This is a genomic window from Gammaproteobacteria bacterium, from assembly GCA_016705365.1.
Lineage (GTDB): Bacteria > Pseudomonadota > Gammaproteobacteria > Pseudomonadales > UBA5518 > UBA5518.
In genome coordinates this window covers 1,142,380-1,199,266 of record JADIYI010000008.1, presented here as the reverse complement: position 1 = coordinate 1,199,266, position 56,887 = coordinate 1,142,380, and the positions used below count along the sequence as shown (strand labels likewise).

Sequence of the window (56,887 nt, the reverse complement as noted above, 5' to 3'; positions counted from 1 at the left end):
GCCGCATTCTGGGCTCGTCGGCTCGGTGCGAGTCGTGTCGTGGTAATGGCAAATTCCGCGCGGCGCAAGCAATTTGCCCTGGGGATGGGCGCCACGCATTTCATCGCGCAACAGGAAGTAGCCGATGCCACGGAGGCCGTGCGCGATGTGCTGGGCGGGGCACCCGATGTCGTGATCGAGGCCGCGGGCGTGCCCGGTGCCATCGCCGAGGCCATCGCCCACGTGAAGCCCGCCAGCACGGTGATCTCGCTCGGTCTGTGCTGGGGAGGCGATCACTTTTGCCCCTCTGCCGCACTGATGAAGGAAGTGCGGCTGCAGTTTTCACTCTGCTACGCCCGTTCCGACTTCGAGTACTGTGCCACCGTGATGGCGGAGGGCGACCATCGTCCGCGGATCATGATCACCGCGACCGTGGATTTCGACGCCTTGCCCGCAAAGTTCGAGAGCCTGCGCGGGCCATCGGCCGACTGCAAGGTCATGATCGCTCCGGGGGGAATCTAGCGCCGCACCGGGAAGCCCGGTTTTTCCGCAACCACCGCGTCTATCCGGCGCAGCACCTGCATCACGCTGTCGCAGCTCGTCGCTACGGCCGCAAAATGGACCTCCGCCATCTCGGCGATCGCACATTTGTCGGGCAGGGGCAGTCCGGCGTCGAGTATTTCATGCATCCGTGGCAGGAACACGAATTGCAGCCACTGGCAGAAATCCAGCGTATCGATGCAGAACGGTTCGGTACTCGCGAGCGCCTGCGGATCGGGTGGCTGCGACTCCCACAGTGCGGCTTTGCGCAAGGCCGCCTCGAGGTCCAGCAGCAGCTCCCCCAGGCGAACGCCGCGCCGCATACGCTTGCTCATGCGACTTCGCGTCGGAACGGCGGCAGCGAGTCCAGTATTTTCCGGCCGTAGGCGCGCGTGATCACGCGCCGGTCGAGCAACGTGATCCGCCCGGTGTCTTCCTCCGTGCGCAGCAGGCGTCCGCTCGCCTGCACCAGACGCAGTGCGGCATCCGGCACCGAAATTTCCATGAACGGGTTACCGCCACGCGATTCGACCCATTCCGCCAGCGCCGCCTCGACCGGCTCATCGGGCACCGCGAACGGCAGCTTGGCGATCACCACATGCATGCAGTAGCCACCGGGCAGGTCGATTCCCTCGGCAAAGCTCGCGAGCCCGAAAATCACCGATCCCGCGCCCGCTTCGACCCGCTCGCGGTGCAGACGCAACAACTCCTGCTTGGTGAAGTGATCCTGCAGCAGGATACGGTCACGCAGCGCGAGGCACACCCGGTCGTAGACATCGCGCATCTGTTTGCGCGAGGCAAACAGCACCAGACTCGCTTCGGCCAGATCGAGATTGGCATCGAGCCAGGAACCAACCTCGCGGGTGTGGGCGAGCGGGTCACCGGGGTCGGCGGCAAGCCGCGGGACGGCAAGACAGGCGCGGCCCTGATAATCGAACGGGCTCGGCACGGTGGCAAACACGCTGTCATCGGGCAGCCCGGCGCGCAGAATGATGCGATCGAAACTACCGAGTGCAGTCAGCGTCGCGGAGGTCAGGACCGCACCGCACGCGCGCTCCCAGATACTCTCGCGCAACAGGTTCGCGGCCAGTACCGGGGCCGCCGCGACCTCGATATCCTCGAGCGCGCGCTGTTCACTTGTCCGGATCCAGCGTGCCTGAGGCGGCTCACCCGCCCGATCCGGTTCGGCCCACGCGCGCCACAGGCTGAGGAGTCGCTCGATGCGCCCGATCATCAGGCCGAGCAGCGCATAGCGGCTTTGCGCCGCGGCACCACCGAGCTCCAGCTGGCGCGCAAGCTCCTCCTCGGCACCGCCCAGCGCCCCGCCCAGCTTCGCCAGCGCGTTGTGCAACACCGCCGCGACGCCGGCAATCTCGGCCGGTACGCGTCCGTGCGGCAAGCGGTACTCCGTGACTCCGGAACGCGCGACTGGTGCCGCCACCAGCAGCGGCTGCAACAGCGCCCCTGCACTGCCCAGTGCCAGATCGATCTCCTCACCCAAGCCCGGCACTTCGCTCAGGCGCCGGCGCAGCGTATCGCTCGAACGTGGCTCGGCGATCAATTCGCCCGCCAAGCGCCGGCATTCCGCGATATGTTCCCGCGCCAGGCCAATCCGGGCATGGAACGAGAGCTGGTTGCGGGCCTTGTCGGGCAGGTGATGCGCCTCGTCGAACACGTAGATCGTGTCTTCCGGGGCCGGCAACACCGCGCCGCCACCGAGCGCGATGTCGGCCAGCACGAGGTCGTGATTGGCGACGATGCAATCAACCGAATCGAGTCCTTCGCGGGCGCTGAAGAACGGGCATTGCGCGACGTAGGAACAGCGCCTGCCGCTGCACTGATGATGGTCCGTGGTCACCATCGCCCAGCGCCCGTCAGGCAGCGCATCCGGCCAGCTGTCACGGTCTCCCGCCCACGAACCATCGCTCACCGCGCCGTAGAGCGCCTGGAACAATGAGCGCGCTTCGGCGTTCACCGCCGGCACCAGCTCGTCCATCAGGGCCAGCTGCGATTCGTCGGCATCGTGCGCGCCGCGCAGCAACGAATCGAGTCGCGCGGTGCAGGCATATCGGCCACGCCCCTTGGCCAGTGCAAAGCTGAAATCGAGCGCGCCGGCAGCCTGCAGATCCGGAAAATCGCGGTAGGCAAGCTGCTCCTGCAACGCGACGGTCGCGGTCGACACCACCAGCTTCTTGCCCAGCGCGCGTGCAATCGGGATCGCCGCGACCGCGTATGCTATGGTCTTTCCGGTACCGGTACCGGCCTCGACCACGCAGATCGGGGGGGCTCCGCTTTCCGGGTCGCCGGAGCGGGCCAGGGCGTTGGCCACATGCGCGATCATGGAGCGCTGCCCGGCACGCGGCTTCAGCCCGCGCGCCGCCAGCCAGTTGCTGTAGGCACCCTGGATGGTTTGTTTGACCACATCATTCAGCATGGCGGTTACCGCAAAAAGTGGCGGCGACTATAGCAGGCACGCCGCCACCGCCGTAAACACAGGGAGAAGCTGGTATGCACGAACAACTCGATCACGGCATTTTTTGCCTGGAAACCGGCTACCAGAGACCGGGGACCGCCTGCTGCTATCTGCTGGTCGATCACGGCGAGGCCGCCTTCATCGAGACCGGCACCGCGCACAGCGTCCCGTTGCTGCTCGAGGCGCTGGCGCAGGCGGGGGTGGCGCGAGAACAGGTGCGCTACGTGATTCCGACCCATGTCCACCTCGATCACGCAGGCGGGGCCGGCGCGCTTCTGCAACACCTGCCCGCCGCAACGCTGCTGGTGCATCCGCGCGGCGCGCGCCATCTGATCGACCCTGAGCGACTGATCGAGGGCGCGCAACAGGTCTATGGTCCCGAGCGCTTTGCCGAGCTGTATGGCCGGGTCGTGGCGGCCCCCGCGGAACGCGTGTGCGAAGCGCTCGACCACAGCAGCTGGCCCCTTGGCAACCGGCACCTGCTGGTCCGTGATACGCCCGGACACGCGCGCCACCATTTTTGCGTTTGGGACGAACCGAGCCGCGGCTGGTTCTCGGGTGATACTTTCGGCGTCGCCTACCGCGAACTGGCGCGCGCGGACGAGGCATTCATGATGCCGACCACCACGCCAGTCCAGTTCGATCCCGAAGCGCTGATCGCTTCCATCGAGCTGCTGATGAGCTACGACCCGGCGAACGTCTATCTCACCCACTTCGGGCGCATACGCGCCAGCAGGACGCAGGCGGATTCGCTGCGCGAACAGCTGGGCGATTACCAGCGCATCTGCGCACCGCTCGCGGGTGATGTCGACGAGGAGCGGTGGCTGCAGGACGCGCTGGGAGACTATACGGTGGCGCGGCTCAGGAGTTTCGGCTGCACCTGGGAGGATGCGCGGATACGCAGCTTTCTCGACCTGGACCTGCGTCTCAATGCACAGGGCCTGAGCGACTGGCGACAACGCTCGCTGCGTGCCTGAACCCCGGCGGTCCGCGAATCGCTCAGCCGCTTGCGAGGCCGAGTGCCGCGCGGTTGAGCAACGGATTCGCATACATCGACAACAGCAGCGCGTGGTGCTCCGGGGGCAGACCGGCGAGGCGTTCGCGCAGCGCCTGCTCGGCACCCGCGAGCCCTGCATCCTCGGTGAAACCGGGCGGCAGTTGCGCCTGCTGCATCCGGTACGCGGCCACGTTGGTCGGGTGCATGCGGTACATCGACATCACCTGGCTGTCGATCGCCGCGGCGACTTCATCGGCATTGGTGAACGGGCCCTCGAGCGGGCGGCCAAAGGCAACATGCACCGCACCCTTGGGCGTGGTGATGCTGCGCGCAATGCTGCTTACGTCTTCCTGCTCGCCCTTCTGATAGTTTCCCTGCGCGGCGCGCTGGCAGAGTTCGCGCGCCTTGGCCGCATCACAGGGATCCCATTCATAGGAGATCGCCACCGGCACGATATTGAGGGCACGTATATATTCGGCGAGCGGGATGTCCTTTGCCTTGCTGATACACAACATCTTGATGATCGCCGGCTCGGTGCGATCCCAGCCATCCTTGGCCCGGCCCTCGCGCTGCGCGATCCAGATCGAACTGTGTTCCTCGAGCAGCGAGTGACAGATATATCCCGAGAGCTCCTGGTAGGCCGCGAGCATCTGGCGCGGCCCCTTGGCCGAGCGCCGCACGATGAAGCTCTTGTTGAGCCGCATCAGGTCGGAGACATCGTCCCTGGTGAGCAGGTTGTCACCGATCGCGATGCGCACGGTGTCACGCCCGTTGGCATACAACGCGTAGTTCACGAATGCCGGGTCGAGCGCGATGTCGCGATGGTTGCCGATGAACAGGCAGGCCCGCGCCGGATCGAGCCTCTCGAGCCCGCTCACGCTGAACGCGCTGGTGCTGGACTCGACCATCGAACTCATGTACTTTTCGACCACCTGCTGAAACCCGCGCACGCTGTCGATGCCCGCCACCTGGCGCCACAGGAACAGGCGCACCAGCGGCCTGAGCAGCGCAATCAGCGGCTCGGCAAGTTTTGGAAAACGCAGCCGCGTGATGGCATCCAGCAACTCGGGGTTGCGCAACAGCCGGTCGATCACCGCGCGGACTTCGTTATCGTTATACGGCCTGATGTCCGCGAACCGGTCCTGGCTCATCTATCCCCTGCTGGCGCGCGACGGCGCAAAAAATGCGAGCCGGTCATTATACGCTACCATCCGCGCTGATCAGGATCCGAATCCACCATGAACGATGCATCGATACGGTTTTCCAGCGAAGGCCATATTGCCCGCATCGTGCTGAACCGACCCGGGCAGCACAACGCCCTCGGGGCCGCTGAAATCAGCCAGCTGCATGACCGGCTCGCCGCCATCGACGCGGATCCCGCCATCCGCGTGCTGTTGCTGACCGGTAGCGGTCAGCGCACGTTCTGCGCGGGCGCCTCGCTGTCGGAGTTTCGCAGCGGCGACATGAACGCCGGCTTGTTCACCACCCTCACCGATCGCCTCGCACGCCTGCGCGTGCCTTCGGTATGCGCGCTGAACGGCAGCGTGTTCGGTGGCGGCGCGGAGATCGCGCTGTGCTGTGATTACCGCATAGGCGTAACTGGATCGCGCCTGCTGGTACCGGCCGCACGCATCGGCCTGTGCTACCCGCTGAACGGCTTGCAGCGCTACGTCGACAAGCTTGGCCTGAGCGTCGCGAAACGCATCCTGGTCGCAAGCGAGGAGCTCGACGCCGATACCCTGCTCGCCATCGGGTTTCTGCACCGCGTGGTTCAACCCGATTCACTGCAGGCGCAGAGCGAGGCATTCGCGGCGCATCTTGCCGGCCTGGCACCGCTGGCGGTACAGGCCATGAAGCGCATCCTCGGCGGGATCGCCGACGGTTCCATGGACCCGGCCGAGGCTAACCGGCTCGCCGACGCCTGCGCGGCCTCGGCTGATTTGCGGGAAGGGCTCGCCGCACAGCGGGAACGCCGCACAGCGCGATTCTCCGGTTCCTGAACACGGGCGGCTCACTCCGCCGCGGAGCCGTCATGGCGTGTTCCACCGCGCATCCCGCGCCGGTAACCGGCCGGGGAGCGACCGGTCCAGCTGATGAATGCACGCCGGAAATTCGAGATGTCGTGGTAACCGAGCATGTCCGCGATCTCGCCGATCGAGAGCATGCTCTCGCGCAGGTAGGTTTCCGCCAGCTGGCGACACAGCTCGTGAACGATGCGCTGGTAAGTGCTGCCCTCCTCCTCGAGCCGGCGGCGCAGCGTGCGCGGACTCACATGCAGGTGATCGGCAGCCTCCTCGATTGACGGGAAACGCCCGGGAACAGACAACAGGAAGCGCCGCACATCGCTGGTGAATTCGGCGCTGCGCTGCATGTTTGCCAGCATTTCCTCGCACTGCTGGCGGTAGAGCTTGAGCAGCGTGGGATTTGCGAACTGCAAGGGTACGTCGAGATAGCGCCGGTCGATCGACAGGCAATTCCGCGGCGCACCGAAAACCATATCGCGACACACCAGCGAGCGGTACAGCGCCCCGTGACCGGGATCGGGATAGACCACGCTCGCGTGCAGCGCATCGTCGGACAGCTGGCAGAGCTGGCGCAGCGAGGCAGCGGCCGCGGAGAAGAAGATTTCGCAATCCGCCGGTTGCACGGCGGATTCGAGCATGCCGCCCAGCAGCCGGATCGCCAGCACCTCGCTTCCGGTTTCGATCTCGATATGAAAGCTGCCGCTGATCAGCTGATGGTAACGTCCCAGTACCTCCACCAGCTCCCGCACATTGCGACAGCACATCAGCGCGTAACTGAGCACGCCGAGGGCCGCCACCGAAATGCGACTGCCGTAATACAGCGCGAAGCCCGGCTCCCCGGAAAGCGCGAAACAGTTTTGCAGCATGCGGGTGTGATCACGCATGCCGATGCGCTTATCGGGCGCACTCAGCACGGCTTCGTCGATGGTCGTGCCGGCGAGCACCCGGTTCGCGTCGATCGCAAAATCGGCTGCCACCTCGAGCAGGATCGCCCCCATCGGTCCGGGCACATCACGACGCGGCAAGCGCAGCCTGTGCGGCATACTCTGGCCCCAAATGACCAATTTATGGCACAAGATAACCTTGTTACCGAAATCCCCGCAACTATCATTGCATCCATGGTGCATTGCATCCATGGTGTGCGTGTCAGCACACTATTTTCTGTCATCACGTTTGCGGAGGTTGCCCATGGGTGTCCAGTTCGTCATCGATACACCGAGTGCCATTCGTTCCTTTACGCAGGAAGCCGCGGCGCTGGACGCCGCCGGCGCGCAGCAGATCGCCGAGATCTTCCAGACCCCGCTCACCGGCAGCTACAACTGGGATTACCGGATCCAGGATGACCGTATCCGCAAGCTCTACGAGCTCGGCAAACAGCTCAACTGGAACGTGGAAACCGATATCGACTGGAGCAAGCCGCCTACAGCGCTCACACCCGAGCAGCGTGACGCAGTGGTGCCTTTCACCGGCTACGCGCCCTACGAGGCCCTGAGCGAGGAGCAGAAACAGGAGTTCGGGGCGCACATGAACGCCTGGACCATTTCGCAATTCCTGCATGGCGAGCAGGGCGCGCTGCTGGTGGCTTCGCAGCTGGTCAGTTGCGCCCCTACCCTGAACGCAAAACTCTACGCCGGCTCGCAGACCTTCGACGAGGCGCGCCACGTCGAGGTCTTCAACAAGTACCTGCAGACCAAGGTCGGTTATATGTATCCGGTCGATCCGGCGCTGAAAAGCCTGCTCGACAAGATCCTCACCGACCCGCGCTGGGATCTCAAGTTCATCGGCATGCAGCTGATCATCGAGGGGCTCGCGCTTTCCGCGTTTGCCACCATGAAAGCCACCACGCCACCCGGCGAGTTGCTCAATGACGTGATCGAGCTGGTGTTGCGCGACGAAGCGCGCCACGTGACCTTCGGGATCAACTATCTCGAGGAACACCTGAAAGGTCTGAGCGAAGCGGAGCGCGAGGAACGCGCCCGCTTTGCCTACGAGGCCTGCGTGGTGGCGCGCGAACGGATGATCCCCAAAGACGTATTCCATCACTGGGGATGGAATGTCGAGGAAGCGCGCGGCATCTACCTCGAGGGCGAGTTCCGCCAGATGTTCCGCAACCTGATGTTCATGCGCGTGATGCCGAACCTGCGGCGCATCGGGCTGCTGACCGATACCACCCGTCCGCAGTTCGAGAAACTCGGCATGCTCGAATATGAAAATCTCAAGGACGACGGCGATATCGACTGGGCGGAAATGTCGCGCCCGCTGTTCGCCAGCTGAGGCCCCTGCGGCGGCGCGTCGTCAACCGTCCATGACGAACGCGTCGGCGTCCAGGTGGGCCGGGAATTTTTCCCGGCAGTTGGTGAGCGTTGCCGCACTCAGGCTCAGCGCGTGCACGCCGGCCTCGGCGCCCGCATCGAGCAACACCTTGCCCCAGGGGTCGATGACCAGGCTGTCGCCGGCGTAGTCGACGCCCTTGCCGTCCACCCCGACCCGGTTCACGCCCACCACGAAGGCCTGGTTCTCGATCGCGCGCGCCAGCAGAAGCGCGCGCCAGTGCTCACGACGCCGTGCCGGCCAGTTCGCAACATAGACCAGCACATCGTAATCGCCCCGGTTGCGGCTCCAGACGGGAAATCGCAGGTCGTAACAAACCATCGGGCACAATCGCCAGCCACGCCATTCGATCAGCACCCGGCGCTCACCGGCGAGATAGCTGTGGTGCTCGCCCGCCATGCGGAACAGGTGGCGCTTGTCATAGCACTCGAGCTCACCGTCGGGGCGTGCCAGTACAAAGCGATTGCGGAATCCGGCGGCTTCACGCACGGCGAGGCTCCCGCCCAGCGCGGCATCCAGCCGGGCCGCGTGCTCGCGCAGCCAACCGATGCTGGCGCCGCTCATGTCCTCGGCGCAGACCGCGGGCTCCATGGTGAAGCCGGTACTGAACATTTCCGGCAGCAGCACCAGGTCGGCCCCGGTCACGGAATCGAGCAATGCACCAAAGCGCGCGCGGTTGGCGGGAGGATCCTGCCACATCAGGGCTTGCTGCAGCAGCACCAGGTTCAGATCGCGCATAACAGCTCCGTCGCCCGGATCAGGGTGTCGTCTTTCTTCGCGAAGCAGAAACGCAACAGGCGCATCGGCGGTGGATGCTGGCAGAACACCGACACCGGAATCGCCGCGACGCCATGCTGGCTGACGAGGAACTCGGCCATCTCGACATCGCCCAGATCGCTGATCGCGCTGTAATCGAGCAACTGGAAGTAGGTTCCGGCCGAGCGCCTCACGCCCCAGCGCGAACCGGCGAGGCGCTCGACGAACAGCTCGCGCTTGGCCTGGTAGAACGAGCCAAGCGTATCGACATGCTGCGGCTCATCGCGCATGAAATCGGCCAGCGCATGCTGGATCGGAGTGACGGCCACAAACGTCACGAACTGGTGGATCCGGCGAAACTCCGCGGTGAGTGCCTTCGGCGCCACGCAGTAACCTGTTTTCCAGCCGGTCGCATGAAAGGTCTTGCCAAAGGAAAACACCGCGAAGGCGCGCTCCGCGAGCGCCGGACGCCGCAGCACACTTTGGTGCAGGGCACCATCGAAAACCAGGTGTTCGTAGACCTCGTCGGCCAGCAGCAGCGCATCACTCGACTGCAGGATGTCTTCCAGCGCATCGAGATCCGCGGCATCGAGCACGCTGCCGGTCGGATTGTGCGGCGTGTTGATCACGATCAGGCGGGTGCGCGGCGAAAGCGCCTCGCGTACCCGTTGCCAGTCGATGCGAAAATCCGCCGCCTGCAACGGAATTCGCACTGCCCGGCCACCGGCCAGGCGCACGGATGGCTCGTAGCTGTCATAGCTCGGATCGAACAGGATCGCCTCATCGCCCGGACCGACACTGGCCATGATCGCGCAGAAAATGGCCTCGGTCGCGCCCGGCACCACGGTAACATCCAACTCCGCATCGACGCGACAACCGTAGCTGCGCTCCACTTTCAGCGCGATCTGCTCGCGCAACTCCACCAGCCCTGCCATCGGGGCGTATTGATTGTGACCGAGTTCGAGATGCCGGGTGAGGGCCGCGCACAACGGCTGGGGGACCGCGAAATCCGGAAACCCCTGCGCCAGGTTGAGGGCGCCGTACAGCGCGGCTTTTTGCGACATCACGCTGAAGATCGTGGTGCCGACATCGGGCAGCCGGGACGGGCGCAACACCTACGATGCCTCAGTTCGCGGACGGGGCGGTGAGCAACAGGACGAGCCGCAGCAGATACATGAGCGGGGTGTTCATGCCGGTCTCCGCAAAAGGGTCAGGCGGCAGTGTATGTCCACCACGAGCGGATTTGAATCGTCAGGACGACGCGCAATTTCACCAAAACCGGGCAATGAGATCCCCGGGCGCTGGTTCTAGAATGCCGATCCGAAACCCCAAGACGCCGCGGAGCAATGCCATGCTGCACATCGAACAGGCCGACCACCCCTCCCTGGCCCACCTCGAGAACCGCTACGCGGCGCTGTGCGGGCACGGCCTGAAGCTCGATCTGACGCGCGGCAAGCCGAGTCCGGAGCAACTCGATCTCTCCGCGGGGCTGGACACCGCGCTGGCCGGCGGCTTCCGCGCCGACGACGGTACCGACCTGCGTAATTACGGTGGCCTGGATGGCCTCGCGGAGGCCAAGCAACTGTTCGCGCCGGTGCTGCAGGTTGCGGCAGGCGATATGCTGATCGGCGGCAACAGCAGCCTGACGCTGATGTATCAATGCCTGTTCTATGGCCTGCATTTGGGTTTCGAAGGCGCGGAATCGGCCTGGCATCACGGTGGCAAGGTACGCTTCATCTGTCCGGTGCCCGGTTACGACCGGCATTTCAATGCCTGCATACATCTCGGCATCGAACTGGTCACGGTACCGATGACCGCGACCGGACCGGACATGGATGCGGTCGAGGCGCTGATCGACAGCGACCCCTCGATCCGCGGCATGTGGTGCGTGCCACGCTTTTCCAACCCCACCGGCGCAGTCTACGACGCCACGACTGTCGAGCGTTGCGCGGCGCTCGGCAAGCGTGCCGCACCCGGCTTTCGCCTGTTCTGGGACGATGCCTACGCGGTGCATGCGCTGCATGCCGATGCCCCGGCGCTGGCCCCGGTATACGCCGCCTGCCAGCGCCTTGGCACCGAGAACAGCGTATTGTTGTTCGGCTCCACGTCGAAGATCACCTACGCCGGCAGCGGCGTCGCTTTCATGGCGGCTTCGGAGCCCAATCTGCGCGCGATACGCCATCACCTGGGCTTTGCCAGCATCGGTCCCGACAAGCTCAACCAGAAGCGGCACGTGGCCTTCCTGCGCGATCACGCCAACCTGCTAGCCCATATGGAACGGCATGCGACGCTGTTGCGCCCGCGCTTCAAGGCGGTGCTCGACGCATTGGAGCGGGAACTGGGCGGCACCGGGATGGGCTCCTGGGAAAATCCGCAAGGCGGTTATTTCATTGGCTTCGACACCCGCCCGGGCCTCGCGCGCGAGGTGGTGAGATTGGCGGACGCGGCGGGCGTGAAACTGACCCCCGCCGGCGCCACCTTTCCCCATGGAAAGGATCCCGAGGATCGCAATATCCGCATCGCACCGAGTTTTCCGTCGTTGGAGGAAATCGAGCGCGCGATGGAGGTGTTCGTGGTGTGCGTGCAGCTTGCCAGCGTACGCCAGCGTCTCGCGGCCTGAAACCGGCTCAGCCGTCTCCGGGCGGCTCGCTCGAGCCCGCGCCGAACTGCGGGCGCAAGCCCGGCAGCGGCAGGGTCATGACCTTGCCATCACTGCTCTTGGCATCGCGAATGCGCACCGAGCCCTCTTTCTCGACCTCGTCGATACGCACGATCGCGTGCATCGGGATATAGCTGCGCTTTACCCCCGCGAACTCGCTTTTCAGCCGCTCCTCCGCCGGATCAACGACGATCTGGCTGCGCTCGCCGAAAATATAGTCCTCGACCTCGATGAAGCCGTACAGATCGCTCTGGTAGATCTGCCTGGCAAAGAGTTCGAAAACCTGATTCTGATTGATGAAGATGACTTTGTAGATCGGTTCAGCCGCCATGGGGCAATTCGCTCGCAGCCGGTGCATGAAAAATCGAGGGCGGGCAGGATACCACATCGATTCGCCATCGTGCCTGTGCATGCCCTGCCGTGCCCGCTATAATTCCCGCCCTGTTGAGCACCTGACACCACAACCGATGAGCGATCGCCCCGCCGGCAAGGTATTCGTGCAGACGCACGGCTGCCAGATGAACGAGTACGATTCCTCGCGCATGCTGGACCTCCTGCGCGAAACGCACGGCCTGCTGCCCACCGACGACCCGGAGGCAGCCGATGTGCTGCTTCTCAACACCTGCTCGATCCGCGAAAAAGCCCAAGACAAGGTATTTCACCAACTCGGGCGCTGGCGCAAGCTGAAATTGCGCAAACCCGGGCTGGTGATCGGGGTTGGCGGTTGCGTTGCCAGCCAGGAAGGTGGCGATATAGGCCGGCGTGCCCCGTACGTGGACCTGGTATTCGGCCCGCAAACCCTGCACCGCCTGCCCGAGATGATCGACCGGACCCGCAACGGCGAGCACAGTGGACCGCTGGTCGATATCAGCTTTCCCGAGATCGAGAAATTCGACCACCTGCCCGCTCCCTCGGTGGACGGGCCGAGCGCCTTCGTCTCGGTGATGGAGGGTTGCAGCAAGTACTGCAGCTTCTGCGTGGTCCCTTACACCCGGGGCGAGGAAGTGAGCCGGCCGCTCGACGACGTGCTGGTCGAAATCGTCCAGCTGGCCGCTCAGGGCGTGCGTGAAGTCAACCTGCTGGGCCAGAACGTCAACGCCTACCGCGGCCGCAACCATCTCGGGGAGATCGTCGATTTCGCCGAGTTGCTGGCGCTGGTGGCTGGCGTGGAGGGCATCGATCGCCTGCGCTACACCACCTCGCATCCGATCGAATTCAACGATGCTCTGGTGCAGGCGTACGCCGCGATCCCCGAACTCGTCAGCTATCTGCACCTGCCGGTGCAGAGCGGATCGGACCGGATACTGGCGCTGATGAAGCGCGGCCATACCGCAATCGAATACAAATCGACCATCCGCAAGCTACGCCGCATCCGGCCCGGCATGAGCATCTCCTCGGACTTCATCGTCGGATTCCCGGGGGAAACGGCAGAGGATTTCGAGGCCACGATGCGCCTGATCGAGGACGTGGGCTTCGACCAGTCGTTCAGCTTCGTCTACAGCCCGCGCCCTGGCACGCCGGCGGCCCAATTGCCCGACGCAACCCCCGAAGCGGAGAAAAAACAGCGGCTGGCCCGCTTGCAGACCCGCATCAACCAGCAAGCGCAAGCCATCAGCCGGCGCATGCTGGGGACCAGCGAGCGGATCCTGGTCACGGGCATTTCCCGACGTGACCCGGGAGATCTGCAGGGTCGCACCGAGAACAACCGCATCGTGAACTTCCCAAGCCACGACTTCTCCCTGATCGGAGAATTTGCCAGCGTGGAAATCGTCGGAGTACAGCCAAATTCCCTGCGCGGACGGTTATGCGCTGCCGCCGGGCACCCCCTGGCGGGGGCGGCGGACGCGCTTTCACTGGCCGCCGATTAACGTTATTCTAAGTCCTTCCCTGTTGCCGCAAGAGGCGGCCGAAAGCCCTTTGAATCAAGCCCCGAAACTCCAGTTCGTCCTTGAACCCAGCGATTCCCGCCGACTTGCGCGCTTGTGCGGGCAGTTTGACGAACACCTGCATCTCATCGAGCAACGCCTCGGGGTCGTGATCAGCAACCGTGGCAACCATTTCGTCGTGGAGGGTCCGGCCCAGGCCCAGGCCAGCGCCCATGCGCTGATTTCGAGGCTCTACGACGATACCGCGCGACACCTCGAACTCAGCGCGGAGCAGGTCCATCTCGGCTTGCAGCAGTCCGGCATCGAGCAACTGACCACCCCCGATGCCGGAGACGACCCGGCGGCCGTGCCCGGCGTGGTGCGCACCCGCCGCTCGCTGATCAAGGCGCGCGGCAGGAGTCAGCAACTCTACGTGCGCTCGATCGCACAGCACGACATCAGTTTCGGAGTCGGCCCGGCCGGCACCGGCAAGACCTACCTCGCGGTCGCCTGCGCGGTCGCGGCGCTGGAGAGCGATCAGGTCAGCCGCATCCTGCTGGTACGACCGGCGGTGGAAGCCGGCGAAAAACTCGGGTTCCTGCCCGGCGACCTGGCGCAGAAGATCGATCCGTACCTGCGCCCGCTCTACGACGCACTCTACGAGATGCTTGGCTTCGAGAACGTCGGCAAGCTGATCGAACGCCATATCATCGAGGTCTGTCCCCTGGCCTATATGCGCGGACGCACCCTGAACAACGCCTTCGTGATCCTCGACGAGGCACAGAACACCACCCCGGAGCAGATGAAAATGTTCCTGACCCGGATCGGTTTCGGCTCAAAAGCCGTGATCACCGGTGATATCACCCAGGTCGATCTGCCCCGCGGCACCGCTTCCGGTCTGACGCAGGTACTGTCGTTTCTCGAGGGAGTCGACGGCATCGGCTTTACCCGCTTCAGCCCCAAGGACGTGGTGCGACACCCCCTGGTACAGCGCATCGTGGAAGCCTACGAGGCATTCGAGAACCGCAGCAGCGGCGGCTCGCCCACGCCGCGCGCGGGCCAGAAACCTGCCTGAATGCCCACCCGGATCAGCGTGGACTGCGCCTCGACAGCAGGCGAGCTGCCGTCGACCCGGAGCATCCGGCGCTGGGTGCGTGCGGCGCTCGCTGCCGACGCCGACGCCGAATTGTGCGTGCGCATCGTTGACGAGGACGAAATGAAAGCGCTGAATTCGCGCTACCGCGGCCAGGATTATGCCGCCAATGTGCTGTCGTTTCCGGCCGCAGTGCCGCCTGAGCTCGGCATTGCGCTGCTTGGCGACATCGCGATTTGCGCGCCCGTGGTGCGCCGCGAGGCACGCTTGCAGGGCAAGAAGGAGCGCGCGCACTGGGCGCATCTGCTGATTCACGGCACCCTGCACCTGCTCGGCCATGATCACCGGAAAGCGCGCGCGGCAGTGGCGATGGAATCGCTGGAGATCCGCATCCTTGCGACGCTGGGGATTTCCGACCCTTATGAAGAGCAACGAGAAAATAAGCGGACATGAACGACGACCACAGGGATAACGAACCGGACGAGCGATCCTGGCTGGAAAAGATTGCGCAGGTGTTCTCCTCCGACCCGCGAACCCGCAAGGACCTGCTGGACATACTCGCCATCGCCGAGCAGAACGAGGTAATCGATTCCGAAACCCACAGCATCATGCAGGGCGCACTCGAGGTCGCGCATCTGCAGGTGCGCGACGTGATGATCCCGCGCCCGCAGATGATGTGTCTGCGCGGCGACGATGTCCCGCAGGAAGTGCTGCGGCGGGTGATCGATTCAGGACACTCGCGCTACCCGGTGATCGGCGAAACCAGCGATGACGTGCTGGGTATCCTGCTCGCCAAGGACATGCTCCCCCAGCTGTTTGCCGGCAGCGCCGAGGGCTTCGATATCCTGCAGTTGCTGCGCCCCGCCACGTTCATTCCGGAGAGCAAGCGCCTCAACGTGCTGCTTCGGGAATTCCGCGAGAACCGCAATCACATCGCCATCGTCATCGACGAATACGGCGGTGTGGCCGGGCTGGTGACCATCGAGGATGTGCTCGAGGAGATCGTCGGCGAAATCGAGGACGAACATGACAAGCAGCAGGACACCTTCATCAAGAAGCTCTCCGAGAACGACTTCCTGATCAAGGCGCTGACCCCGATCGAGGACTTCAACGAGTATTTCAACGCCACGCTGGATGACGAGGATTTCGACACCATCGGTGGCATCGTGATGCAGAAGTTCGGCCACCTGCCACGACGCAACGAGGCTGCCGAAATCGACGGTTTCCACTTCAAGGTACTGAACGCCGACAGTCGCCAGATCCATTTGCTGCGACTCAACCTGGATCCGGGCGCCTCCGGCGGATGAAAATACCGCGCACTCTGGCCACCAACGGGCCGGGCGGGCATATCGCCGCGCTGCTGGCCGGGGCCGCGCTGCCGCTGGCGTTTGCGCCATTCGATTTCTGGCCGCTCGCGGTCCTGTGCCCGGCGGTATTGCTGGCGCTGCTCGGACAGTTGGCGCCGCGCGCCGCGATGCTGCGCGGCTGGTGTTTCGGTGCCGGCATGTTCGGCGTCGGCACTTCCTGGGTGTATGTCAGCATCCACGACTACGGCGCAGCATCGGTACCGCTGGCGGCGTTGCTGACGCTGACGTTCTGCCTCGGCCTGGCACTGCTCCCCGCACTGGGCTGCTGGGCGTGGTCGCGTTGGCTACGCGCCCGGCCAGGGGGCACGCTGCTCGGCTTTCCGGCTGTCTGGGTGCTCGGCGAATGGTGCCGGGTGTGGTTGCTGAGCGGCTTTCCCTGGCTGTACATCGGCTACAGCCAGATCGCGACGCCGCTCGCTGGCTGGGCGCCCGTGACCGGCGTGTTCGGGGTCGGCCTGATCCTGTGTTTCAGCTCGGCCGTCCTGGTGCTGGTGCTGCGCCGGGCGCCAGGAGCGCCCATCGCCGCGCTGGCCTGTGCGGTGTTATGGATCGCCGGCCTTGGGCTCGCGAAAATCGCCTGGGTAAAACCCCTGGGATCGGAAATTGCAGTGGCGATGGTGCAGGGCAATATTCCGCAACTGCTCAAGTGGGAAGCGGGCCATCTCCAGCGCACCCTCGATACCTACTCCGGCATGAGCGAGGAATTGTGGGGGACCGCGCTGGTCGTGTGGCCGGAATCCGCGGTGCCTGCCTACCTCGATCTGGTGACCGATTTTCTCGGCGAGCAGGCCACCCGTGCTGCCGCGAACAACAGCACGCTGATCCTCGGCATCCCCACCCGCAACGCGAGCGACGCCGATGGCCGCGGCTACGATGCGTTCAACAGCCTCGTCGCACTTGGCGCCGATCACGGCATCTATCACAAGCGCCACCTGGTTCCGTTCGGCGAATATGTGCCTCTGGAATCCTGGCTGCGCGGCCTGATCGCTTTTTTCGATCTACCGATGTCGAGCTTCAGCAGCGGTCCGGAAATGCAGGAACCGCTGGCGGTGCAGGGTCTGCGCGCTGCCCCGTTCATCTGCTACGAGATCGTCTACCCGGACCTGGTCCGCGCCGCATTGCCGCAGGCCGATCTGCTGCTGACAGTGAGCAACGACACCTGGTTCGGCGCCTCCAGCGGGCCGCTGCAGCACCTGCAGATGGCGCGCATGCGCGCCCTCGAGAATGGCCGTGCGCTGATCCGGGCCACCAACAATGGCGTCTCGGCACTGATCGATCATCATGGCCATATCAGCGTGCGCGGCGAGCAGTTCACCCGCGAGGTGATCCGCGGCAGCGTGCAGCCAATGAGCGGCCTCACTCCGTTCGCGCGCCGGGGTTCCTGGCCCGTGCTGACGTTCGCGGCATTGCTGATCGTGCTGGTGGGCTGGCAGCGCCCGCAGCGGGCGGGCGCTGCCGCCATCCCCTGACTATATGACCTGAACCCTGCCGTGGGGTATTCTTTGCCACTTTTCGCGGGCTCCGCATGACCATGGACGAACAGTACGACCCAGAGCGCACCGAAGCCGAGGCACAGGCATTCTGGAGCGCACACCGGAGCTTTGCCGCGACCGAGGACCCGGCGCGCGAGAAGTTCTACTGCCTGTCGATGTTTCCCTACCCGAGCGGACGACTGCACATGGGGCATGTGCGCAACTACACGCTTGGCGATGTGATTGCGCGCTATCAGCGGATGCAGGGGCGCAACGTGCTGCAACCGATGGGCTGGGACGCCTTTGGCCTGCCGGCGGAAAACGCCGCGATCCAGAACCACACCGCTCCCGCGCGCTGGACCTGGTCCAACATCGACTACATGCGCACGCAGTTGCAGCGCCTTGGTTTCGCCTACGACTGGCAACGCGAGATTGCCACCTGCGCCCCGTCCTATTACCGCTGGGAGCAATGGTTTTTTACCCGGCTCTACGAGAAAGGGCTCGCCTACAAGCGGATTGCGGCGGTCAACTGGTGCCCGAACGACGCAACCGTGCTGGCCAACGAGCAGGTGATCGATGGCTGTTGCTGGCGCTGTGACACGCCCGTCGAGCGGCGCGAGATTCCGCAGTGGTTCATCCGCATCACCGCCTACGCGGAGGAGCTGCTGAACGACCTGGACAAACTCGAGCACTGGCCCGAGCAGGTCAAGACCATGCAGCGCAACTGGATCGGCAGGAGCCGCGGCATCGAAATGCGCTTCGACCTGGCAACCGCGATCGACGCCATCGCCCACATCGATATCTACACCACCCGCCCCGATACCCTGCTCGGAGTGACCTATCTCGCGCTCGCCGCCGAGCATCCGCTGGCGCGCGCACTCGCCGCGAAGGATCCGGCCCTGGCGGCGTTCGCCGCCGATTGCCGGCGCAGCTCGGTTGCCGAGGCCGATTTGGCCACCATGAGCAAGAAGGGCATCGATACCGGACTCGAGGCCGTGCATCCGTTGAGCGGACGCGAAATACCGGTGTGGATCGCCAACTTCGTGCTGATGGAATACGGCACCGGCGCGGTGATGAGCGTTCCGGGACACGATCAGCGCGACTGGGAATTCGCCCGCAGCTACGGACTTCCGATCGAGCAGGTCATCGCACCGCAGGACCCAACCGCACCGTGCGACCTCGCCAGCGGCGCGTTTACCGACAAGGGCGTGCTGGTCAATTCCGGCGCCTTCGACGGGCTCGCATTCGAGGCCGCATTCGATGCCATCGCGGCCGAACTGGAACGCAAGGGCATGGGGCGGGTGACCGTGAACTACCGCCTGCGCGACTGGGGCGTTTCGCGTCAGCGATATTGGGGCGCTCCGATCCCGATGCTCTACCTGGCCGATGGCACCGAGATCGCGGTGCCTGCCGAACGCCTGCCGGTCCTGTTGCCGGAAGATGTCGCGATGGACGGGGTGCACTCGCCGATCAAGGCCGACCCGCAGTGGCGCCGCACCACGCTGGCCGGGCAACCCGCGGAGCACGAGACCGATACTTTCGACACGTTCATGGAATCGTCGTGGTACTACGCGCGCTTTACCTGCCCCGATATGGACAGCGCGATGCTCGACAGCACCCGCGCCAATTACTGGCTGCCCGTCGATCAATACATCGGCGGCATCGAGCACGCGATTTTGCACCTGCTGTATTCGCGCTTCTTTCACAAGCTGATGCGCGATGAAGGCCTGATCGGGAGCGATGAACCCTTCACGCGTCTGCTGTGCCAGGGCATGGTGCTCAAGGACGGCAGCAAGATGTCCAAATCCAAGGGAAATACCGTCGACCCGGAAGCGCTCATCGCCCGCTACGGCGCCGATACGGTGCGTTTGTTCGTGATGTTCGCGGCACCGCCCGAACACAGCCTGGAGTGGTCGGACGAAGGCGTGGCCGGTGCCAGCCGCTTTCTCAAGCGGTTGTGGAAAGCGGTGCATGCGCATGTATCGACCGCATCAGAAATCGGGGGAGAAATTGGGGTCAGAGGCGACTTTCCGCAGGAAATTGACTCTGACCCCAATTTCTCTCTGCGTCGCAAGACCCATGAGACCATCACCAAGGTCAGCGATGATTTCGCGCGCCGGCAGACTTTCAACACCGCAATCGCGGCGGTCATGGAACTGCTGAACGAAGTGTCGCGCCACAGCGATCGCACATCGGCCGCGGGCCTTGCCGCGGAGCGCGAAGCATTGGAGGCGGCGGTACTGCTGCTCGCACCGATCGTACCGCACGCCTGTCACGCCCTGTGGCAGCACCTCGGCCACGGCGCCCCGGTGATCGATGCGCCGTGGCCGCAGGCCGATGCCAACGCCATGAAGCGCAACGAATTCGAGCTCGTGGTGCAGGTCAACGGCAAGTTGCGCGCCCGCCTGAACGTCGCGAGCGATGCATCGCGCGAGGAACTCGAGCGCCTCGCATTGAACGACGAACAGGTACTGCGCTTCATCGACGGCAAGCAGGTGCGGAAAGTCATCGTGGTACCGAACAAACTGCTCAATATCGTAGTGGGATAGCACCATCATGCATTGCACCATCACTCGTCTCTGGACCTCCCTGGCCCTGGCCCTGGTGCTTGGCGCCTGCGGCTGGCACCCGCGTGGCGTGCAGGAAGTGCCGCCCCATTTGCAACAGTTGCGCCTGGTCAGCGAGACGAAGGGCGGCGTGTTCGAGCAGAAGCTCGCCCGCGCGCTGGTTGCCGCGGGGGTGGAGCTGGTCGACGGCGCCGGCGTCTTTTCCCTGCATACCAGCCCGGAAAGGATCAATTCGCGCAACGTGGCACTTGATCGGGAAGCGCGCAGCGCGGAACAGGAAATGCGCGTGACCGTCGAATTCGAGCTGCGCAATGGCGCCGGGGACATCGTGCTCGGCCCGCGCGAAATCAGCGCCAGCCGCGTTTACAGCTACGACCCCAACAGCGTGATCGCGAAGCAGGACGAAGAGAATCTGATCCTGTCCGAATTGCAGAGCAACCTGGTCGGACAGATTTTCCGGCAAATGCGCCATGCCGATGCCGCAAACCTGAAATAGCGCCTGGGAGTCCACATGCGAATCGGCGTCGCGGATCTGGCCAAACAGCTCGAGCGACAGCTCGCACCGATGTACCTGCTCTACGGCGAGGAACCGCTGTTGCTGCAGGAAAGCGCGGACGAACTGCGCGCGGCATGCCGCACCCGCGGCTACGCCGAGCGCAGGATATTTGATGCGGACGCCGGTTTCGACTGGAATCTCGTGCTCGCCGAATGCAGCAGCCTGTCCTTGTTTGCCGAGCACAAGCTGATCGAGATCCGGCTTGCCGGCGGCAAGCCAGGTAGCGAGGGCGCGACTGTTCTGCGCGCCATCGCAGCCCGTCCCCCACCGGATACCGTGCTGTTGCTGCTCGCCGGCAAGATCGACTGGAGCGCCGAAAAATCGGCCTGGTTCAAGGCCATCGACGAGACGGGCGTCGCCGTCAAGGCCTGGCCGGTCAGGCGCAACGAACTGCCTGGCTGGATCGGCAAGCGTTTGCGGGAGGCGGGTTTCAGACCCGATGCGGGCGCAGTGGCCCTGCTCGCCGAGCGCGTGGAAGGTAACCTGCTTGCCGCGCAACAGGAGATCGAGAAACTCCGGCTGCTGGCCGAACCGGGCGCACTGGATGCCCGCACCCTGGCGGCACTGGTCACCGACAGCGCGCGCTATTCCTCATTCGATCTGTGCGATCGTGCGCTCGAGGGTGACCGTGCCGCGACCATCCGCACCCTGCAGGGACTGCGCGCCGAGGGCGAGGAAATCCAGATGGTGCTCGGCGCCTTCGCGGCCGAGATTCGGCGGCTGATGCGTGTCGCGCAACGCCACGCCAGCGGCGAATCCATGGACCAGGCTGTGCGCGCCGAGCGCGGCCGACCGCACTACGCGGTCGCGGTCCGCCGTCTCGGCTCGCGCGGCATGCACGAATTGCTGCGCCGCGCGGCGCTCGTGGACCGTTGCATCAAGGGGCTGGAGCCGCAGGATGCGTGGACGGAAATGCTTGGACTGGTGATCCAGGCGAGCGGCGGTATCGAGCGCAATCCGGCACCACGCGCTCACTGAAGCCCTGCCGCGGCCGTTCACCCACCAACGCGCAGATCCGCGACCAGCCTTCCCGCCGCAAGCACCTCCTTCTCGTGCTCGGTCTCGCGCCACGGCTCGCGGAGTGCCGCATCGTACCACTCGCGCATCGCCGCCAGGTGCAGCAGCCGGTCTGCGTAAGCCAGCGCGGTATCACTCAAATGCAGATCGAAACCCCGGATGCGCACTGCAACCGGCGCAAAAAACGCATCGACCGCGCAAAATGCGCTCCCCGCCAGGAACGGACCGCCAAAACGCTGCAGACCCTCGCACCACAATTCGTCGATGCGCGCGATATCCGCCACCAGGTCCGCCGGCAATTCGCTCAGCGCCATGCGCAGGCCGCAATTCATGCTGCAGTGCGTGCGCAGCGCCGCGAACCCGGAATGCATCTCGGCGCTGGCGCAGCGCGCCCATGCCCGCGCTGGCGCGACTGCGGGCCACACGCCCGGGTGGCGCTCCGCGAGGTACTCGACAATCGCCAGCGAATCCCAGACTACCTGCCCGCCGTCGTGCAGGCAGGGCACCCTGCCGGAAGGCGAGAACACGCGGAACGCTTCGTGATTGGAGCCGCCGGAAAACACCGCCAGGTGCTCATTGAACGGGATCGCCAGCTGGCGCATCAACAACCATGGCCGCAGTGACCACGACGAATAATTCTTGTTGGCAATATGGAGTTCGTACATGGCTGTTGCTCCTGTTCGATCCGACGCGTCCTGGGCAGCGGACTGGTCGGGAATCACGCCTGCCCGGGCATTGCGGTCTCGGCAAGCAAGCCCGTGCCCGGGACGAAGTTCGCCTCCAGGCGCAGGCCATCGGGGTCCTCGAACAGCACCGAGTAATAGCCCGGCGCCCACGGCCCTTCCTCGGGCGCATGCACCACGCGCGCGCCGATCTCCACCAGAAACGCATGCAGTTCGTCGACATCCTCGCGGCTGCGCGCACGGAAACAGAAATGGTGCAAACCGATCCGCCACTGCTCGAAACGCTGGTGACGGAATTCCGCGGCACTCGCCCTGACCAGGATGCCGGTGCGGCTGCCGATGCCGTAGATCACTTCATCGGTATCGTGTACCGCCTTCATCCCGAGCTTGCCGAACAGCTGCCGGTAGAAGGCCCGGCAGGCGGGGTAATCGTTTACCGTCAGCTGGATGTGGGCAATGCCGTTCATTTCCATTGCGTGTCCTCCATCGCGTGGCGCGCGTCTTCGAGGCGCCGTCAGATTTGATCGATCCATTCGCGGTGTGCCGGTTTCATCAGGCAGGCGCGCAGACAGCTCACGCGCTCGACATCAAAGCTTACACCCGGCCACCAGTGACGCAACAATGCCGCCGGGAGCTCGGTCAGCGACAGATGCCGATCATTGCCGCAAGTTGCCGCACCGCTTCCTTTTCCAGCGCCGAACTCGCCGGCCCGCCATCGAGCGCGTGCGAGATCCGCACCCAGTCCTGCGGTTCGCGATGATCCGGCAATCCGGCGAAACCATTCATCAGTGCTCTGGCGGCAGCCTCGAAAGCCTGCGCCTCGAGTCGCAGCTCTTCGTCGTTCATGCCCCGCTCCCACGAAATCCACCGCGCCACAGCGGCAACAGAGAGCCCTGACGGGCACAGAAGCGCGCGTCATGCAACCGCGATCCTCTGTGGCTGAAGTTCCCGCATCGCCACTTTGTCACAAGCCCGCGAACCGGTTGGCACAACCCGTGCTCCAACAGCACAGGGAGCGGTGAATCCGCCCCGCGGGCACAAACACTGCGCCACGGCGGTGCAAACAGCAACCAGGCTGCCCCGGCGTTGTGCGCGCCCGACGACTACCAGGAGTACCTTCATGAAACACCGGCTGCCCACAATCGCCTCGCCGGAAACGCAGATCGCACGGTTCGCGATCGCACAATTCCTGCTGTTCGAGGCCACCGTCGAAAGTCTCGCGGCGCTCGCCGAATCCGTGGCACAACTGCGCGGACGCCGACCCGGCAAAGCCATCGACACCGACCCGCTGACCGAACCCTTCCGCGTGCGTTATATCCTGTTTCGTCGCATGCTGGAGCGCGACCGCCTGCACTGAGGCGGCGAGGCGCCATCGTTCACTTGCCGAGCCGGCTCAGATCCACCTGTTGATCGGCGTGATAGGAGGAGCGCACCAGCGGACCGCTGGCCACGCTGCGAAAACCGAGCGACTCGGCGACCCGGCCCAGTTCCACGAACTGCTCCGGAGGAACGAAGCGCTTGACCGGCAAGTGATTGCGGCTCGGCTGCAGATACTGTCCCAGCGTCAGCATGTCGACATCGTGGGCACGCAGGTCGCGCATCACCTCCACGATCTCCGCGTCCGTCTCGCCGAGTCCGAGCATCAGTCCCGACTTGCTGAGTACGGCGGGACAGCACTGCTTGTATTTGCGCAACAGATCCAGCGACCACTGGTAATCCGAACCCGGTCTTGCCTCGCGATACAGGCGCGGCACGGTCTCGAGGTTGTGATTGAACACATCCGGCACCTGTTGCCCGAGAATTTCCAGCGCGACTTCCATGCGCCCGCGAAAATCGGGCACCAGCACCTCCACGCGGATCCCCGGGCTCAGCGCGCGGGTCTCGCCGATGCAGGCGGCGAAATGCGCGGCACCACCGTCGCGCAGATCATCGCGGTCGACCGAGGTGATCACGACGTAACGCAATCCCATCTCGGCGATTGCCAGCGCGAGTTCGCGCGGCTCGTCGGCATCGAGTGCATTGGGGCGCCCATGCGCCACATCGCAGAACGGGCAGCGGCGGGTGCAGATATCGCCCATGATCATGAAGGTCGCGGTACCGCCGCTGAAACACTCACCGAGGTTGGGACAGTTCGCCTCCTCGCACACCGAGGCGAGCTTGTGCCGACGCAGTATCTCCTTGATGCGTCCGACCTCGGGCGAGCTGGGCATGCGTACCCGGATCCAGTCCGGCTTGCGCGGCAACTCGGCGCTCGGAATGATCTTTACCGGAATGCGTGCGAGCTTTGCCGCCCCACGCAGCTTCTCGCCCTGCACCACCCTGGGCGCCTTGCCGCGCCCGCCCGGATCCGGTTGCTCTGACATCAGGTGCTTCCCCGCTGTGTCCGTACTTCAGTGTAACGGATCGTGTTGCCCTGCCGCCTCACCATATCCTGACCCGCTGCTCCGGCGGCAGATACATGCGATCGCCCTCCATCACGCCAAACGCCTCGTAGAACGGGGTGAAATTGCGCAGCACCCCAAGCACCCGGAACTCGGAAGGCGAGTGCGGATCGCTGACCAGCATGCTGCGCAGAAAAGCCTCGCGCATCACGGCGCGATTGGCCTGGGCGAAGCCGAAAAAGAAGCGCTGGTCACCGCTCATACCATCGATCAGCGGCGCTTCCTTGCCGCCGAGGGAGGCATGGTAGGCACGATACGCGATGGTGATTCCGGTCAGATCGGCGATATTCTCGCCCAGTGTCAGCCTGCCGTTGATGCTCATGCCCTCGAGCGGACTGAATGCATTGTATTGATCGACCAGCCTGGCTGCCGCCTGCTCGTAATGCGCGGCATCCTCGGTGGTCCACCAGTCGTTCAGCTTGCCGTAGGCGTCGAAAGCCCGCCCCTTGTCGTCGAAGGCATGACCGATCTCGTGACCGATCACATAGCCGATCGCACCGTAATTGACCGCCGGATCAGCGGCCATATTGAAGTTCGGCGGCTGCAGGAAAGCAGCCGGAAACACGATCTCGTTCTTGAACGGTTCGTTGTAGGCATTGACGGTCTGCGGCGTCATCTCCCACTCCTCGCGATCGATCGGCAGATCGAGCTTGGCGAGCTGGAAGCGGTATTCGAAATCACGCGCGCGCTGCAGGTTGCCGAGCGGATCGTCGGCGCGGACCTCCAGGCCGGAGTAGTCACGCCATTTGTTCGGATAACCGATCTTGGTGTCGAGTCGCGCCAGTTTCTCTTCGGCACGCTGTTTGGTCTGCTCGCCCATCCAGGTGAGATTGACGATGCCTGCACGAAACGCCTCCAGCAGATTGTCCACCAGTTGGCGCATGCTCTGCTTGTCCTGCGCAGGGAAATAGCGCTCGACATAGACCCGTCCGATCGCCTCGCCGACCAGGCCATCGATGGCGCGTACCGCCCGTTTCCAGACCGGCGCCTGCTCCTCGAGCCCCAGCACCTCCTGCTGCATGAAATCGAACTGCGCCTGCTCGAACTCGCCCGACAGCCACGGCGCTGCCGCATCCAGCGCGTGGAAGCGCAGATAATCCTTCCAGGCATCGAGCCCGAACCCCTCGACGATCGCACCGAGCGCCTGGAAATAACTCAGCTGGCTCACCATCAGCTCGGCGCGCCCGCCAAGGCTCGCCGCCTCGAGATAGGCGGGCCAGTCAAAGTCCGGCGCCACCTCGACCAGCGATTCTGTTTTTACCAGGTTGTAGAGTTTGTTCATGTCGCGGTTCTGTTCCGCGGGCCAGTGTGCCTCGGCCAGCCGCTGCTCGATGGCGAACACGGCCTGTGCCTGTTCGGCCGTGCCGCCGAAGCCGCCCAGCTCGAGCAGCCTGCCGATATAGTGCGGATAGTCCGCGCGCAGTTTGCGGAACTTCTGGTCCCCGGAAAGGTAATAGTCGCGATCGGGCAGCCCCAGGCCACTTTGCCAGACGTAGCTGATATAGCGATTCTCCGCGCCCGGATCGGACACCACACCCACCCCGAGCGGCGTGTCCACGCCAAGCGAATTGGCGCTGCCGAAAAAGGCCTCGAGATCCTTCACCGACGCTATCGCCGCGATCGCCTCGAGGGTCCCCGCTATCGGTGCGACACCCTTGCCTTCCACCAGCGACTGGTCCGTCAGGCTCGCAAACAGCGCGCCGATTTTCTGTTCCACCGAATCAGGCGCCAGATCGGTGCGCGCGGCCATTTCCTCGATGATCGAGCGCTGCTGGTTTTCGCTTTCGGCACGCAATTCAGGGATCACACCCCACCAGGTGCGGTCGGCCGGAATTACGGTTCGCGCAATCCACCCACCATTCACATAGCGGAAAAAATCGTCCTGCGGACGCACATCGAGATCAAAGCCGCTACGGTCGATGCCAGCGGGGTCGGCATAGAGACCGGCGCTTTCCACCGCCGTGACAGCGGGCCCCGCGGCTTGCGCCCGAGCGGGCGGCTGCGCGGCGGCCTGCTGGTCCTGCTCGCCACAGGCCACCAGCAGGCCCGCAACACAGAGCGTCACTATCGATGCAATTCTCTTCATGTTCCCGTCCCTGCAATTTCCGGATCATTCGCCCGCGCGTCGCTGCGTGCGTCGCCATTTGCTCACCACTGCACGACCTCACGCACCGACTTTGGATCAAAGGCAAAAACCTCGAGCAACTGCCCGAGCAGCAGTTGCTCGATGCGGCTCATCGACACATCCACCTCCGGCGCCACCCGGTCGACAATGCGGGTAACCGCCAGCCCCGGATACCCGCAGGGATTGATGCGCGCGAACGGGGCGAGATCGGCGTCGACGTTCAGGCTCAGCCCGTGATAGGAGCAGCCGCGCCGCACCCGTAATCCGAGCGCGGCGATCTTGGCACCTTCCACGTAGACCCCAGGCGCTTCACGGCGCGCCGCGGCGACAATTCCAATGCCGGCCAGCAGGCCGATCACGGCCGCCTCGATTCGATCCACCAGTTCGCGCACGCCAATCCCCAGCCGGCGTATGTCCAGCATCAGATAGGCAACGCACTGACCCGGACCATGCCAGGTCACCTGTCCGCCGCGATCGCTTTGCACCACCGGGACGGCGCCGGGATCCAGCAGGTGCTCGCTGCGCCCCGCCTGGCCCTGGGTAAATACCGAGTGATGCTGCAGCAGCCAGATCCGGTCGGGGCTGGCCGGCGTTCGCAGGTCAGTGTAAGCACGCATCTCGCGCCAGGCCTGCGCGTAATCGACCAACCCGGAGCGGCACACCTCGAGAACCGTAGTGGCCACGGACGACTGGTTCACAGCACCATCTGTACGCGACCGGTGGCTTTCAGATCCTCGAACAGCGCCTGCAGCTGTTCGCTTCCGGTAGCCACGATGGTCACGGTCACGGACATGTAGCGCCCGCCGCTACTGTAACGGGTAGTGGTCAACTGGCGCGCGAACCCGGCGGCGTGGCGCTCCACGACTTCCTCGACCAGCATCCGGAAATCCTCGGCCCCGTCACCGACGATTTTCACCGGATAGTCACAGGGGAACTCGATGCGCGGCGATTCCTCGCTCATGAATCCCCCTTGAAACGCGCCTTGAGCGCGGCAAACTCCTGCATGATGCGTCGGGTCACCGGACCTGGCCGGGCATCGCCCACCGCATTCGCATCGATCTGTATCACCGGCACCACCTCGCGCACCGAGCTGCAGATGAACAGTTCCTGCACACTGGCCAGTTGCGCGGCGGACACCGCCTGCTCACGCACATCGATGCCACAAGCACATGCCAGCTCGATAATCACTTCCCGCGTGATACCGCGCAGGATGCGCTCATCGGGCGGCGCGGTGCGCAACACCCCGTCGAGCACCGCGAACACATTGGACGAACTGCCCTCGGTAAGCTCACCATCGCGAATCAGCAACGCCTCGGCGGCACCGCGCTGCAGGGCCTCGCGCCGCAACAGCACATTGCCGAGCAGGGCGGTCGCCTTGATCCGGCAGTGGTGCCAGCGGATGTCCTCGAGCAGGGCAGCACGTATGCCCGATGCGAGCAGGGTCCGGTCGATGCTGACTGGCGAGATGCTCACCAGCACCGTCGGACGCAGCCCCTGGGTCCGGGTGGCATCGCGCCCGACCCCAACCCCACGCGTGACCTGGATATACACCGAGTATTCGTGCCCGTGCGCCTCGGCCAGCAGTCGCGCGATGATCGTCGCCCATTCCCCATCGCCCAGAGGACAGTCGATCGCTACCGCCGCGAGGCTCTCGCGCAGCCGATCGAGATGACGCGCCAGGCGAAACGGATTGCCGCGGTATACCGGCACCACTTCGTAGACCGCATCGCCGAACAAAAAGCCGCGATCATGAATCGAGACCTTCGCCTCGCTGTCGTCGAGGAAATTCCCGTCCAGGTAGACGGTCGCCATCGCCGACGCTTCAACCCTTGCCGAACAACTGCAGGAAAAACAGCACCAGCGAATCCCACAAGACGCGGAAAAAACCGCCGCGTTCGACGCTATCCAGCGCAATCAACGGCTCGCGCAGCACTTCCTCCTCACCCAGCGTGACCGATATCCTGCCCAGTTCCTGTCCGGCTGTCACGGGAGCCTTGATGCCACGGCTCAGATCGACCGCGGCTGCCTTGAGTTCCGCCGCGCGTCCACGCGGTATGGTCACGTAGATATCGTGCGCGGCGCCGACCATCACGGCATTCTGCGCGCCGGCCCACACCTTCACCGGCTCCGTGGTCACGCTGGTGTTGGCCGCCAGCACCTTGACGGTTTCGTAGAAGCGGAATCCGTAACCCAGCATCTTGCGGCTTTCGTCGGTGCGGGCACGGCGACTGCCGGCACCCATCACCACCGCGACCAGACGCATGCCGTCGCGCTCCGCCGAACTCACCAGGCAATACCCCGCCTCGTCGGTATGACCGGTCTTGATGCCATCGACACCGGGCTCGCCCAGCAATTCGTTGCGGTTCATCTGGCGGATATTGTTGTATGTGAAATAGCGTTCGGCATAGACCGCGTAGTCCGCGGGATGGTCATTGATCATGGCTCGTGCAAGCGTCGCGAGGTCACGTGCGGTGGTGTAATGCTCCGGGTGCGACAGGCCGTGGGAGTTCATGAAATGGCTGTTGCTCATGCCGAGGCGCGCGGCCTCGCTGTTCATCATCTCCGCGAACGAATCCTCGGCGCCCGCCAGGTGTTCGGCAATCGCCACGCTGGCATCATTCCCCGAGGAGATCACCAGGCCGTAATACAGATCCTTCAGCGACACATCGGAATTGATATCCACCCACATCAGCGAAGAGCCGATGAATTGCGGGTTCTGGGCCCAGGAGTTATGGGTGATATGCGCGGTGTCTTCCCATTTGGCCTTGCCGCCGGCGATTGCCTGCGACAGCACGTAACCGGTCATCATCTTGGTCAGGCTGGCGGGTGCGAGGCGCTCGTCCGCATTGCCTTCCATGATCACCTTGCCGCTTTTTGCATCGACCAGGAACCAGGCTTTCGCGGCAATCTGCGGCGGAGCGGGAATGATCGGCCCCGCACTCTGCGCGGCCGGTGTCGGCGTCGGAGTCGGCGTCGGTTGCTGGGAAAGCGCCGACACGGACAGCAGAACCATGAAGGACGAAACAAGAACGCGGGCAAGAACTCTGGTCACGCTGTCTCCGGTGGGGTTGGGCGAATGGCGGAAATGGCGCTCGCGCAACACGTGCGCAGCGCGCGAACGGGACGGCAGTATAGCAGCACGTGCTTACTCGGTGACTACCTGGGTCGTGCCAAGACTCGCCGCGGCGATGCGGCGCTGTGCTTCGTGCAGGATTTCGGTGCTGTCGAGCGGACCTACCCTGACCCGATACCAGCCCTCGTTGGCGTGGATCGATACGTTCTGTGCCAGCAACGGGGTCAGTGCCTGCTGCAGGTTGCGGGCACTCTCGACACTGCGAAACGCGCCGGCCTGCAGGTAGGTCTTGCGCTCGCTGCCGGCGGATGGCGCAGGTGCTGCGCTGCGCCGCGCCACCCATTCGGGTGCATTGGGATCCAGCACTTCCAGTTCCACCAGCGCGGTGCCCCTGTCGGCATAGCCCAGACGGTAGGCGGCGGCATAGGACAAATCGATCACCCGCCCGTCGTGAAAGGGACCGCGGTCGTTCACCCGCACGATGATCCGGCGGCCGTTCTCGAGATTGGTGACCCTGACATAGGAAGGAATCGGCAGCGTCTTGTGCGCCGCCGTCATCGAATAAACGTCGTAGGGCTCGCCATTGGACGTGTTCTGCCCGTGAAACTTGGTTCCATACCACGATCCATAGCCGCGCTCACGATGACCCGGCGCAACCGCGCTGATGCGGTAGGTGCTGCCAAGAACCGTATAGGGACTCTTGTTTCCGGCCGCGGTCACCGGCTCGGGGCGCGGCACCGCATCCGGTATGGACAGTATGTCGGCACGAAATGCCGGGGTGCCGTCTTTCAGCAGCGGCACCCCGAGCGGCGCCGCGGCAGGCCGCGTCGCCACAGGTACCGATGAGGTTTCCAGAGGCGCGGAGGCGCAACCGCCGAGGGCAAGCAGCAGCACCAGCGCAACCGGGTATATCGCTCTGCTCACCGGGAACCGTCCCCCCACATGAATCTGATTGCAGGCACCGCTCAACGGCGTTCGTATTGCCTGCGGATCTCCTGGCTCAGCTGGTGCACCGCCATCGCATACAACGGACTGCGGTTGTAGCGCGTGATTACATAGAAATTGTGCCTGCCGAGCCAGTATTCGGGGCCCGTATCGGAATCGAGCTGCAAGGGCAGCACCTGCTCCTGCGCCGGCAGCGGCACCAGCGACTCGAGGCCGAGGCCGGCGAGATCGGCAACGCGCGTATCGGGTTCGAGACCCGGGTTCATGCGATCCTCGGCCACCTTGCCCACCGCGCGGGCCGGATCCACCACGTCCGCGCCGAAGGTCCAGCCATGGCGATGAAAATAGTTGGCGACGCTGCCGATCGCGTCCGGGCGGCTTTGCCAGATATCCGCGCGCCCATCCCCGTCAAAATCGACCGCGTAGGCGCGAAAGCTGCTGGGAATGAACTGCCCCATCCCCATCGCACCGGCATAGGAGCCCTTCAGCTGCAGCGGGTCAAAATGCTGCTCGCGGGTCATGATGAGATACTGCTCGAGTTCCTTGCCGAAAAACTCGCTGCGCGGCGGATAATCGAAGCTCAGCGTGGACAGCGCATCGATCACCCGATAGGAGCCCATATTGCCGCCGTAACGGGTCTCGACACCGATGATCGCAACCACGATCTCCGCGGGAACCTGGAACTTCTCGCTGGCCCGCGCGAGCTCGGCCGCGTTCTGGCGCCAGAATTCCACTCCACCATCGATGCGCGCATCGGTCATGAAAATCTTGCGGTACTCGCCCCAGCTCAGGCGCTTCTCGGCCGGGCGCGCGATCGCCTCGAGAATCGAATCCTTGCGTTCCGCGGAACTGAAAATGCGCCGCAGATCCTGCGCATTGAACCCGTGCTCCTTGACCATGCGCGCCTCGAATGCCGCATATCCGGGGTGCTCCGCATAACCCGCCGCCAGGGCCGGTCCAGCCAGCAGCGACAACAGGACAAAAACGAAACGGAACAATGCGCAACCCCTCAATTTACCTGTACGGGCGAAACCCGGTGAGCCGTGGTCAACCCAGCAAGCGGCGCCGCTCGGTGGCGACTGCCATCACGATACCAAAACCGCCCAGCAGCGAGATGAGTGCGGTGCCCCCCTGGCTCACCAGGGGCAACGGCACGCCGACCACGGGCAACAATCCCGACACCATGCCCATGTTGACAACAATATAGACGAAAAAGGTGAGCGTGAGGCCCCCCGCAATGAGTCGCGAGAAACTGTCCTGGGCCCGCAGCGCGATCCACAGCGCCCGCGCAATCAGCATCAGGTAGATCGCCAGCAGGACCGCCACCCCCTCGAAACCAAATTCCTCGGCCAGTACCGCGATGATGAAATCCGTATGCCCCTCGGGAAGAAAATCGAGGTGTGACTGGGTTCCCTCCAGCCAGCCCTTGCCCTCCATGCCCCCCGAACCGATCGCCGTCTTCGACTGGATGATGTTCCAGCCCGCACCGAGCTTGTCGCTCTCGGGATTGAGCATCGTCATGACCCGCTGCTTTTGATAGTCGTAGAGCACGAATTTCCACATGACCGGGGCAGCAATCGCGACCGCGAGCAACACCGCAAACACATAGCGCCAGCCAAGCCCGGCCAGGAACAGCACGATCACGCCTGCGGCAGCAATGAGCACCGCCGTGCCGAGATCGGGTTGCAGCACCACCAGCGCGGCAGGAAGGAGCACGATCACCAGGGTGAGACAGACCTGTGGCAAGCGTGGTGGCAGTACCGCGGCAGCGAGGTAGCTGGCAACCATCAACGGCACCAGCAATTTCATGATTTCGGAAGGCTGGAAACGTGGCAGCCCCGGTATGGCGAGCCAGCGCTGCGCACCCTTGGCACCTATGCCGACCAGGTCCACCGCCAGCAACAGCAGCAGACCGATCAGATAGGCCCATGGCGTCCAGCGACGCAGGGTTTGAACGCTGACCTGGGCCACCCCGAACATCGCCAGGAAGCCCAACCCAAGAAATACTCCCTGGCGCAGCACCTGCTCGAACTCGCGACCGCTGGCACTGTAGAGGACCACCAGTCCGTAGCTACTCAGCAGCAACAGAATGCCGAGCAGTGGCAGATCGACATGCAAGCGCTCGGAAAGCGGCGGCCGACGTCCGAAATCGCGCGCCGATTCGGGCATCTGGTGCTGAAAATCACCGCGCCTCATACCCGACCTCCTGTGGCCGCGGGTTCGACCGCAACATCCTCGGCGGGAGCGACCCCGGGATCGATCGGGGGTGCTGCGGGGCGCTCGCCCGGTGGCGCCACCGGGTCCGGCTGCCCTTCGGTCGCGGGTGCCGGCGGAATAACCGTCGTGGGCGCTGGCGGCACCCCGGCTGGCGGTTCGCTGACCGGATCGGTTACCGCCGGCGGGCCGAGCAGGTACGCATCGAACACCTTGCGCGCCACCGGCGCCGCGGTCGAACTCCCGTGCTCTCCATTTTCGACTATCACGGCCACCGCGATCCGCGGATCGTCAGCCGGCGCAAACCCGATGAACAGGGCATGGTCACGCTGACGTTTGTCGATTTTGGATGCATCGTAGGTCGTGTTCTGGGCAATGCCGATCACCTGCGCCGTTCCGGTCTTTCCCGCCGCCCGGTAGGCGAGACCCTTGTTGATGATCTTGGCAGTGCCGTGCAGACCGTGCACCACGTTTTCCATCGCCAGCAGTACTGCATCCCAGGAGGCCGGATCCGGCATCGAAACCGTATCCTCGAGCACCGGATCAACCGGCTCGTCGCCGATGCGTGCAATGAGGCGTGGGCGGAAATGATGGCCGCGGTTGGCGATGGTCGCGGTCATCACCGCGAGTTGTATCGGCGTGGCCAGCATATATCCTTGCCCGATGCCCGCGCTCAGCGTCTCTCCGGGATACCATGGTGCCTTCAATGCCGCGAGCTTCCACTCGCTCGAGGGCATCACGCCGGAGCGCTCGCTGGTCTGGTCGATTCGTGTTTGCGCGCCGAGGCCAAACTGCACTGCGAAATCATGCATCCGGTCGATGCCCAGGCGATGCGCAAGATCGTAGAAATACACATCGCAGGACTCCACGACCGCCTGTTCCAGGTTCACCGCCCCACCATGCCCCCATTTCTTCCAGTCGCGGTATTTGCGTCCCCCGCCCCCGAGCCGGTACCAGCCCGGATCACTGACCGCGCTCTCCGGTGTGTTCACACCATAATAGAGCCCCGCCAGCGCATACATCGGCTTGACAGTGGAGCCCGGTGGGTACTGTCCCTGCATGGTGCGATTGAGCAGCGGGTGATCGGGAGAATCGCGCAATGCGCCGTAGGCGAGCGAGCCGATACCGGAAACGAAGGGGTTCGGATCGAAGCTGGGGGCGCTGGCAATCGCGATCACGCCCCCGGTGCGCGGATCGATGGCGACCACCGCACCGCGCTCTTCGCCCAACGCCTCGTAAGCCACACGCTGCACCTCGAGGTCGAGCTCCAGCGTCAGATCCTTGCCCGGCCCCGGCTCGATCTGCTCCAGCACCCGCAGCACGCGCCCGCGGGCATTGGTCTCGACATTCTCGTAGCCTACCTCACCGTGCAGTTCAGTCTCGTAGAATTTCTCGACGCCGCTCTTGCCGATCAGGTGGGTGCCCGCATAATCGCGCGGATCGAGCTGGGCAAGTTCCTGCTCGTTGATGCGACTGACGTACCCCACGGCATGCGCCAGCAACGCTCCGTACGGGTAGTAGCGCACCAGTTCCGCCTCCACGTCGACACCGGGCAGGCGATAGCGGTCCACGGCAAGCCGCGCGATCTCCTCCTCGCCCAGATTGAATTTCAGCGGCACCGCTTCGAACGGCAAATGGCGCGCCAGCCGCTTGCGGAAAAGCTCGATATCGCGTTCATCGAGGGTGATTATCCCGCCCAGGTCCCGCAACACCTGGTCAAGATCGGTGACGCGCTCACGGGTGATGCTGAGATTGAAGATCGGGCGGTTGTCGGCGAGCAGCACTCCGTGACGATCGAAGATCAGGCCGCGCCGCGGCGGCACCGCCCGCGCATGGATCCGGTTGCGATCGCTTTCGGTGCGGTATTTCTCGTGATCGATCACCTGCAGGTGGAAATAGCGCGCGATCAACGCCCCGAACAACAGCACCACGATGGCGGCGGCAATCACCACGCGCTTGCTGAAAATGCGCGTTTCCGTCAACGTGTCATTGATCGAGAGTCGTTCCGCCATCGCGTGTCCGCCCGGCCTCAGCGGTGGTACGGGTGGGCGACGAGGATGCTCCACGCGCGGTAGAGCTGCTCCACCAGCAGCACCCTCACCAGCGGATGCGGCAAGGTCAGGCGCGACAGCGACCAACATTGTGCCGCGCGCTCGCGGCACGCCGCGGAGAGCCCGTCAGGGCCGCCGATCAGGAACGCGACGCGACGCCCCTCATCGCGCCAGACACGCATCCGCGTGGCGAGCTCCTCGGTACTCCAGGGCTGGCCCCCCACCTCGAGAGCCACTACCAGCTCGTCGGGAGCCAGGGCACCCAGCAGGGCCTGGCCTTCTTCCTCGATGCCGCGCACGGTGTCCGCGCCGCGGCGCGCCAGCGCAAGCTCGCGCAGCTCCAGCGCGAAGTCGCGCGGCAACCGCTTGCGATACTCCTCGAATCCGGCCTGCACCCAACCCGGCATGCGGTTGCCGATCGCGACGATGCGCAGCCGCGCGTTGACCGTCACCTGGCGGGGGCCTCGCTCCAGAGCTTCTCGATCGCGTAGAAGCGCCGTGCCTCCTCGCTCATCACGTGCACCACCACGCCCCCGAAATCCACCAGGATCCACTCGCCGGCTTCGGCACCTTCCATGCCGATCGCGCGCTCCCCTGCGCCGCGCGCGGCATCCACGACATTGCCGGCAATCGATTTCACATGCCGCGAGGAGGTCCCGCTCGCCACCACCATGATGTCCGTCACATCGGTGAGTTCGTGAACGTCGATGCTCACCACCTCGCGCCCCTTGATATCCTCGATCGCACGGACCACGAGCGCGGCCAGGGCCGCCGAATCCATTCCTGTCACATTGATGCTCCTTCTTCAGCCGGGGTCGCCGACTCATAGATATGGTGCTGCCGGATATAGTCGAGTACCGCATCCGGCAACAGGAAACGCGGCGTATCGCCGGCAGCCAGCAACGCGCGGATCCGGGTCGCGGAGATCGCAAGCTGGGTCAGCTGCAAGGCGAGGATACTGCCACAAGCTGCCTGCCCGAGCGCCTGTTCGATATTGTCGGCACGGTGTGCGGCCACCCACCGTGCCAGCGCGGGAGAGTGCGCCGCACGCTCGCCCGGGCGCTCCAGCACCGCGATATGCGCCAGATCGACCTGCCTGTCCCATTCTTTCCAGCTGTCGAGCGCGGCAAACGCATCTGCCCCGATGATCAGGCACAAGCGCGCCGATGCGCCGAGCTCGGCGCGCAACGAGCGCAGGGTGTCGATGGTATAGGAAGTGCCGCCGCGGCGGATCTCTCGATCATCGCAACGCAACGGCGGGCAGTCCGCGATCGCCAGGCGCAGCATCGCCAGGCGCTGCCCGGGCGTCGTAGCGGGCAGCACGCGCGTCGCCGGCGTGTGGCAGGGAATCAGGCGCAGCTCATCGAGCCGCAATGCCCCGACCAGTTCCAGCGCGGTGCGCAGATGGCCATTGTGCACCGGATCGAAAGTCCCGCCGAAGACGCCGATGCGGCGCGCGGTCCCGGCTGGTCTCACGCCGGGTCCCGGCAGCGCTTACAGGCGCACATGACCGTCGCCCAGCACCACGTATTTCTGCGAAGTCAGCCCCTCCAGCCCGACCGGGCCACGCGCATGTATCTTGTCGGTGGAAATACCGATCTCGGCGCCGAGCCCGTACTCGAAGCCATCCGCAAAGCGGGTGGACGCATTCACCATCACCGAACTCGAATCCACCTCACGCAGGAAGCGCCGGCTGCGGCTGTAGTCCTCGGTCACGATCGAATCGGTGTGTTGCGATCCGTGGCGGTTGATATGCTCGATCGCCGCATCGATGCCGGTCACCACGCGGATGGCGAGTATCGGTCCCAGGTACTCGGTGACCCAGTCCGCCGCGGTGGCCGCAAGAGCCTGCGGCAGCAATTCGCAGGTGCGCGGGCAGCCGCGCAGTTCTACCCCGTGTTCAGCATAGGCCGCGGCGAGTGGCGGCAGCACCCGCGCCGCCATCGACTCCGCCACCAGCAGCGTTTCCATGGTGTTGCAGGTGCCATAGCGCTGGGTCTTGGCATTCAGCGCGATCGCGTGCGCCTTGGCCGGGTCGGCCGCGTCGTCGATGTATACATGGCAGATCCCGTCGAGGTGCTTGATCACCGGCACCCGCGCCGCGCGTGCCACCCGTTCGATCAGGCCCTTTCCGCCGCGCGGGACGATCACGTCGACATACTCCGCCATCGCGACCAGCCGATCGACCACCGCGCGATCGGTGGTCGTGATCACCTGCAGCGCGGTCTCGGGCAACCCCGCAGCACGCAGGCCGCACAACATGCCGGCAGCGATCGCGCGGTTGGACTCGAGCGCTTCCGAGCCGCCGCGCAGAATCGCGGCATTGCCCGCCTTGAGACACAGGCTGGCGGCGTCGGCCGTCACGTTGGGACGCGATTCGTAGATGATCCCGATCACCCCGAGCGGCACCCGCATGCGTCCGACCTGGATGCCGCTCGGGCGGTATTGAAGATCGCTGATCCCGCCGACCGGGTCGGCCAATGCCGCAACCTGCAGCAAGCCCTCGATCAGCGCATCGATGCGCGGACCATCGAGTTCGAGGCGATCGAGCAACGCCGCTTCCAGCCCCCGCTCGCGGGCGCGTGCCAGATCGATGCCGTTGGCTTCAAGCAGGGTGGCGCGATCGGCATCGATGGCCGCGGCAGCCTCGCGCAACGCCAGGTTCCTGGCGCCGGTGGAAGCGCGCGCCATGGCCCGCGACGCCTCGCGCGCGGCCCGGCCTACGCCATCCATGTATGCAGCAATATCCATCGGCAGCCCTGTTGTTTCCGCGCTGGCGCCTTGCGGCCAGACCGCAGCATTATATCCGCCACCCCCGTGCCCCGCACCCGCGGGTGTAACATGCATGGAATTCGCGGACCGCTGCATGCACCCTCGCATTCGCGGCAGCCGGCCACCGCGCGGATCCCAACAAGGAGTTGACCGATGCGACTGGAGTTTTTTTTCGATTGTTCGAGTCCCTGGACCTACCTGGCTTTTGCAGGCATTCAGCCGCTGGCCGCGCGGGTGGGCGTCAGTATCGAGTGGAAGCCGATTCTGGTTGGCGGTGTATTCAACAGCGTCAACCCGGAAGTCTACTCCGCACGCGCCAACCCGAACCCACGACGCATGGACCATATGCGCAAGGACCTGCAGGACTGGGCCCGTCTCTACGGGCTCGAGATCGGCTGGCCCGCGGTGTTCCCGGTCAATAGCGTGAAAGCCATGCGCGGGGTTCTGGTCGCCGAGGAGGCGGGGCTTCTGGTTCCTTACACGCAGGCGGTGTTCGAGCGCTACTGGCGCGATCTGCAGGACATTTCGAGCGACGAGGTGGTGGCCGATATCGCGCGCGGCGTGGGTCTCGACGAGCGCGCATTCATGGCCGCGATCGCACGACCCGCTTGCAAGGAACGGCTGCGCGCAAACACCGATGAGTTGATCGAGCGCGGTGGCTTCGGCACGCCGACCATGTTCGTCAACGGCAGCGACATGTATTTCGGCAATGACCGGCTGGTGCTGGTCGAGCACGCGTTGCTTGCCCGTTAGCCCAGCGCGTGAAAGCCTGGTCGCCGATGGTGGAGGAGAAATCCACGCAAAAATTGGTGATGGTGAACTTTTTCATGGGACTCGAAAAAGTTCACTGTCACGAATTTCCTGCAATCAGCTCATGCCGCCGAGCTCGCGCACGATGCGAGCGAGAAATTCCAGGCCACGCAACGGATCCTGCTCGAGCAGCACCGCGTAGCGGTCGTCCTCGTCGAGTGGCAGGTACTGCGCAAGCGCGTAGGCGAGATGCGCGCTGTCGGGCTGCGCACCGCTCACCCCGAGACGCGCGAGCGCCGGATGCTCTGCCAGCCCACTCATTATTTCCTGCAGATGGACATAATCGTCGGCGAGCGGCAGCGCGGCCGCATCCGGCAGCCAGTCGATTCCGCCGTACATCAGCCGGTCAGGCGCAAGGCGCCGGGAAGCCACCCGAAACCGGCGCCCGCCCTCGATGGTGATCCGCAACCTGCCCCCCGGCAGAGCGTCCCAATCCACGATCCGCGCCAGCGTGCCGACCCGTGCGGTGGCGGGCGGTTCGCTGCCCTGCGCAAGAATGATCTCGTGCCCCTCGGTAATGCGCACGATGCCGAAACCGCAGTCGTTTTTCATGCAGTGGCTGACCAGGTCGAGATAGCGCGGCTCGAAAATCTGCAACGCCATGCGCGCTCCCGGCAACAGCACCGAGCGCAGCGGGAACAGCGCAAGCTCTTCCCCTTCCGTCGTGACCCGCTCAATCACCGGCGATCACCGCGGCATCGACCGGGGCTTCCCGCGCCTGATCCGGTCCGAGCGGCTTGAACAGGAGAATCAGGCGTGGCAACAACAGCAGGCCGCCGAGCATCGCGACCACCATCGCGAAGGCCGTCAGCACGCCGAAATAGATACTCGGGCGGAAGTTCGAAAGCGCCAGGATCGAGAATCCCGCGACGATCGTGACCGAGGTGTAATACATCGCCTTGCCGATACTGCCATGACTGCGGTAGGTGGCGGCCACGTAATCGTGGTCGATCGCGAATTCGTGCCTGAAACGAAACACGTAGTGGATACAGTCATCGACACCGATACCGACCACGATCGCGGCGATCGTTATCGTCATCACGTCGAGCGGCACTCCGGTGAGGCCCATGGTGCCGAGCACCACGCCCGCCGCGAGCAGGTTGGGTGCCAATGCCAGCAGCGACAGGTAGACCGAGCGGAACAGCACCAGGAACATCATCAGGATGACCAGGAAGGTCACGCCGATCGTCAGGATCTGCGAACGGAACAGGCTCTGCAGCACGTTGTTGTAGAGCACCAGCATGCCGGTCATGTGCATCTTGTCGGGCGCAAAGCCGAGTTTGTCGACCAGGTGGGAGCGGATGCGCTTGAGCAACTCGTCGCGGCGCAGCCCTGCGCTGGTTTCCTTGATGCGCAGCGATATCATCGCCTGGCTGGTAGCACGCGACAGGAACGGATCGAGCAACAGCTTGCGCATATCCTCTGGCAGGCTGCGGTAGGCAATGGCGAGCTGGATGTCATCGACGCCACCTCCCAGCAGATCGTTCGCCACATCGTAAACGGTACCCAGCGACAGTACCTTGCCGACTTCCGGCAGCGACTCCAGGTAATCATGGACTTCCTTTACCCGCTGCAGTCCATAGACCGTGAACCACGGATCCACTGGGTTGGCACCGGCGGACGCCTCCGCATCATCGAAATCGTCGGCGAATTCATCGCCGGAATCCGTGGCCGGTTCATCATCGAAATCATCGCTGAACTCGTCCGCCGCAGGCGGCAGTTCCGGCAGCGCGGACGGCACATCGATATCCAGCACGATCGACAGTGGAATGGTGCCGCCGAGTTCGCGGTCGATCAGCTCCATGCCGCGATATATTTCGGTCGACTGGTCGAAATAATCGATGAAGCGGTTCTCGACCTGCAGCCGGCTCAGCCCGACCAGGCCCACGATCAGCAGCAACAGCGAGACCAGCAGCACCGCGTTGCCGTGATGCACCACCATGCGCGCCATGACCAGCGCAAACGGGTCGTGGCTGCTGCCTGCGGGCTTCGCCGCGGGCTTTCCGGCCAGCAGCAAAAGCACCGGCACCAGCGTGAACGCCACCAGCATCGACACCGCAATGCCAATCGTCATCATCCAGCCAAAATCGATTACCGGCTTGATGCCGCTCACGACAAACGAGGCAAACGCCACGCCGGTGGTGGCGGAGGTATAGACAATCGGGGTGATCATGAAACGAACGGTATCGAGCACCAGCTCTTCGTGCGGCGCGTCCGGGCGCACCTCGAACTGTTCGCGGTAGTAATTGATCAGGTGAATGGTGATCGCCAGCGACAGGATCAGCAGCAATGGCACGAAATTCGAGGACACCACCGTGAGCGGCCACTGGTTCCAGGCGATCAGTCCGAGCATCAGCAGGCAGGTCGATGCGCAGGCCGTGAGCGGAATCAGCACCCACACGGCGCGCCGGAAAATCAGCGCCAGCACCAGCAGCATGATGCCGAGAATGGCGCCGCCGAATCTCTCGAGGTCATTCTGCGCAAATGCGATCATGTCGACCGCTATCATCGGCACGCCGCCGAGAAAAATGCTCGCATCCGCGCGATAGCGCTCGAGAATGCCGCGCACCTGCTCGATATAGCGACGCTGCTGGTCCTGCACGATCACCGACCGCGTCGCGAATTCGCTCTCGACGCGCTCGAGTTCGCGTTTTTCCTCGGCGCTGAAGAAGCCCTGTCCGCGCTTGCTGCGCAAAATCTCGCGCCGCTCGAGCAGTGCATCCCACTCGAGGTCGGGTTTCAACGTGACCTGCAGCGCGGTTTCCTGCCCGTCGTCGCCGAGAATGAGTTCACGATAGATCGGGCTTTCGAGAAACTCGCGGCGCGCGAGCTCGCGGTCCACCCCCGCATCGCGCAGCGTATGCATGGGCTCGCCGATATCGGTGAACGATATCGGCGGACTGTAGAGCAGGGGTACGTCGAGGATGCTGGTGACGGCGCGGACGTTCTCGAGCTGCTGCAACTCCGCGCGCAACGCGGCAATGCGCCCGAGCACCGCATCGGACATCAGATCCTCGTGCAACGGACGGTAGGTGATCACCAGGAAGCTCTGCGAACCGAAGCGTTTGCCGATCTCGCGATAGAACTCGAGCGCCTTGTCCCCCTCCAGCACCAGGGTATCGGCGGATGCCTCCAGCCTGAGTTCCGGAATGCGTACCGCAAACAGCACGATCAGCAGCGCGATCACGCCGAGGCTCAGCCAAGGGCGCGACAACAACAGCCGCTGATAGGCATTCAGCAATCGGTTCCGCATCCGTGAACGACTCCAGGCCGGTGATTATCGTGTGAAGCACGACGCCGGCGAACTGCGGGACAGGCACGGCGGGCGGGCAATGAACGGGCGCGCGACTTTAGCATTCTTTGTCACGACAACGCATCCAGCAACTCGTCGAGCATCATCAGCGACAGACCCCAGATACGCCTGTCGCGATACATGTAGCAGGGCAACTCGATGGGGATGCCGTTGGGCGCCCAGCGCATCTTCTCGCGATTCGAGCGATCGGCCAGGAACGCCAGCGGCACCCACAGCACTTCGTCGACTTCATGGTTTGGCACCAGCTGCGGCACGGAATACAGCCGGAACACGTATGGCGTGATCACCATCGGCGCGCTGCGCAGACGCGGGTGAGTGACGATATCCGACAGCCGCCCGAGGAGCCCGGCATGCAGGTCCGCGTCGAGCGCGATCTCCTCCCGTGTCTCGCGCTTGGCGGTATCCAGCGTGTTGCGGTCCGCGCGATCCTTGCGCCCGCCCGGAAACGCCATATGGCCGGACCATGGATCGCCCACCCGCTCGGCCCGCTTGATCATCAGCGCGTGCAGACCATTGCCGCCCTGCTCATCCAGGTACACACCGACCGCCGAGCGTGCCATCCAGCGACGCACCAGCTTGCGCCGCGGCTGGTGGGCTTCGAGCAACTGCGTGGCGATGCGAATATCGCTCAGCGCATCCTGTCCGTCCGGGATTTCGTCGTCATTCATGGTTTCTTCCTTGCGCCGGCGCGACTGAATCTGCTCCCCGGGAACTGCGCACCAGGCAGCCTGAACAATACAGGGTTCATCGCCACGGAGCAGCGGCGTCGGTTACATTTGACCCTGTATTTGAGGTCAAAGCCGGGTTTGATTCAATGACAACGAGGGGAAAAATGGCCGCTTGGCTACGCCTGAGCCGCGTCTGCCTGCGGCTGCAGGGGCGAATGTTCTTCCGCGACCTCGACTGGACGCTTGCCACGGACCAGCAATGGGCCGTCCTCGGAGCCAATGGGGCCGGCAAGACCGCGCTGGTGCAATTGCTTGCCGGCAGCCTGCGTCCGAGCAGCGGCAGGATCGAATTCAGCGCCGGCATCGAGCCCGCGCGCGATATCGGCTGGGTATCGTTCGAGCGCCAAAAGGCACTGTGCGATCTCGACGCACAGCACGATATCAGCGAATTCCTGGAGACCGCGGTGGATGCAGGCACCACGGTGCGCGCATTGCTTGGTGCCGGCGCCGGCGACGACACCACCGAAATCGATCACGTCGCCGGGCGGCTGGGCATCGCAGCCCTGATGGAGCGCGGCATACGCTTCCTGTCGAGTGGCGAGATGCGCCGCACGCTGATCGCCCGCGAGTTGCTGCGCAAACCCGCCGTGCTGGTACTCGACAACCCGTTCGAAGGCGTGGACGCGGGCGCGCGAACCATGCTGCGCACGCTGCTCGCGGAACTGCTCGCGGGCCCCACGCATGTCCTGCTGCTGACGCGCCGCCCGCAGGATATCCCCGGTGCGATCACCCATGTGCTGTTGCTCGATCACGGTGTAGTGCTTGCCAGCGGCCCCCGCGCCCGGGTGCTTCGGCACCCGCAGCTGAGGCACCTGTCCGGTGACCATGCACCCGCGGCCACCGCGCTTCCGGCACCGCTCGACCCTGCAGCGCACGCGCGCCCCGCCGGCCCGCTGCTCGAACTGACGGATGTGCACGCGCGTTTTGGTGACAACGAAGTGCTGGACGGGATCAGCCTGCGTCTCGATCCCGGCGAGCACCTGAGCATTGCCGGTCCCAATGGATGCGGCAAGTCGACCCTGCTCGCGCTGATCGCGGGTGACAATCCCCGCGCGTATGGCCAACAGGTCCGCGTGTTCGGCTGCTTGCGCGGCAGCGGCGAGTCGGTCTGGGAAATCAAGCAGCGATTCGGCATCGTCAGCAACCAGCTGCACCTCTCCTACCCCCGGCGCAGCAGTGTGTTCGAGGTGGTTGCCAGCGGCTTCTTCGATACGCTCGGCCTGTATCAGAGTTGCGGACCGTTGCAGACGCAGACGGCGCGGCAGTGGCTGGCGCTGCTGGGGCTGGCCACCAGGGCGGATGAGCGCTTCGATACGCTTTCTTTTGGCGAACAGCGGCTGGCGTTGATTGCCCGCGCGATGGTGAAATCACCGCCGATATTGATGCTGGACGAACCGTGCTCGGGGCTCGACCAGGCCAACCGGCGGCGCGTGCTGGAGCTGATCGACCGGATCGCGACCGGTTCCACGACCCAGATTCTCTACGTGAGCCATGAAGCCGACGAACTGCCGATGTGTATCAGCCGTCGCCTGGAGTTTCGGCGCGATGCGCGGGGGCGCTTGCGGCTCGAGACTAGCCGGTGATGCCGCGCCGCGCGCGCTCGATGATTTCCTGCAGCCGCAGCTGCAAGCCGGGGTCCGGCTGGTAGCTCAACCCCTTGCGTGCCAATTGATCGGCGAGGGCCAGGTCGCCGCGTTGCATCCGGAGTACGGCCAACTGGTAATAGACGGCGGGATCCGCTGGCGCAATGCGCAAGGCCCGCTCCGCCGCCGCGATGGCGGCATCGAGATCGCCCTGCTGACGCGCATCGTCGGCCTGCGCGAGCAGCGTGTTGACGGCACTGTTGCTGCTCGGGGCCGGCCGGTAATCGGGTTGCGCGCCAAACCCGCCTGGCGTCTGGGCGGCACTGCCCGCCTGCAACCGACCGCTATCCGGCGCCGCATGTGGCTGCGCCACGGAGGGCGCTGTCGCCGGCGCGGCGTGCGCTCCCGCGCGCGCTGCGCCCGGCTCGGGCACGCTCACGGCAGGAGACGAGGATGTGTCGCGCGCGTAGGGAGTGGAGCAGGCAGCGAGTACCAGCACCAGCAGTGCCAGTCCCAGGCGGCGTGCCTGACCGAAGCTTCGCTCGAATCGATACGACCAATGGTTCATTGCGGGTTCCTGTGGCGGAGCGGAGGATTCTGACCGCCTGCGCGCGTGGCTGCAACGCCCGGGGGCTCAACCGGAGCCACCGAACCAGCGCTTCCACCACCGCTCCTGTTCCTTGTCGACCGAATCCTCGGCCTGCGGCGCGGCGCGTGGCTGTGCCGTGGCATCCACCGGCGGCGCCGGCTGCTGTTTGCTCCATGGCCAGCGGACGCCCCCACCGCCACAGTCCGCCTGATATTCGGGCTCGGTACCACTCAGGAACGGCATCCGCAGTGCACCCGCACAACCCTCGGCACTGATGCCGCCACTGGCATCGTCGATCCAGGCCTCTACCACGCCTGCGGGCGCCTGCGAGCGCAGGGGTTCGCGGCTCACCTCGGCCATCAGCCCGGACCACACCGGCAACGCGCCGGTGGCGCCGGTCAGTGCGGTCACGCCGTTGTCGTCGCGGCCGATCCACACCACCGCGAGCAGATCGCCGGAATAACCGGCAAACCAGCTGTCGCGCTGGTCGTCGGTGGTTCCGGTCTTGCCGGCGACGCTCAGCCATCCCGGCAACCGCCGGTACGCCGAGCGCGCGGTTCCCTTGCGCATCACTTCCTGCAACGCGTACTCGAGCAGGAATACCGCGGACTGGCTGACCTTCTGCTCCACCGCCACCGGATAGCGCTTCAGTGGTTGTCCGTCGGCATCGAGCACTTCGCGTATCGCTCGCAGCGGCGTGCCAAAGCCACCCGAGGCGATCGTCTGGTACATGCCGGCGACTTCCATCGGGCTCAACTCGACCGCACCGAGCAATACCGATGGCAGCTCCGCGATCTCGCGCTCCACGCCGAGGCGGTGAATGGTATCGACCACGCGCCCGACCCCGATCTCGAGACCGAGACGGGCGGTCGACTGGTTGTAGGACTGCGCGAGCGCATCGTGCAGACGCACCATGCCGTGGTCCTTGTGATCGTAATTGCGCGGGCTCCAGACTTTGCGGTCACTGCCGCGATAGGCAAGCGGCGAATCGTCGAGTGGCGACAGCAGGGTGTAGCGCCCGCTGGCGAGCGCACTGAGGTACACCGCCGGCTTCATCAACGAGCCGACCGGGCGCAGGGCATCCAGCGCGCGGTTGAAACCCGCTCCCCGCGCATGACGCCCACCCACCAGCGCCAGCACTTCACCGCTGTCGACACGCGTCACCACCACCGCCCCTTCGAGCCCTTTCTGCGGCTTGCCGCGGGCCGCGAAATCGCGCTCGATGGCCGCCAGCGTGTCCTGCAGCGAACGCTCCGCGGCACGCTGCACGGCCGGGTCGAGTCCGGTAAATACCTGCAGTCCCTCGGAGCTGAGATCGTGGTCGCTGTAGTCGGCGCGCAGCTGGCGGCGCACCAGGTCCAGGTAGGCCGGGTAGATCTTCGAGCGCGAACGCTCGCGATCATCGACGCCGAGCGGCAAGGCCGCCAGTTTGCGCGCGGCCTCCGGTTTCAGCGCCCCGGCTTCGACCAGGTGCTGGAATACCAGGTTGCGGCGCTCGCGCGCACGCTCCGGATGGCGTCCCGGATCGTAATACGAGGGCCCGCGCACCAGGGCTACCAGCAGCGCGATCTGCTGCGCTTCGAGCTCCGGGAGCGGACGGTTGAAATAGTAATGGGCGGCCAGCCCAAAGCCGTGAATGGCACGATGCCCGTCCTGCCCGAGGTAGATCTCGTTGATGTACGCCTCGAGGATCTCGTCCTTGCTGTAATGCAGCTCGAGCAGCACCGCCATCGCCAGCTCGGCAATCTTGCGGCTGTAACTGCGCTCGCGCGTCAGGAAGAAATTCTTCACCAGTTGCTGGGTCAGCGTGCTGCCACCCTGCTCGACCGCACCGCTGCGCACGTTCACCCACAGCGCCCGCATGATGCCGCGCGGCGAGACCCCGTGATGAGCGGTGAAATCCCGGTCCTCCACGGCCAGCAACGCCTTGACCAGCAGCGGTGGCACCTCCGTCAACCGCACCAGGATCCGGTCCTCGTTGTGGGCGGGATAGATACCGCCGATATGCACCGGCTCGAGCCGTGCGATCGCGACCGCCGCGCCGCTCGCGTCCTGCAGCGCGCTGACACCGTCGGCATCGAAGCCGATGCGCAATTGCCGGGCCGGCTCTACACCGTCCCAGAAACGGAAACCGCGGGTAGCCACCGCAAGGCTGGCATCGCGCAGGCTGTAACTGCCCGGCGCAAGGGCCCCGCGGGCCTCGTGATAACCCAGCGTCTGCAACTCGTCGACCATCGCGCGCGGCGACACCCGGGCTCCCCGATAGACCTCCAGCGGGCGTCCATACACCAGCGCCGGCAACGCCCATTTCTTGCCGGAAAACTCGCGCTGGATATAGGCATCGAGATAGATCAGCACCGGGAGTGCGAGCACCACGCCGGCAAGCACTATCCGCAGCAATGCCCTGCGCCAGCGCCGCGGCGGTGGAGGTGAAGGCTTGCGCACAGGGCGACGGGCCGGCTTTGGTTTGGCGGATGCGGGCATGGCGCGTCAGTGTAAGGACAAGCCGCGCGTGCCACAAATGCAGCTTTGCACCTTGAGCGGGGTCGGCCCGGCGTCGATAATCGCGCGCCATCAGATCGCATCAGGCCACGGAATATCGCATGAGTACATACCACGTCTATGGCATGGGAGCCGCCCTTGTCGATACCGAAATCGCGATCGAAGACACGTTTCTGGCCAACGCAGGCATCGACAAGGGCCTGATGACACTGGTCGACGAGCCACGCCAGGAGCAGTTGCTCGAACTGCTCAGCGGACACCTGGTTGCCTCACGGCGTGCCAGCGGTGGCTCCGCGGCCAATTCGGTGATCGCGGCGTGCTGCTTCGGCTCACGCGCCTTTTATACCTGCAAGGTGGCCGACGACGAGAACGGGCGCTTCTATCTCGCGGATCTGGCGCGGGCGGGAGTCGCCTCCAACCCACACGCCGCCCGCGATCCCGGGGTGACCGGCAAATGCCTGGTGATGATCACGCCCGATGCCGAACGCACCATGAACACCTTTCTCGGCATCAGCTCGACGCTCTCCGCCGGGGATCTCGACGAGGCCGCCCTGCGCGCCTCGCAATTCCTCTACATCGAGGATACCTGGTGACATCTCCGAGTGGGCGCGCTGCCGCGGTCGCGGCACGGCGCATCGCCGAGGCTGCCGGGGTGCGCACCGCGCTCAGCTTCTCCGACCCCGGCATCGTGGAGCACTTCCACGAAGGGCTGCAGGAGATGCTCGGTGACGGTGTCGACCTGCTGTTCTGCAACCTGGCCGAGGCGCGGCAGTGGACCGGGTGTGAGGTGCTCGAAGATGCGGCCGCGGCGCTGCGTCCGATCGCGCGCTCATTTGCGATCACCCTCGGCGCCGACGGCGCCCTGGTGTTCGACGGACAGCGCTATCACCGCGTTGCGGCGCCAAAGGTGCGCCCGATCGACACCAACGGGGCCGGCGACATGTTTGCCGGCGCCTATCTCCATGGCATCACTTCCGGCTACGACGCGGGTGCGGCCGCCCGCCTGGCCAGCCATGCGGCAGCGCAGCTGGTGATGCATTACGGGCCGCGTCTGCCGGTGACGGAACACGCGCGCATTCTCGAGGAGTTCGACACCGCCCGCTGAAGCGGGCCTCAGCCCTGGGCCAGCAATTCGCGCAGGTTGATGATCGCGGCATTGGCGCGCGACACATACGAGGCCATCACCAGCGAGTGGTTGGCCAGCGGACCAAAGCCCGAGCCGTTCAGGATCAGCGGGCTCCACATCGGCTCCTGGGTGCCTTCGAGCTCGCGGATGATCTGGCGCAGGCTCACCACGGCGTTCTTTTTCTGCAGCACGTCGGCGAAATCCACTTCTATCGCCTCGAGGAACTGGATCAGCGCCCACGAGGTACCACGCGCCTCGTAGAACACATCGTCGATGCGGGCCCATGGCGTCCTGGTCTCCACCTCCATCGCGGCAGGCGTCGATTGCTGTGCGGCACTGTCGCCGGCCAGGTCCGTGTTGAGGCGTTTCCTGCCGACGCTCGAACTGAGGCGCTGCGACAGGCTGCCAAGACGGCTCTCCACCGTGCCCAGCCAGTAGCGCAGGTTATCGGCGCGGGCATAGAACTGGGCATCGGGCTTCTGCGGGTCCGCCAGGCGCCGGGCATAGGTTTCCAGTGAGCGGATGCCCTGGCGGTACTCGTTCTCCGAGGGGGGCAGCAGCCAGGAGTAGCTGTCGAAATTGAATTGGGGTTCGGCCAGCGCCAGATCGGGATCTTCGGTGGACTGCGACTGCGAGCGGCTCAGCGTTTCGCGCATGGCCTTGGAGAGATCGCGCACCTGCACCAGTACGCCGAACTCCCAGTTCGGCATATTGTCGAGCCAGACGCCAGGCGGTGCGAGGTCGTTGCTGAGGTAGCCGCCCGGCTTGTCGAGCAGGGTTTCGGCAACCCGCACCAGGGTCGCGACGGTCACGCTGCCGACCACCAGCTGGCGGTTCTGCGAGGCGGCAAACCTCGCGGCGTTCTCGCGCACATCGAAGCGCGCCGGTTCGCTCGACCAGTACACACCGACACCGATGAAGCCGAGCGCAAACACCCCGACCAGCACCGCGACCACCAGCGCCATGCCGCTGCCCGGAGCCAGAGTCTTGCGCATCGCCCGCGCTTTTGCCTCGTCCATAACACTACTCTCCAATCGCTTTGACCAGCGCCGCGGCACATTCCTCGGAGCCGTCGGCAAAATGCAGACAGAATGGCACCCGCTCGCCCGCCAGCGGGGTTTTTTCCAGGCCGAATACCATCAGATGATATCCGCCGGGTTCGAGCCTGAGCGCGGTTCCAGGCGCGATCGGCAACGGCCCTGCCTCGCTCATGCGCATCAGGCCATCCACATGGCGGTGCTCATGGACCGCCGCGCTCGCCGCGCCGGTGACCTGCGCGCCATCCAGGACCATGGTCCGCGGGCCGTTGTTGCGCAGTTGAAAATAGATCGCGGCATTCGTCTGTGCGGGCGCCGGCGCGCGCATCCAGGGCGTGTCCAGTTCCAGTGTCGCGGCGGTCGCGTTGATGCCAGAACCCGCCAGAAGCGCCATCGCGCCACACCGCAGCAGGTACATCGTCGATTCATCCATGGTCAGAAGCTTCACTCGCATTGTGCCACAGCGTTCCGGGCGAGGAGCGTAATTATTCGCCCTCGAAACCCGTACGACACTCTCGCTAGAATACCTGCCATGCTGATTTCGACGCGCACGGCCGGGGCGCGAATAGCTCAACAGGCGCCAAAATGCCGAGAATCCTGCTCATCTTAGCCTGCTTGCTGTTCGGCTCCGCGCTGCGCGCAGCCGATGAGCTGCCGCAACTTCGCCCGGCACCCAGCCCCAAGCTCGGCGGCGGCACGAGCTTCCTGCGGGTCGAACAGGCTTACCCCCTGCGTGCCAGCATCCGCGATCAGCAACTGGTGTTTGAATGGGATATCACCCCCGGCTACTACCTGTACCGCGAACGCCTCGGTTTCGCGACGCGCGACGCCGATGGAAGCCACCCGCTCGAGGTGCAACTGCCACCGGGCGAGGCGCACGAAGACGCCTATCTCGGCGCCACGGAAGTCTATCGCGGTGCGCTTGCGGTCACCCTGCCACTACCCGGCGCCACGGTGCGGACGCTCGAAGTCCGATCGCAGGGCTGCGCCGATGCCGGGCTCTGCTACCCGCCGCGCAAACAAATCTTCACGCTCGACGCGGCCGCCGGCACGGTGCTGGAAACCACGACCGCGCCCTGGGTGCATGCACCTGCCCCGATGCCGACGCCAGCCCCGAGCGCAACCGTCAGTGCTGCCGAGCTCGCCTACATGGCGCTGCTCGCCGCACTCGGCGGCCTGATCCTGAACCTGATGCCCTGCGTGTTCCCGGTGCTGTCCCTCAAGGTGCTCAGTATCGCGGGCAAGGGCGGCGCTGGCGGCGGCCAGGCAATGCACGGTCTGGTCTATACCGCGGGCGTGGTCCTCAGCTTCATGGCGGTGGCCGCTCTGTTGATCGGTTTGCGCCAGGCTGGCGCGGCGATCGGCTGGGGCTTCCACCTGCAGTCGCCGACCTTTGTCGCCGCACTGGCCTACCTGTTCTTCGTGCTGGGCCTGTCGCTCTCGGGCATGATCAACCTCGGTGCCGGAATCATGGGCGTCGGCAACTCGCTGGCCGCGAAATCGGGTTACGCGGGCTCCTTTTTTACCGGGGTACTGGCAACGGTGGTGGCCAGTCCGTGCTCGGCGCCATTCATGGGTAGCGCGCTCGGCTTCGCCATGACGCAACCGGCAGTTACGGCGCTGACCATCTTTGCCGCGCTCGGTTTCGGCATGGCAGCGCCATTCCTGCTGCTGACGCTGAGCCCCGCGACCCTGCGGCGCCTGCCCAAACCCGGCGCCTGGATGGAAGGTTTCAAGCAACTGCTGGCCTTCCCGCTCTATGGTGCCGTGGTCTGGTTGTTATGGGTGCTCGGCAAGCAGAGTGGAGTCAACGGCATGGCCGCCGTGGCTGGCGGCTGCGTGCTGCTGGCGCTCGGGTTGTGGATCCGGGAGCGCGCCTCGCGCCACAAACATTCCTTGCTTCTGCGCGCGCTCGCCGTGGCAGTGCTGTTGCTTGCGCTGCTGGTGCTGCGCTCGCCGCTGCTGGCAGCAAAGCCGGCTGTGGAAGGCCCCGACGCCAGCGCCAACTGGGAAAACTACGATCCGGCGCGCCTCGCGCAGCTGCGCGCCCAGGGCAAGGCAGTGTTCGTGAACGTGACCGCCGACTGGTGCATCACCTGTCTCGCCAATGAAAAACTGGCGCTGAGCAGCGCGATCGTCACCGATGCCTTCGCCCGCAGGGGCATCCACTACCTGAAAGGCGACTGGACCAACAGCGACCCGGTACTCACGCGCTTGCTGTGGCAGCATGGACGGAGCGGGGTCCCGCTCTACCTGTTCTATCCCGCGCGGCCCGCTGCCGAACCGCGGATCCTGCCCCAGCTGCTGACGCCGGGAATCGTCCTGGAGGCGCTGGAACCCGGCTGAAGCGCCGCAAATGCCGGAAACGCACCCGAATTTGTCGCCATCGTGCCGGAACGGGTGCGCAATATGGACCTGCTCCATGAATTGCGGCAGAATCCGTCTGACACATAACGAACCACCACCTGAGCGGGCGTGGTGGTCAGCGGTACCTGATATGGCCTCGATCCTGGTGCTTCACGGCCCGAACCTCAATCTGCTCGGCACCCGCGAGCCGGAGACCTATGGCCACGACACGCTCGATGCGATCAACCAGCGCCTGTCGGGGATCGCGGTCGAGGCCGGGCATCACCTGCAAAGCCTGCAGAGCAATGCCGAGCACGAGCTGATCGAGCGCATCCACGCGGCACGCTCGGAGGGCATCACCTTCATCGTGTTCAATCCCGCGGCTTTCACCCATACCAGCGTGGCACTGCGCGATGCGCTGCTCGCGGTGGCGGTACCGTTCATCGAGGTGCACCTGTCGAACGTGCATGCACGCGAGGACTTCCGCCAGCATTCCTATTTTTCCGATATCGCCGTCGGTGTGATTTCCGGGCTCGGCGCGCAGGGCTACGAACTCGCCCTGCACGCGGCGATCGAACGCATCAACCATTCCTGACACACAGAAGGGCAATTCATGGATATCCGCAAGCTGAAAAAACTGATCGACCTGCTCGAGGAATCCGACGTCACCGAGATCGAGATCCGCGAGGGCGAGGAGTCGGTACGCATCAGCCGCAACAGCGGCATGACCATGGTGGCACCGCAGATGATGAGCATGCCGCAGGGCATGGTGCAGGCGCCGGTCGCCGCCGCGCCGGCGGTAGCCGCGGTCGTGCCGGTGGCGGCGGCCGAACCGGCCGGACACCTGGTGCGCTCGCCGATGGTCGGCACGTTCTACAGCGCGCCGTCGCCCGGCTCGAAACCGTTTGTCACGCCTGGCCAGAGCGTCAAGCCGGGCGACGTGGTTTGCATCGTCGAGGCCATGAAAATGATGAACCATATCGAGGCCGACAAGGCCGGCGTGGTCGGCGCCATACTGGTCGAGGATGGCGTACCCATCGAATTCGACCAGCCACTGATCAGCATCATCTGAGCCCGGCGCGCATCGCCCCAACAGGATCTCCCATCATGATCGAGAAGGTTGTCATCGCGAATCGCGGCGAGATCGCGCTACGCATCCTGCGCGCCTGCCGCGAACTTGGCATACAGACCGTCGCCGTGCACTCGCTGGTCGACCGCGACCTGATGCATGTGCGCCTGGCCGACGAATCGGTGTGCATCGGTCCCAACCCTTCGGCCAAGAGCTACCTGAACGTGCCCTCGATCATCAGCGCGGCCGAGATCACCGATGCGGACGCGATCCACCCCGGATATGGCTTCCTGGCCGAGAACGCGGACTTCGCCGAGCAGGTGGAAAAGAGCGGCTTCAAGTTCGTCGGCCCCACCGCCGACGTGATTCGCCTGATGGGTGACAAGGTCCAGGCCAAGGCGGCGATGAAACTCGCCGGCGTACCCACGGTGCCCGGCTCCGACGGCGCGCTCACCGAGGACAACGAGCAGACCCTGGCCAGTGCCCGCGCCATCGGCTACCCGGTGATCATCAAGGCCGCGGCCGGCGGTGGCGGGCGCGGCATGCGCGTGGTGCACAGCCAGGCGGCACTGCTCAATGCGGTGCTGATGACCCACGCCGAAGCCAAGGCTGCCTTCGGCGACGGCACGGTGTATCTCGAGAAGTATCTCGAGAATCCGCGCCATGTCGAGTTCCAGGTACTGGCCGACGGCCAGGGAAACGTGATTCATCTCGGCGATCGCGACTGCTCACTGCAGCGCCGGCACCAGAAAGTGCTCGAGGAAGCGCCCGCTCCGGGCATTGCGGAAGACATCAAGCGCGAGGTCGCCGAAAGTTGCGTGCGCGCCTGCCAGGAAATCGGCTACCGCGGCGCGGGCACCTTCGAGTTCCTTTATGAGAACGGCAAATTCTTCTTCATCGAGATGAACACGCGGGTCCAGGTCGAACACCCGGTCACCGAGATGATCACCGGCTTCGATATCGTGCGCGAGCAACTGCTGATCGCCGGCGGACGGCCGCTCTCGATCACCCAGGACGATGTGCGCATTCGTGGCCATTCCTTCGAGTGCCGCATCAATGCCGAAGACCCCAGGACCTTTGCGCCGAGCCCCGGCAAGGTCAATCGCTATCATGCCCCGGGCGGCAACGGCATCCGCGTCGACTCGCATCTCTACAGCGGCTACACCGTGCCCCCGAATTACGACTCCCTGATCGGCAAGGTGATTACCTGGGCCGATGACCGCCATAGCGCCCTGATGCGGATGCGCAACGCGCTCGACGAGATCGTGGTCGATGGCATCACCACCAATATCCCGCTGCACCAGAACCTGGTGCGCGACGAGGCATTCCAGCGCGGCGGCGTGAGCATTCACTATCTCGAAAAGAAGTTGAAAAGCTGATGAAGCCGCGCCGCGCGGTGTCGTGAACACGCTTCTTCCTGCTGGCAGACGATGGGCTCCGAAGGCGAATTCCTGCAATTGCATCTGAGCGCATTGGCGCACGACGTCGCTGCGCTCGAGGATGCGCTGCTCGCGGCCGGCGCGCTGTCCGTGACGCTCGGCGACCAGCAGGACATCGCGATCCTCGAACCCGGGGTGGGCGAGACACCGCTGTGGCCGGAGGTCAGGGTCAGCGCACTGTTCGATCCGGACGCAGACCGTGCCCGGATCCTCGAAACCCTAGGACGCGCTCTGGGTTCGGTGCCCGAGACGCCGCTCTGGGAGCATCTCGCGGCACGCGCCTGGGAGCGCGAGTGGTTGCAGCATTTTGCCCCGCTGCGCTTCGGCGCGCGCCTCTGGGTGTGCCCAGGCGGCGCCACGGTCGAGCAAGCCGACGCAGTGGTCATGCACCTCGACCCGGGCCTCGCCTTCGGCACCGGCACCCACCCCACCACCGCGTTGTGCCTCGAATGGCTCGCCGGACACCCGTGCGACGGCCGGCAGGTCATCGATTACGGTTCGGGCTCGGGCATTCTCGGTGTGGCCGCATTGCTGCTCGGCGCGACGCGGGTACGCGCGGTCGATATCGATCCGCAGGCACTGCTTGCCAGCCGTGACAATGCCACCCGCAATGGCATCGACGCGGCGCGGCTCGAAACCTGCGCACCGCAGGCGCTCGACGAGACCGGGCCCGCCGATGTGCTGCTGGCCAATATCCTCGCCGGTCCGCTGGTGGAACTCGCTCCGCGCTTTGCCCGCCTGCTGCGCACGGGTGCGCATGCCGTGCTCTCCGGGGTCCTGGCCAGCCAGGCGACGGCGGTGCTGGAAGCCTACCGCCCATGGTTCGATGTGGCCGGCACCTCGATCCGAGATGAATGGTGCCGCCTCGACCTGGTACGCACCCCGCGCAACCCGGAATGCGGGCAATGATCAGCGGAATCACCCGTTGCCCGGCCTGCGGGACGACATTTCGCGTCAGCGAGGAGCAACTCGATGCCGCCGAAGGCCGCGTGCGCTGCGGTGCCTGCGACCAGGTGTTCGATGCCCGGGCGCACCAGCCCGCCGGGTCCGCGCCGCAGACGGCAGCGTCACCCGACGCCGGCATCAGCCAGAACTATATCGACGAGATGCTGTTCGAGGGCGAAGCAGCCGCGGCGGATCAGGACGCAGCCACCGAGCCGTTCACGCCTGCCCCGATCGCGCCGGTCGAATCATTCACGCTCCCGCCGATCGCGCCGCAGCCCGTCGAGATGGAACGCGGGCCGGTGGCGCGCCGCTGGCAGCACCTCGCCTGGACCTTGGCCTGCCTGCTGGCGCTGCTCGGCCTCGTCGGCCAGTACGCCTGGCACAACCGCGATACCCTCGCGCTCGATCCGCGTTTGCGCCCGGCCTACGCGCTGGTCTGCGAGCGCATCGGTTGCGTGCTGCCCTCGTTCCGGGACTTCGCGCGTATCCGCAGCGAGGCGTTGCACATACGGCCCGCGCCCGGACGCCCCGGCCTGCTGCTGGTCGATGCGCTGCTCAGCAACCACGCACCGTTCGCGCAGGATTTTCCCGGCATGGAAATCGTGTTTTCCGATATGCGCGGGCGGGTGCTTGCCAGCCGCCTGTTCCTGCCGCACGAATATCTCGACCCACAGGATTTGCCACTCGCCGCGATGCCCCCGCGCGAACCGGTCAGCGCCCATCTCGAAATCGTTGATCCCGGCGAGGATGCAACGAACTATCAGTTGTACCTGCGGGAAATCCCGCCCGCCGCCGACTGAGCGATGCATCACCGCGGGTGGCTGCAGCGGCGCACAATTTCCGCAAAGTTCAATCTGGCCCTTTAATCGTCCGCGCCCTGCCGCTATCATCCTGTGCCCCGACTCCACCAACACACGCCACGATTTGCAGAGGCCATTCTTGCTACGCATCGGTACCCACACCGTCGACACACGGGTCGTGCTCGCGCCGATGGTAGGCGTGACGGATCATCCGTACCGGCAATTGTGCGCGCGCCTCGGCACGCGGCTCGCGATCGCCGAGATGGTTTGCGCCGACACGCGCCTGTGGAACACCCGCAAATCGCGGCTGCGGCGTACCGTCACGGCATCCAGCGGATCGCGCTGGGTGCAGATCGTCGGCAACGCTCCGGCGCAGATGGCTGGCGCCGCGCGCCAGCAAGCCGAGCTCGGCGCCGAGATCATCGATATCAACATGGGCTGTCCGGCGAAGAACGTCTACCGCAGGGCCGCCGGCTCGGCACTGCTGCGTGACGAGCCGCTGGTTGGCGCAATACTCGCCGCGGTGGTCAGTGCGGTGCCCGAATTGCCGGTCACGCTGAAGATCCGCACCGGTTGGGACCGCAGCATGCGCAACGATGT

54 protein-coding genes and 1 pseudogene (2 of these 55 running past the window's edge) are annotated in these 56,887 nt (G+C 64.9%); 24 read left to right on the top strand and 31 right to left on the bottom strand.

What is annotated here, in order from left to right; all coding sequences use genetic code 11:
• Window positions 1-501 carry the 3' end of an alcohol dehydrogenase catalytic domain-containing protein gene (locus IPF49_13175; GenBank protein MBK6288560.1) on the top strand. 519 nt of this gene lie to the left of the window's left edge, so 501 of the gene's 1,020 nt are visible here — the last part of the coding sequence; its start codon lies beyond the left edge, outside the window; its stop codon occupies window positions 499-501.
• On the opposite strand, the gene IPF49_13170 is transcribed toward IPF49_13175, so the two are convergent.
• Both IPF49_13170 and dinG read right to left on the bottom strand, forming a co-directional pair.
• Window positions 498-842, bottom strand: a complete 345-nt coding sequence (locus IPF49_13170) for a YqcC family protein (GenBank protein MBK6288559.1) — start codon at window positions 840-842, stop codon at window positions 498-500. The genes IPF49_13175 and IPF49_13170 overlap by 4 nt on opposite strands.
• A gap of 8 nt (window positions 843-850) precedes the next feature.
• A complete protein-coding gene (dinG, locus tag IPF49_13165) occupies window positions 851-2,953 on the bottom strand; it encodes an ATP-dependent DNA helicase DinG (GenBank protein MBK6288558.1) in 2,103 nt (700 codons plus the stop codon).
• A gap of 74 nt (window positions 2,954-3,027) precedes the next feature.
• On the opposite strand from dinG, the gene IPF49_13160 reads away from it, so the two are divergent.
• A complete protein-coding gene (locus IPF49_13160; GenBank protein ID MBK6288557.1) occupies window positions 3,028-3,969 on the top strand; it encodes an MBL fold metallo-hydrolase in 942 nt (313 codons plus the stop codon).
• A gap of 22 nt (window positions 3,970-3,991) precedes the next feature.
• On the opposite strand, the gene IPF49_13155 is transcribed toward IPF49_13160, so the two are convergent.
• Window positions 3,992-5,140: a 1-acyl-sn-glycerol-3-phosphate acyltransferase gene (locus tag IPF49_13155; protein MBK6288556.1), complete on the bottom strand. Its 1,149-nt coding sequence runs from the start codon at window positions 5,138-5,140 to the stop codon at window positions 3,992-3,994.
• Window positions 5,141-5,227: 87 nt separating this feature from the next.
• On the opposite strand from IPF49_13155, the gene IPF49_13150 reads away from it, so the two are divergent.
• A complete protein-coding gene (locus IPF49_13150; protein MBK6288555.1) occupies window positions 5,228-5,989 on the top strand; it encodes an enoyl-CoA hydratase/isomerase family protein in 762 nt (253 codons plus the stop codon).
• 11 nt (window positions 5,990-6,000) lie between these two features.
• Here the strand turns inward: IPF49_13150 and IPF49_13145 are convergent, their stop codons facing one another.
• Window positions 6,001-7,056, bottom strand: coding sequence for an AraC family transcriptional regulator (locus IPF49_13145; GenBank protein ID MBK6288554.1), 1,056 nt, complete (start codon window positions 7,054-7,056; stop codon window positions 6,001-6,003).
• Between the two features lie 145 nt (window positions 7,057-7,201).
• On the opposite strand from IPF49_13145, the gene IPF49_13140 reads away from it, so the two are divergent.
• Window positions 7,202-8,287: a ferritin-like domain-containing protein gene (locus IPF49_13140; protein ID MBK6288553.1), complete on the top strand. Its 1,086-nt coding sequence runs from the start codon at window positions 7,202-7,204 to the stop codon at window positions 8,285-8,287.
• A 21-nt stretch (window positions 8,288-8,308) separates the two neighbouring features.
• On the opposite strand, the gene IPF49_13135 is transcribed toward IPF49_13140, so the two are convergent.
• Complete coding sequence (locus tag IPF49_13135) at window positions 8,309-9,082, bottom strand: amidohydrolase (protein ID MBK6288552.1); 774 nt, start codon at window positions 9,080-9,082, stop codon at window positions 8,309-8,311.
• The gene (locus IPF49_13130; protein MBK6288551.1) at window positions 9,070-10,212 is read right to left on the bottom strand and encodes an aminotransferase class I/II-fold pyridoxal phosphate-dependent enzyme; all 1,143 of its coding nucleotides are present in this window, start codon (window positions 10,210-10,212) and stop codon (window positions 9,070-9,072) included. Before IPF49_13130 ends, IPF49_13135 begins: the two co-directional genes overlap by 13 nt.
• 239 nt (window positions 10,213-10,451) lie before the next feature.
• On the opposite strand from IPF49_13130, the gene IPF49_13125 reads away from it, so the two are divergent.
• Window positions 10,452-11,720 (top strand): aminotransferase class I/II-fold pyridoxal phosphate-dependent enzyme, encoded by a 1,269-nt coding sequence (locus IPF49_13125; GenBank protein ID MBK6288550.1) that lies wholly within the window; start codon window positions 10,452-10,454, stop codon window positions 11,718-11,720.
• A gap of 7 nt (window positions 11,721-11,727) precedes the next feature.
• On the opposite strand, the gene IPF49_13120 is transcribed toward IPF49_13125, so the two are convergent.
• Window positions 11,728-12,090, bottom strand: a complete 363-nt coding sequence (locus tag IPF49_13120) for a DUF1820 family protein (protein MBK6288549.1) — start codon at window positions 12,088-12,090, stop codon at window positions 11,728-11,730.
• Between the two features lie 136 nt (window positions 12,091-12,226).
• Here IPF49_13120 and miaB point away from each other — a divergent pair, with 136 nt between their 5' ends.
• The 8 genes from miaB to IPF49_13080 all read left to right on the top strand — a co-directional run bounded on the left by miaB (window position 12,227) and on the right by IPF49_13080 (window position 21,657).
• Entirely contained in the window at window positions 12,227-13,627 is a 1,401-nt protein-coding gene (gene miaB / locus IPF49_13115; protein MBK6288548.1) for a tRNA (N6-isopentenyl adenosine(37)-C2)-methylthiotransferase MiaB, read from the top strand.
• A gap of 49 nt (window positions 13,628-13,676) precedes the next feature.
• Window positions 13,677-14,699 (top strand): PhoH family protein, encoded by a 1,023-nt coding sequence (locus IPF49_13110; protein ID MBK6288547.1) that lies wholly within the window; start codon window positions 13,677-13,679, stop codon window positions 14,697-14,699.
• Entirely contained in the window at window positions 14,700-15,170 is a 471-nt protein-coding gene (gene ybeY / locus IPF49_13105) for an rRNA maturation RNase YbeY (protein MBK6288546.1), read from the top strand. It abuts the gene before it with no gap.
• Window positions 15,167-16,024: a CBS domain-containing protein gene (locus tag IPF49_13100; protein MBK6288545.1), complete on the top strand. Its 858-nt coding sequence runs from the start codon at window positions 15,167-15,169 to the stop codon at window positions 16,022-16,024. The genes ybeY and IPF49_13100 overlap by 4 nt, the downstream gene beginning before the upstream one ends.
• A complete protein-coding gene (gene lnt, locus IPF49_13095; GenBank protein MBK6288544.1) occupies window positions 16,021-17,553 on the top strand; it encodes an apolipoprotein N-acyltransferase in 1,533 nt (510 codons plus the stop codon). The genes IPF49_13100 and lnt overlap by 4 nt, the downstream gene beginning before the upstream one ends.
• Window positions 17,554-17,615: 62 nt before the next feature.
• The gene (locus tag IPF49_13090) at window positions 17,616-20,105 is read left to right on the top strand and encodes a leucine--tRNA ligase (protein ID MBK6288543.1); all 2,490 of its coding nucleotides are present in this window, start codon (window positions 17,616-17,618) and stop codon (window positions 20,103-20,105) included.
• A 7-nt stretch (window positions 20,106-20,112) separates the two neighbouring features.
• A complete protein-coding gene (locus tag IPF49_13085) occupies window positions 20,113-20,619 on the top strand; it encodes a hypothetical protein (GenBank protein ID MBK6288542.1) in 507 nt (168 codons plus the stop codon).
• A gap of 15 nt (window positions 20,620-20,634) precedes the next feature.
• A complete protein-coding gene (locus tag IPF49_13080) occupies window positions 20,635-21,657 on the top strand; it encodes a DNA polymerase III subunit delta (GenBank protein MBK6288541.1) in 1,023 nt (340 codons plus the stop codon).
• A 17-nt stretch (window positions 21,658-21,674) separates the two neighbouring features.
• On the opposite strand, the gene IPF49_13075 is transcribed toward IPF49_13080, so the two are convergent.
• The 3 genes from IPF49_13075 to IPF49_13065 form a co-directional block, all read right to left on the bottom strand.
• On the bottom strand, window positions 21,675-22,361 hold the full coding sequence (locus tag IPF49_13075) for a glutathione S-transferase family protein (GenBank protein MBK6288540.1): 687 nt from the start codon (window positions 22,359-22,361) through the stop codon (window positions 21,675-21,677).
• 53 nt (window positions 22,362-22,414) lie between these two features.
• Window positions 22,415-22,852 carry a VOC family protein gene (locus IPF49_13070; GenBank protein MBK6288539.1) on the bottom strand — a complete coding sequence of 146 codons (438 nt, stop codon included), beginning with the start codon at window positions 22,850-22,852 and terminating at the stop codon, window positions 22,415-22,417.
• Between the two features lie 166 nt (window positions 22,853-23,018).
• A complete protein-coding gene (locus IPF49_13065; GenBank protein MBK6288538.1) occupies window positions 23,019-23,225 on the bottom strand; it encodes a hypothetical protein in 207 nt (68 codons plus the stop codon).
• A gap of 274 nt (window positions 23,226-23,499) precedes the next feature.
• Between IPF49_13065 and IPF49_13060 the strand changes: the two genes are divergently transcribed.
• Window positions 23,500-23,736, top strand: coding sequence for a hypothetical protein (locus tag IPF49_13060; GenBank protein MBK6288537.1), 237 nt, complete (start codon window positions 23,500-23,502; stop codon window positions 23,734-23,736).
• Between the two features lie 19 nt (window positions 23,737-23,755).
• Here the strand turns inward: IPF49_13060 and lipA are convergent, their stop codons facing one another.
• From lipA to IPF49_12990, 14 genes are all read right to left on the bottom strand, one after another.
• The gene (lipA, locus tag IPF49_13055) at window positions 23,756-24,742 is read right to left on the bottom strand and encodes a lipoyl synthase (GenBank protein ID MBK6288536.1); all 987 of its coding nucleotides are present in this window, start codon (window positions 24,740-24,742) and stop codon (window positions 23,756-23,758) included.
• Between the two features lie 58 nt (window positions 24,743-24,800).
• Complete coding sequence (locus tag IPF49_13050; GenBank protein ID MBK6288535.1) at window positions 24,801-26,906, bottom strand: M13 family metallopeptidase; 2,106 nt, start codon at window positions 26,904-26,906, stop codon at window positions 24,801-24,803.
• A gap of 62 nt (window positions 26,907-26,968) precedes the next feature.
• The gene (lipB, locus tag IPF49_13045; protein MBK6288534.1) at window positions 26,969-27,607 is read right to left on the bottom strand and encodes a lipoyl(octanoyl) transferase LipB; all 639 of its coding nucleotides are present in this window, start codon (window positions 27,605-27,607) and stop codon (window positions 26,969-26,971) included.
• Between the two features lie 32 nt (window positions 27,608-27,639).
• The gene (locus IPF49_13040) at window positions 27,640-27,906 is read right to left on the bottom strand and encodes a DUF493 domain-containing protein (GenBank protein MBK6288533.1); all 267 of its coding nucleotides are present in this window, start codon (window positions 27,904-27,906) and stop codon (window positions 27,640-27,642) included.
• A complete protein-coding gene (locus IPF49_13035; GenBank protein ID MBK6288532.1) occupies window positions 27,903-28,757 on the bottom strand; it encodes an aminotransferase class IV in 855 nt (284 codons plus the stop codon). Before IPF49_13035 ends, IPF49_13040 begins: the two co-directional genes overlap by 4 nt.
• 10 nt (window positions 28,758-28,767) lie before the next feature.
• On the bottom strand, window positions 28,768-29,958 hold the full coding sequence (locus IPF49_13030) for a D-alanyl-D-alanine carboxypeptidase (GenBank protein MBK6288531.1): 1,191 nt from the start codon (window positions 29,956-29,958) through the stop codon (window positions 28,768-28,770).
• A gap of 132 nt (window positions 29,959-30,090) precedes the next feature.
• Complete coding sequence (locus tag IPF49_13025) at window positions 30,091-30,873, bottom strand: septal ring lytic transglycosylase RlpA family protein (GenBank protein MBK6288530.1); 783 nt, start codon at window positions 30,871-30,873, stop codon at window positions 30,091-30,093.
• 110 nt (window positions 30,874-30,983) lie between these two features.
• Window positions 30,984-31,862 (bottom strand): lytic murein transglycosylase B, encoded by an 879-nt coding sequence (gene mltB / locus IPF49_13020; protein ID MBK6288529.1) that lies wholly within the window; start codon window positions 31,860-31,862, stop codon window positions 30,984-30,986.
• Window positions 31,863-32,010: 148 nt separating this feature from the next.
• Window positions 32,011-33,159: a rod shape-determining protein RodA gene (gene rodA, locus IPF49_13015; GenBank protein MBK6288528.1), complete on the bottom strand. Its 1,149-nt coding sequence runs from the start codon at window positions 33,157-33,159 to the stop codon at window positions 32,011-32,013.
• A complete protein-coding gene (gene mrdA, locus IPF49_13010; GenBank protein ID MBK6288527.1) occupies window positions 33,156-35,189 on the bottom strand; it encodes a penicillin-binding protein 2 in 2,034 nt (677 codons plus the stop codon). The genes rodA and mrdA overlap by 4 nt, the downstream gene beginning before the upstream one ends.
• Window positions 35,190-35,206: 17 nt before the next feature.
• Entirely contained in the window at window positions 35,207-35,635 is a 429-nt protein-coding gene (gene rlmH, locus IPF49_13005) for a 23S rRNA (pseudouridine(1915)-N(3))-methyltransferase RlmH (GenBank protein ID MBK6288526.1), read from the bottom strand.
• Window positions 35,636-35,676: 41 nt separating this feature from the next.
• Complete coding sequence (rsfS, locus tag IPF49_13000) at window positions 35,677-36,009, bottom strand: ribosome silencing factor (GenBank protein ID MBK6288525.1); 333 nt, start codon at window positions 36,007-36,009, stop codon at window positions 35,677-35,679.
• A gap of 5 nt (window positions 36,010-36,014) precedes the next feature.
• Window positions 36,015-36,704 carry a nicotinate-nucleotide adenylyltransferase gene (nadD, locus tag IPF49_12995; protein MBK6288524.1) on the bottom strand — a complete coding sequence of 230 codons (690 nt, stop codon included), beginning with the start codon at window positions 36,702-36,704 and terminating at the stop codon, window positions 36,015-36,017.
• Between the two features lie 18 nt (window positions 36,705-36,722).
• Window positions 36,723-37,979 carry a glutamate-5-semialdehyde dehydrogenase gene (locus tag IPF49_12990; protein MBK6288523.1) on the bottom strand — a complete coding sequence of 419 codons (1,257 nt, stop codon included), beginning with the start codon at window positions 37,977-37,979 and terminating at the stop codon, window positions 36,723-36,725.
• A gap of 174 nt (window positions 37,980-38,153) precedes the next feature.
• On the opposite strand from IPF49_12990, the gene IPF49_12985 reads away from it, so the two are divergent.
• On the top strand, window positions 38,154-38,753 hold the full coding sequence (locus IPF49_12985) for a 2-hydroxychromene-2-carboxylate isomerase (GenBank protein ID MBK6288522.1): 600 nt from the start codon (window positions 38,154-38,156) through the stop codon (window positions 38,751-38,753).
• 114 nt (window positions 38,754-38,867) lie between these two features.
• Here the strand turns inward: IPF49_12985 and IPF49_12980 are convergent, their stop codons facing one another.
• From IPF49_12980 to IPF49_12970, 3 genes are all read right to left on the bottom strand, one after another.
• On the bottom strand, window positions 38,868-39,491 hold the full coding sequence (locus tag IPF49_12980; protein ID MBK6288521.1) for an LON peptidase substrate-binding domain-containing protein: 624 nt from the start codon (window positions 39,489-39,491) through the stop codon (window positions 38,868-38,870).
• Window positions 39,484-42,063, bottom strand: coding sequence for an MMPL family transporter (locus IPF49_12975; GenBank protein ID MBK6288520.1), 2,580 nt, complete (start codon window positions 42,061-42,063; stop codon window positions 39,484-39,486). The genes IPF49_12980 and IPF49_12975 overlap by 8 nt, the downstream gene beginning before the upstream one ends.
• A gap of 110 nt (window positions 42,064-42,173) precedes the next feature.
• A complete protein-coding gene (locus tag IPF49_12970) occupies window positions 42,174-42,791 on the bottom strand; it encodes a CoA pyrophosphatase (protein ID MBK6288519.1) in 618 nt (205 codons plus the stop codon).
• Between the two features lie 164 nt (window positions 42,792-42,955).
• Here IPF49_12970 and IPF49_12965 point away from each other — a divergent pair, with 164 nt between their 5' ends.
• Window positions 42,956-44,434: an ATP-binding cassette domain-containing protein gene (locus IPF49_12965; protein ID MBK6288518.1), complete on the top strand. Its 1,479-nt coding sequence runs from the start codon at window positions 42,956-42,958 to the stop codon at window positions 44,432-44,434.
• Here the strand turns inward: IPF49_12965 and IPF49_12960 are convergent.
• Both IPF49_12960 and mrcB read right to left on the bottom strand, forming a co-directional pair.
• Complete coding sequence (locus IPF49_12960; GenBank protein MBK6288517.1) at window positions 44,424-45,002, bottom strand: tetratricopeptide repeat protein; 579 nt, start codon at window positions 45,000-45,002, stop codon at window positions 44,424-44,426. The genes IPF49_12965 and IPF49_12960 overlap by 11 nt on opposite strands.
• A 66-nt stretch (window positions 45,003-45,068) precedes the next feature.
• Window positions 45,069-47,423, bottom strand: coding sequence for a penicillin-binding protein 1B (gene mrcB / locus IPF49_12955; GenBank protein MBK6288516.1), 2,355 nt, complete (start codon window positions 47,421-47,423; stop codon window positions 45,069-45,071).
• A gap of 203 nt (window positions 47,424-47,626) precedes the next feature.
• Between mrcB and IPF49_12950 the strand changes: the two are divergent.
• Window positions 47,627-48,630 (top strand): annotated as a pseudogene (locus IPF49_12950) (adenosine kinase).
• An 8-nt stretch (window positions 48,631-48,638) separates the two neighbouring features.
• Here IPF49_12950 and IPF49_12945 read toward each other — a convergent pair.
• Both IPF49_12945 and IPF49_12940 read right to left on the bottom strand, forming a co-directional pair.
• Window positions 48,639-49,670 carry a DUF2333 family protein gene (locus tag IPF49_12945; GenBank protein ID MBK6288515.1) on the bottom strand — a complete coding sequence of 344 codons (1,032 nt, stop codon included), beginning with the start codon at window positions 49,668-49,670 and terminating at the stop codon, window positions 48,639-48,641.
• A gap of 4 nt (window positions 49,671-49,674) precedes the next feature.
• Window positions 49,675-50,142, bottom strand: a complete 468-nt coding sequence (locus tag IPF49_12940) for a copper chaperone PCu(A)C (protein MBK6288514.1) — start codon at window positions 50,140-50,142, stop codon at window positions 49,675-49,677.
• 131 nt (window positions 50,143-50,273) lie between these two features.
• On the opposite strand from IPF49_12940, the gene IPF49_12935 reads away from it, so the two are divergent.
• The 7 genes from IPF49_12935 to dusB all read left to right on the top strand — a co-directional run.
• A complete protein-coding gene (locus IPF49_12935; protein ID MBK6288513.1) occupies window positions 50,274-52,034 on the top strand; it encodes a protein-disulfide reductase DsbD in 1,761 nt (586 codons plus the stop codon).
• A gap of 151 nt (window positions 52,035-52,185) precedes the next feature.
• On the top strand, window positions 52,186-52,629 hold the full coding sequence (aroQ, locus tag IPF49_12930; GenBank protein ID MBK6288512.1) for a type II 3-dehydroquinate dehydratase: 444 nt from the start codon (window positions 52,186-52,188) through the stop codon (window positions 52,627-52,629).
• Between the two features lie 18 nt (window positions 52,630-52,647).
• Window positions 52,648-53,106, top strand: a complete 459-nt coding sequence (locus tag IPF49_12925) for an acetyl-CoA carboxylase biotin carboxyl carrier protein (protein MBK6288511.1) — start codon at window positions 52,648-52,650, stop codon at window positions 53,104-53,106.
• Between the two features lie 35 nt (window positions 53,107-53,141).
• Window positions 53,142-54,482, top strand: coding sequence for an acetyl-CoA carboxylase biotin carboxylase subunit (gene accC, locus IPF49_12920; protein MBK6288510.1), 1,341 nt, complete (start codon window positions 53,142-53,144; stop codon window positions 54,480-54,482).
• Between the two features lie 51 nt (window positions 54,483-54,533).
• Entirely contained in the window at window positions 54,534-55,451 is a 918-nt protein-coding gene (prmA, locus tag IPF49_12915; GenBank protein MBK6288509.1) for a 50S ribosomal protein L11 methyltransferase, read from the top strand.
• Complete coding sequence (locus tag IPF49_12910; GenBank protein MBK6288508.1) at window positions 55,448-56,287, top strand: DUF3426 domain-containing protein; 840 nt, start codon at window positions 55,448-55,450, stop codon at window positions 56,285-56,287. Before prmA ends, IPF49_12910 begins: the two co-directional genes overlap by 4 nt.
• Window positions 56,235-56,887: the 5' portion of a tRNA dihydrouridine synthase DusB gene (gene dusB, locus IPF49_12905; protein ID MBK6288507.1), read on the top strand. Its footprint extends 532 nt past the window's final position; 653 of the gene's 1,185 nt are visible here — the first part of the coding sequence; it begins with the start codon at window positions 56,235-56,237; its stop codon lies beyond the right edge, outside the window. The genes IPF49_12910 and dusB overlap by 53 nt, the downstream gene beginning before the upstream one ends.

Coding starts and splice junctions, on each gene's coding strand:
- IPF49_13170 (MBK6288559.1), bottom strand. CDS start 842: ATGCGGCGCGGCGTTCGCCTGGGGGAGCTGCTGCTGGACCTCGAGGCG.
- dinG (MBK6288558.1), bottom strand. CDS start 2,953: ATGCTGAATGATGTGGTCAAACAAACCATCCAGGGTGCCTACAGCAAC.
- IPF49_13160 (MBK6288557.1), top strand. CDS start 3,028: ATGCACGAACAACTCGATCACGGCATTTTTTGCCTGGAAACCGGCTAC.
- IPF49_13155 (MBK6288556.1), bottom strand. CDS start 5,140: ATGAGCCAGGACCGGTTCGCGGACATCAGGCCGTATAACGATAACGAA.
- IPF49_13150 (MBK6288555.1), top strand. CDS start 5,228: ATGAACGATGCATCGATACGGTTTTCCAGCGAAGGCCATATTGCCCGC.
- IPF49_13145 (MBK6288554.1), bottom strand. CDS start 7,056: ATGCCGCACAGGCTGCGCTTGCCGCGTCGTGATGTGCCCGGACCGATG.
- IPF49_13140 (MBK6288553.1), top strand. CDS start 7,202: ATGGGTGTCCAGTTCGTCATCGATACACCGAGTGCCATTCGTTCCTTT.
- IPF49_13135 (MBK6288552.1), bottom strand. CDS start 9,082: ATGCGCGATCTGAACCTGGTGCTGCTGCAGCAAGCCCTGATGTGGCAG.
- IPF49_13125 (MBK6288550.1), top strand. CDS start 10,452: ATGCTGCACATCGAACAGGCCGACCACCCCTCCCTGGCCCACCTCGAG.
- IPF49_13120 (MBK6288549.1), bottom strand. CDS start 12,090: ATGGCGGCTGAACCGATCTACAAAGTCATCTTCATCAATCAGAATCAG.
- miaB (MBK6288548.1), top strand. CDS start 12,227: ATGAGCGATCGCCCCGCCGGCAAGGTATTCGTGCAGACGCACGGCTGC.
- ybeY (MBK6288546.1), top strand. CDS start 14,700: ATGCCCACCCGGATCAGCGTGGACTGCGCCTCGACAGCAGGCGAGCTG.
- IPF49_13100 (MBK6288545.1), top strand. CDS start 15,167: ATGAACGACGACCACAGGGATAACGAACCGGACGAGCGATCCTGGCTG.
- lnt (MBK6288544.1), top strand. CDS start 16,021: ATGAAAATACCGCGCACTCTGGCCACCAACGGGCCGGGCGGGCATATC.
- IPF49_13090 (MBK6288543.1), top strand. CDS start 17,616: ATGGACGAACAGTACGACCCAGAGCGCACCGAAGCCGAGGCACAGGCA.
- IPF49_13085 (MBK6288542.1), top strand. CDS start 20,113: ATGCATTGCACCATCACTCGTCTCTGGACCTCCCTGGCCCTGGCCCTG.
- IPF49_13080 (MBK6288541.1), top strand. CDS start 20,635: ATGCGAATCGGCGTCGCGGATCTGGCCAAACAGCTCGAGCGACAGCTC.
- IPF49_13075 (MBK6288540.1), bottom strand. CDS start 22,361: ATGTACGAACTCCATATTGCCAACAAGAATTATTCGTCGTGGTCACTG.
- IPF49_13070 (MBK6288539.1), bottom strand. CDS start 22,852: ATGGAAATGAACGGCATTGCCCACATCCAGCTGACGGTAAACGATTAC.
- IPF49_13065 (MBK6288538.1), bottom strand. CDS start 23,225: ATGAACGACGAAGAGCTGCGACTCGAGGCGCAGGCTTTCGAGGCTGCC.
- IPF49_13060 (MBK6288537.1), top strand. CDS start 23,500: ATGAAACACCGGCTGCCCACAATCGCCTCGCCGGAAACGCAGATCGCA.
- lipA (MBK6288536.1), bottom strand. CDS start 24,742: ATGTCAGAGCAACCGGATCCGGGCGGGCGCGGCAAGGCGCCCAGGGTG.
- IPF49_13050 (MBK6288535.1), bottom strand. CDS start 26,906: ATGAAGAGAATTGCATCGATAGTGACGCTCTGTGTTGCGGGCCTGCTG.
- IPF49_13040 (MBK6288533.1), bottom strand. CDS start 27,906: ATGAGCGAGGAATCGCCGCGCATCGAGTTCCCCTGTGACTATCCGGTG.
- IPF49_13035 (MBK6288532.1), bottom strand. CDS start 28,757: ATGGCGACCGTCTACCTGGACGGGAATTTCCTCGACGACAGCGAGGCG.
- IPF49_13030 (MBK6288531.1), bottom strand. CDS start 29,958: ATGGTTCTGCTGTCCGTGTCGGCGCTTTCCCAGCAACCGACGCCGACT.
- mltB (MBK6288529.1), bottom strand. CDS start 31,862: ATGGTCAAGGAGCACGGGTTCAATGCGCAGGATCTGCGGCGCATTTTC.
- rodA (MBK6288528.1), bottom strand. CDS start 33,159: ATGAGGCGCGGTGATTTTCAGCACCAGATGCCCGAATCGGCGCGCGAT.
- mrdA (MBK6288527.1), bottom strand. CDS start 35,189: ATGGCGGAACGACTCTCGATCAATGACACGTTGACGGAAACGCGCATT.
- rlmH (MBK6288526.1), bottom strand. CDS start 35,635: ATGCCGGGTTGGGTGCAGGCCGGATTCGAGGAGTATCGCAAGCGGTTG.
- rsfS (MBK6288525.1), bottom strand. CDS start 36,009: ATGGATTCGGCGGCCCTGGCCGCGCTCGTGGTCCGTGCGATCGAGGAT.
- IPF49_12990 (MBK6288523.1), bottom strand. CDS start 37,979: ATGGATATTGCTGCATACATGGATGGCGTAGGCCGGGCCGCGCGCGAG.
- IPF49_12985 (MBK6288522.1), top strand. CDS start 38,154: ATGCGACTGGAGTTTTTTTTCGATTGTTCGAGTCCCTGGACCTACCTG.
- IPF49_12975 (MBK6288520.1), bottom strand. CDS start 42,063: ATGCGGAACCGATTGCTGAATGCCTATCAGCGGCTGTTGTTGTCGCGC.
- IPF49_12970 (MBK6288519.1), bottom strand. CDS start 42,791: ATGAATGACGACGAAATCCCGGACGGACAGGATGCGCTGAGCGATATT.
- IPF49_12965 (MBK6288518.1), top strand. CDS start 42,956: ATGGCCGCTTGGCTACGCCTGAGCCGCGTCTGCCTGCGGCTGCAGGGG.
- IPF49_12960 (MBK6288517.1), bottom strand. CDS start 45,002: ATGAACCATTGGTCGTATCGATTCGAGCGAAGCTTCGGTCAGGCACGC.
- IPF49_12945 (MBK6288515.1), bottom strand. CDS start 49,670: ATGGACGAGGCAAAAGCGCGGGCGATGCGCAAGACTCTGGCTCCGGGC.
- IPF49_12940 (MBK6288514.1), bottom strand. CDS start 50,142: ATGCGAGTGAAGCTTCTGACCATGGATGAATCGACGATGTACCTGCTG.
- IPF49_12935 (MBK6288513.1), top strand. CDS start 50,274: ATGCCGAGAATCCTGCTCATCTTAGCCTGCTTGCTGTTCGGCTCCGCG.
- aroQ (MBK6288512.1), top strand. CDS start 52,186: ATGGCCTCGATCCTGGTGCTTCACGGCCCGAACCTCAATCTGCTCGGC.
- IPF49_12925 (MBK6288511.1), top strand. CDS start 52,648: ATGGATATCCGCAAGCTGAAAAAACTGATCGACCTGCTCGAGGAATCC.
- accC (MBK6288510.1), top strand. CDS start 53,142: ATGATCGAGAAGGTTGTCATCGCGAATCGCGGCGAGATCGCGCTACGC.
- prmA (MBK6288509.1), top strand. CDS start 54,534: ATGGGCTCCGAAGGCGAATTCCTGCAATTGCATCTGAGCGCATTGGCG.
- IPF49_12910 (MBK6288508.1), top strand. CDS start 55,448: ATGATCAGCGGAATCACCCGTTGCCCGGCCTGCGGGACGACATTTCGC.